This window comes from Variovorax sp. DAIF25 (genome assembly GCF_050711835.1).
Taxonomy (GTDB): Bacteria; Pseudomonadota; Gammaproteobacteria; order Burkholderiales; family Burkholderiaceae_C; genus Variovorax.
In genome coordinates, this window is record NZ_CP136636.1 from 1,406,210 (window position 1) to 1,461,833 (window position 55,624).

A 55,624-nucleotide genomic window follows, 5' to 3' on the forward strand; every position below is an offset into this window, starting at 1 on the left:
CGTCGGGCATCACGCTGCCCAGCGGGTTCTGCAGGTGCGGCACCACGGCCACGGCCTTCACGTTGTCGTAGGCCTGCAGCGCGAGCTCGAGCGCCTCGATCGAGATGCCGGTCTGCGGGCTGGTCGGGATCTCGAGCGCGCGCAGGCCCAGGCTCTCGAGCACCTGCAGCAGGCCGTAGAAGGTGGGCGACTCCACGGCCACCGTGTCGCCGGGCTGCGTGACCGCGCGCAGCGCGAGGTTCAGCGCCTCGATGCAGCCGTTGGTGACCAGCACCTCGTCGGGTGGGATCGTCATGCCGATGCGCAGGCTGCGCTGGGCCAGCACCGCGCGGAACTGCGCATTGCCCTTCTGCGGCGTGGCCGAGGTCAGCAGCTCGGGCTTGTGGCGCAGCGCGCGCGTCATCGCATTGCGCAGCGCCTCGGCCGGATAGAGCTGCGGCGCGCCGCGCGCGATCGCGAAGTTCAGCGTGTCGCCGGCCGTGCGGCCGCGCACCACGAAGTCGGACACGCGCGCATGGATGCCCACGTACTGCGCCGGATCGGGCGGCAGCACGGTCAGCGGCTCCTCCATCGGCGCGATCGCGAGCCGGCGCGGCCGGCGCACGAAGTAGCCCGAGCGGTCGCGCGCCTCGACCCAGCCGTCGCTCTCCATGGCGCGACACAGTTGCAGTGCGGTCGACAGGCTGATGGCATGCAGCCGCATCAGGCTGCGCAGGGAGGGCAGGCGGTCGCCCTGCTTGAGCGAGCCGGTGTGGATCGCGTCCACGTAGCGCGCCGCCAGTTGCCGATAGAGCGGTAGCGAGTCCATGGCGTCGATGCTCGCGCGATCGTTCATTGGAAAACAGATGCAGTTGCGAGGGAAAACGACCATAACAGATGGCCGTCGGCCCTGGCTGTTCCGGTGCGAATCGCGCCGGCGTGTGCCTGTTTTCCGGGCGGGGGAATTTCTACGATCGAAGCGCGCCCAGCCCTTCCTTCACCGACTTCCGAACCCGAGGTACCGCCATGATCACCACCCTCTCGCAAGCCCCCGATGCCGTCTTCCTCGAAGCCGGCGATTCCTTCCGCACGGCGGTGGACGCCGGCACCTGGCTGCAGGTGGCCGAGGGCCGCGTGCGGGTGTCGGCGCCGCCGCGCTGGATCGGCGAGGCCGTGTGGACCGCGCACACGGTGCTCGGCGAGGGCGAGACGCATGGCGTGGAGCATGGCGGCTGGATCGAGCTGACGGCGCTGTCGCCGGTGCAGTTGCGCATCCATGCGCCGATCGCCTTCGCGCGGCGGCTGCCCGCGCGGGCCGAGCCGCCGGCCGAGCCGGTGTCGGCCGCCTGGGCCGTGCCGCGGCGGCCGGTGATGCGGCTGATGCAGCTGCTCACCGGCTGGTGAGCGGCCGCGTCAGCGCACGCTGGCCGCCTCGCGCAGCGTCTCGAGGAAGCTGCGCCGCCACCAGTGGATGTCCTGCTCGCGGATGCGCGAGAGCAGCGCCTGGTGCCGCTCGCGCCGCTCTTCCAGCGGCATCTGCAGCGCCTGCTGCACCGTCTCGGCGGTGCCGTGGGTGTCGTAGGGATTGACCAGCAGCGCTTCCTTCATCTGCTCGGCCGCGCCCGCGAAGCGCGACAGCACCAGCACGCCGGGGTCGGCCGGGTCCTGCGCCGCCACGTACTCCTTGGCGACCAGGTTCATGCCGTCGCGCAGCGGCGTCACCAGCCCCACGGCCGCGGCGCGGCACAGGCCCGGCACGCGCTTGCGCGCGACCATGCGGTGGATGTAGCGCACCGGCATCCAGTCGAGCTCGCCGTAGTCGCCGTTGATGGCGCCGCACAGCGACTCGAGCTCGCGCCGGATGTCGGCATAGGCATCGACCGTCTCGCGCGTGGGCGAGGCGATCTGGATCAAGGTGGCGCTGCGCCGGTTCTCGGGGTAGTGGGCCAGCAGCTCGCGGAAGGCGCGCACCCGGTTCGGGATGCCCTTGGAGTAGTCGAGCCGGTCGATGCCCAGCAGCAGCCGGCGCTGCGAGTACTCGCGCTTCATGGTCTCGTACATGTCGCGCGCTTCCTTGGCATGGGTGAGCGCCGCGAACTCGTCGACGTCGATGCCGATCGGAAAAGCCGCCGCGCGCACCGTGTTGCCGTAGGCGCGGTACATCTCGCCGCCCAGGCTCTCGCCCTTGGCCTCGTTGTGCACGTAGTGCTCGAAGTGCTGCACGTCCTGCTGGGCCTGGAAGCCGATCAGGTCGTAGGCGAACAGCGAGCGCATCAACCATTCGTGCTGCGGGATCGCCGCCATGATGATCTGCGGCGGCAGCGGGATGTGCAGGAAGAAGCCGATGCGCTGCTTGCAGCCCATGGCGCGCAACTCGGCGGCCAGCGGGATCAGGTGGTAGTCGTGGACCCAGATGACGTCGTCGTCCTTCAGCAGCGGCATCAGCTTGCGCGCGAACAGCTGGTTCACGCGCCGGTAGCCGCCGATGAAGTTGGCGTCGAAATGGGCCAGGTCGAGCCGGTCGTGGAACACCGGCCACAGCACGTCGTTGCTGTAGCCGAGGTAGTAGCTGTCGTGGTCCTCGCGGCTCAGGTCGATGGTGGCCAGCGTGACCTTGCCGGCCTGCTGGCGCCGCAGCTCGCCCTCGCCGGTCGGGCCGCCCTCGACGATCTGGCCGCTCCAGCCGAACCACATGCCGCCCGATTGCTGCAGGCTCTCGCCGAGCGCGACGGCCAGGCCGCCGGCGGCGGGCTTGCGCGGGTCGGCCACGCGGTTGGAGATGACGACGAGGCGGCTCATATCGCTGAATCCCAAGGAGCGGAGAGGCGCATCGCCGCGTTGATGATCCCGACCATGGAATAGGTCTGCGGGAAGTTGCCCCACATCTCGCCAGTGACCGGGTGCGTGTCCTCGGACAGCAGCCCGAGCGGATTGCGCGCGGCCAGCATGGTCTCGAAGATCTGGCGCGCCTCGGCCTTGCGGCCGATCTTCGCGAGCGCGTCGATGCGCCAGAAGGTGCAGATGTTGAACGCGGTCTCGGGCTTGCCGAAGTCGTCGGCCGCCTCGTAGCGGCGCATGTAGGGGCCGTCGCACAGCGACTTCTCCATCGCGTCGACGGTCGAGACGAAGCGCGGATCGCGCGCGTCGATCAGGCCCACCTCGGCCATCAGCAGGATGCTGGCGTCGAGCTCGCGGCCGCCGAAGCTCTCGGCGAAGGCCTGGCGCTCCTCGCTCCACGACTTGGCGAGGATCTCCTCGCGCATGCGCGAGGCATGGCCGTGCCAGTAGGCGGCGCGCTCGGCGAAGTTGATGCGGTTCTCCGCGGGCTTGCCCGAGGAGGCGGCCTCGGCGCGCGCGGTCTTGTCGAGCGCGCGCGCGATCTTCGCGAGCCGGTCGCAGGCGGCCCAGCTCATGAGCGCCGAGCTGGTGTGCACGCGCGCGCGGGTGCGCAGCTCCCACATGCCGGCGTCGGGCGTGCCGTAGACCGCGATCGCGCGCTCGCCCACGGCCTCGAGGTGCGGAAACTCCGCCTCGCCCGCGCGCTGCAGCAGCCGGTGGTCATGGAAGGCCTGCGCGGCCCCCAGCACGATGTTGCCGTAGACGTCGTGCTGGAAATGCTCCTGCGCCTGGTTGCCCACGCGCACCGGGCCCATGCCGCGGTAGCCGGGCAGGGTCTCGACGAAGGACTCGGGCAGCTCGCGTTCGAGCCCGATGCCGTACAGCGGCTGGATGTGCTCGCCGTGCGAGCCGATCACCACGTTGCCGAGCCAGCGCAGGTAGTCCTCCATGGTGCCGACCTCGCTCAGCGAGTTGAGCGCGCGCACCACGAAGAAGGCATCGCGCAGCCAGCAGTAGCGGTAGTCCCAGTTGCGCTGGCTGTCGGGCGCCTCGGGGATGCTGGTTGTCATCGCGGCCACGATGGCGCCGGTGTCCTCGTACAGCGACATCTTCAGCGTGATGGCCGCGCGGATCACCGCGTCCTGGTACTCGAAGGGGATCGCGAGCCGCTTCGACCACACGCGCCAGTAGGCGATGGTCTCCTGCTCGAAGCGGCGCGCGGTGTCGGCGATGCCGTCGAGCAGGGTTTCGTCGACGCCGAACATGAAGTTGTATTCGCGCGAGACCACGAAGGGCTGGCGCGCGAGGATGTGCGAGATCGAGGCGTCGGTGTTCAGCCTGAGCGTGACGTCGGGGCCGACGTAGCGGATGTGGTTGCTGCCGCGCGTGACCTCCACCGGCTCGGTCGCGCCCCACTGGAAGCGCGGGTCGAGCGCCACGCGCATGCGCGGCGCGCCGGCGATCGGGCGCACGCGGCGCACCAGCATCAGCGGGCGGAAGTAGCGCGCGCGGCTGTAGAAGCGCGGCGCGAAGTCGGTGATCTCGATGCCCTGGCCCGCGCTGTCGAACAGCTGGGTGCGCAGCACGGCGGTGTTCGGCTCGTACCACTGCCTGGCTTCGGCGAAGTCCTCGATCTCGAAGCCCCAGGCCGCGCCGCCTTCGCCCGGATGCAGCAGGGCGTTGAACACCGGGTCGCCGTCGAAGCGCGGCAGGCAGCACCAGACCACGCGTGCGCGCGCATCGACCAGCGCGCTGAAGGCGCAGTTGCCGATCACGCCGAGGTTGAGCGAGCAGTCGGCCGGGCGCGGAAATTCGCGCGGCTTGGGCGCGGCGGCCGTGCGTTCGTCGACCGGCGCATCGTCGTCGGGGCCGGCCGCGCCGGCCACCGCTTCGCCGCCGCGGTCCTCGGGGGCCTTGGGCAGTTGCCGCGCCTGCGGGTCCTCGTGCCGGCCGGCGGGTGCCGCGTCGGCGGCCGTCGATGGTCGTTGTTCTTCCTGCTGGGTGTCGCTCATCCGGGATTCCTTGGCGAAGCTTCTTCGGGTGCGGGTCGCGGTGCGTTCGCGAGCTGGTCGCGCGCCTGCACCAGCCATTCGTAGACGGCGCGCGGCGACTCGAGCCGGTGCTGCGCGAGGCTCGGACCCGAGCCGACCTTGATGCCGACGCCGCCGCGCGGCTGCACCACGGCGAAGCCGCTCTCGTCGGTGGTGTCGTCGCCCGCGAACACCGGCACGCGGCCCGCGAACGGCGGCTCGTGCATGAAGGCGTCGATGGCGATGCCCTTGTTGACGCCGGCGGGCTTGACCTCGAACACGAACTTGCCGTGCAGCAGCTCGAGCTGCGGCCGATCGGCGATGGCGCGCGACATGGCGTCGCCGCACACGGCCTCGAGCTGCGGTGCGAGCCGGTAGTGCAGCGCGATCGCCGCGTGCTTGCGCTCGACCAGCAGGCCTTCGTGCACGCGCGCGAGCTCGTTGGCGATCTCGAGCACGGGCACCAGGTCGGGCGGATGCTGCTCCTGCATCGCGCCCTTGGCATCGCGGCGCTGCACGCCGTGCTCGCCGGCGGCCGGCAGGCGCAGCGGCGCAAGGAAGCGGTCGAGCACGTCGATCTGGCGGCCCGACACCACGGCGAGGGCGCCGCCGAGCAGGTCCTTGAGGTCGCCGAGCAGCGCGACCAGGGCAGGGGGGACTTCGATCGCCTCGGGCGTGGCCGCGAGGCCCACCAGGGTGCCGTCGAAATCGAGGAAGAGGGCCGCGTCCCGGCCCAGGGGAGGAGGCAGCGGATCGTTGCTGCGGATGGGATTGGACATCGTGAAAGACCTTAGCACGGCCCCCGCGCGCGCCGTGTCGGCCAAAACCGGACGTGCCCCGGGGCCGGGGCCGCGACCTGCGCGCAGGCTCAGGGCGCGGCGCCGGGCGCGAGATCGGCCAGCGCGCGCAGCAGCGCCGTGGCCTCCACCGGCTTGAACAGCACCGGCACGCCCGAGGCGCGCACGCGCTGCAGCCGCTCGGGCGCGGTCTCGCCGGTCACCAGCATCAGCGGCGCGGCGAGGTCGAAGCGCGCGCGCAGGCGCTGGCCGACGTCGAGGCCGTTGTCGCCGTTGGCGAGCCGGTAGTCGCACAGCAGCGCACGGAAGGGCGCCGGGCCCGATGCCAGCAGCGCGGCCGCTTCCGCCTCGCCGGCCACGGCCTCCAGGTCGATGCCGTGGGCCTGCAGCAGCTCGGTCATCGCCGCGCGGATCTCGGCGTCGTCGTCGATCAGCAGGATGCGGCCCGGCACCGGGGCCGCCGGGGCGGGTACGGTTTCGGCGCGGACGGCCCAGGGCCCGGCGGCGGCCTGCGCGTCGCAGCGCGGCAGCACGAGCCGAAAGCGCGTGCCGCGTCCCACGCGCGAGCGCAGCTGCACCGGATGGCCGAGCAGCCGCGAGAGGCGGCGCACGATGGCCAGGCCGATGCCCAGCCCGTGCGAGCGCTCGCGCCCGGGGTTGTCGACCTGGTAGAACTCCTCGAACACGCGGTCGAGCTGGCCCGGCGCGATGCCGATGCCCGAATCGACCACCTCGATCCACACCGAATCGCCGAGCCCGTTGCCGTTGCGCCGCACGCGCGCGCGCACCGACACGCCGCCGCGGGCCGTGTACTTGAGCGCGTTGTCGAGCAGGTTCGACAGCATGCGGTGCAGCAGCCGCGGATCGCTGCGCACCCACAGGCCACTCGCACGCAGCCGCAGCTGCAATTGGCGCTGCTCGGCCTGCGCCGCGAACATGGGATTGAGCGCGCGGAACAGCACGTCGAGCGAGACCGGCTCGAGCGCCGGCTCGACCACGCCGGCATCGAGGCGCGAGACGTCGAGCATGGTGTCGAGCGAACTGCCGAGCGCGTTCACCGCGCGCATCAGGCGCTGCGCGTTGCGGCTTTGGGGATGCTCGTTCTCGAGCGCGGCGCCGAACAGCGCAATGGCATGCAGCGGCTGGCGCAGGTCGTGGCTGGCGGTGGCCAGGAAGCGGGTCTTCTCGATGCTCGCGCGCTCGGCCGCGGCGATCTGCTCGCCCAGGCGCTCGGCCAGCGCCTCGTTCTCGAAGCGCAGCACCAGCGAGTCGGTGAGCAGCCGGTGCTGCTGCTGGCCCACGCGCAGCGTGAACAGCAGGTAGGCCAGGCTGAACATCGACAGGAACAGGTGCATGCCGTCGCCCTGCCAGGCCAGCGCGGTGATCAGGCTCAGCATCATCGGCAGCGTGTAGCCGTAGAGCGCGGGCTTGAGCGGCCACAGCAGCTGCATGGCGCGCGCGCAGCTGCCGATGACGACCACCGTGAGCACCGAGGTCGCGGACAGGTCGTCGCGCGAGATGAACAGCCAGGGCGCGGTGGCGGTCGCCAGGCTCACCAGCGTGACGGTGCGCGCATGGCGGCGCGCCCACAGCGGGGTCTGGTCCAGCGGCAGGTCGGCATGCCAGCGCGGCATCAGGTACAGCGCCAGGCCGAGCAGCAGGTGGGCCGCCATCCAGGCCAGGATCCAGGCGCGCGGCGCGGCGATGTACATCGCGGCCCCGAGCGCGACGCCGAGGCCGAAGTGCACCACGATCGAGGCGTCGTAGGCGCCGTAGACCGAAGCCAGGTGCTCGCGCAGCACGCGCAGCGCCAGGTCCTGCGGCACCGCGGCCGCGACCGCCGGCGCGGCGTGCGCCGGGGCCGGGGCCGGGGGCGGGGCCGGGTCGGACGAGGGGCTGGGTGGCGTGGGCGGGGTGGCGATCACCCGGTCCATGCTAGCCGTGGCGTCCGGCCCGGGAAGTGCCCTAAGTCATGCAACCTCCGCCATAGGCGTGAAGACATGCCGCGACGGGCGTGGTATTGCGCGCCGGGGCGGTCGGCCGTTCAGCCGGCCGCGGCCTTCACGGCGTCGATGCGCGCGCGGTGGATCGCCTCGCCGATCTTCGGGCCGGTGGCGCCGGCCTGCTGCGCCTGGCGCGCGACCGCGTCGGTGGCCACGGCCGCGGCCACGGCCAGCACCGCGAGCAGGCGCTCGCGCTGCGGATAGTCGCGCTGCTCGAAGCCGAGCCGGCCGCGCGCATCGCATTCGCAGGCCAGCAGCGCCTCGGCGAAGCGCGCGGGCTTGCGGAAGGCATCGCAGCGCTCGAGCAGCCGTACCAGCGCGGCGGCGTCGAGCTCGCCGCTGCGGTGGATGTTGCCGTGCTCGCGCGCCACCACCTCGGCCAGCTCGCGGAGGTCGACCGGCACGCGCCAGCGATCGCACACCGCCTGCAGCAGCTCGGCGCTGCGCTTCTCGTGGCCGATGTGGCGCGGCAGGATTTCCGGATCGGTGGTGCCCTTGCCGAGGTCGTGCATCAGGCAGGCGAAGCGCACGCCCAGCGAAGCCGACAGGCGCGCGCTGGTGTCGAGCACCATCATCAAATGCACGCCGGTGTCGATCTCGGGATGGTGCTGCGCGGGCTGCGGCACGCCCCAGAGCCGGTCGACCTCGGGCAGCAGCACCGCGAGCGCGCCGCAGGCGCGCAGCACCTCGAACATGCGCGAGGGCCGCGTCTCCATCAGCCCGCGCGAGAGCTCCTGCCACACGCGCTCGGGCACCAGCGCATCGACCTCGCCGGCCGCGACCATCTCGCGCATCAGTGCCAGCGTGTCGGGCGCGACCTCGAAGTCGTCGAAGCGCGCGGCGAAGCGCGCCACGCGCAGGATGCGCACCGGGTCCTCGCGGAAGGCGTCGGTGACATGGCGCAGCCGCTTCTCGCGCAGGTCGCGCTGGCCGTCGAAGGGATCGGCCAGGTCGGCGGGGGCGGGGTCGAAGCTGCCGTCGGCGGCCACGCGCTCGGCCGGCAGCGCGATCGCGTTGATGGTCAGGTCGCGCCGCGCGAGGTCCTGCTCGAGGCTCACGTCGGGCGCGGCGTGGATCACGAAGCCGCGGTAGCCGGGCGCGCTCTTGCGCTCGGTGCGCGCGAGCGCGTACTCCTCGCGCGTCGATGGATGCAGGAATACCGGGAAGTCGCGCCCCACGGGCAGGAAGCCCCGTGCCACCATGTCCTCGGGCGTGGCGCCGACCACGAGCCAGTCGTGGTCCGACACCGGGCGTCCGAGCAGGCGGTCGCGCACCGCGCCGCCGACGAGATAGGTTTTCATGCGCGCAGTGTAGGGATACCCCGCAGGGCTTAAAAAGAACGGTCGTTCGATAATCTCCGAGGCAAATCGAACGATCGTTCGCTCGTTCGATGCGCTCGAACGCCTCACCGGCGGCAGACCGGCACCGCGTTTGGAGGGGGAATTTCAACCAAAGGAGTATTCACATCATGAAAAAAACCATGTTGGCGTTGGCAGCCCTCGGGGCACTGACGTCCGGCAGCGCCTTTGCACAGAAGGCCGGCGACTGGGTCGTCGGCGCGGGCTGGTTCCATCTCTCGCCACAGGACAAGAGCAAGCCGCTGATGCTGACCTCGCCGGTGCAGAGCGTGCTCGCCGGTTCGGGCGCCAGCGTCAGCGATTCCGACACGCTCGGTCTCAACGCGGCCTATTTCCTCGACGACCACTGGGCCGTGGAAGGCGTGCTGGGCATCCCGCCGAAGTTCAAGCTCGAAGGCACCGGCACGCTGGCGCGCGTGGGCGAACTGGGCAAGGCACGCCAGTGGAGCCCGACCATCCTCGGCAAGTACTACTTCAACGACGGCAATGCCGCCTTCCGGCCCTTCGTGGGCCTGGGCGCCACCTACGTCTGGTACAGCGGCGTGCAGATCACCAGCAACCTGCAGGAAGCGCTCGGCAGCCAGCTGCGCCAGCGGCCGCTGTCGACCGTGACCACCGCCAAGCTCGACAGCTCGTTCGCGCCCGTGCTCAACGCCGGCCTGGCCTACCAGTTCGACAAGCACTGGGGCATTTCCTTCTCGGTCTCCTACATCCCGCTGAAGACCAAGGCCAAGCTCACGACGACCTCGATCACGGGCCTGCCGATCGCGACCAGCGAAGCGCGCCTGAAGCTCAATCCGATCGTGACCTACGTGGCGGCCACCTACCGCTTCTGACCGGACACGACGCGGCCTGGCCGGCTCGCGCCGATCGACGACAGCGAACGACGATCAGCGCGAGGTCCGGTAGGGCTCGTCGAAGGCCACGAAATCCTGCTCCGCGAGCGCCTGCTCGATCCACGCGGCGACGCCCGGCAGGGCCGCCACGCGCTCGATGTAGGCCTGCGCCGCGGGCGGCACCGGCAGCCCATAGCTGCGGATGCGCATGCACACCGGCGCGTAGAAGGCATCGGCGATGCCGAACTCGCCGAACAGCATCGGGCCGCCATGGGTGTCGAGCAGTTCGCTCCACATGGCCGCGATGCGCTCCAGGTCCTCGACCACGCCGGGCTGTTCCTTCAGCACGCGCGCGCCGACCTCGGCCAGCGAGGCCTCGATGTTCATCGGGAAGTGGTTGCGCAGGTTGCCGAAGCCCGAGTGCATCTCGGCGCTGACGCTGCGCGCGCGGGCCCGCGCGGCCTTGTCGCGCGGCCACAGCGCCTTGTCGGGGAACTGCTCGGCCAGGTACTCGGCGATGGCGAGCGAATCCCAGACCGTGATGTCGCCGTCGATCAGCACCGGCACGCGCGCCGTGGGGTTGACCGCGCCGACCACGGCCTTGAAGTTGGAGCCGGCCTCGAAGGCGTCGAAGCGCACCATCACTTCCTCGAAGGGAATGCCGGCCTGCTTGAGCAGCACCCAGGGACGCATGGACCATGACGAGTAGTTCTTGTTGCCGATGTAGAGCTTGAGCATGGGATTCCTCCGGTTGGTTTCGTGGCAAAGCCTTCGATGCTAGGGCGCGGGCGCCGCGCGATTGATACCGTTTGCGGCGCGCATTGATGACGGGCGCGGCCCGCACGCCGGCGGCTATCGCCGGTCGCTGTCGTCGGTGCGCAGCGGGGGCTCGCTGCTCGAGGCGATGACGCGCGGCGCGGCGCGGCCGGCTGCCTCCTCGCCCTTGGGTGGCCCGATCACGCGCTCGATCAGGCTCACGAGCCGCGGCACGAACTGCAGTACCACCAGCGCCAGCAGCGCGCTGATGACCGCCGTGGCCTCGCGGCCCAGGCCGCAGGCCATGCCGATCGCGGCCGTCATCCACAGCCCCGCGGCGGTGGTGAGGCCCTGCACGTGGTGCTCGTCCTTGCCCTGCTTGAGGATGGTGCCCGCGCAGAGGAAGCCGACGCCGGCCACCAGGCCCTGGATCACGCGGCTCATGTCGGCTGGCACGATGCCGGTCTGCTGCGGCACCAGCACGAACATGGCCGAGCCGATGGCCACCAGCATGTGGGTGCGCACGCCGGCCGCCTTGCCCTGCTGCTCGCGCTCGAAGCCGAGCACGAAGCCCAGCAGCGATGCGAGCAGCAGCCGCACCAGGATGCGCGTGAGCTGGGCGAGGTCGCCCACGTCCGAGAACTCGGCGGCGATGGTGTCGAGGACCTCGTCGCGCCAGCTCATCTCAGGGCAGGTCCTTGTTGGGCTCGGGCATCGCGGCGTCGCGCGGGCCGACCCGGCCCAGGCGTTCCTTCAGCGACTGCGGCCGGCCGGTGATGATCGCGGCGTAGTTGGTGGTGTTGGCCAGCACCTTCTTCACGTAGTCGCGGGTCTCGTTGAACGGCACGTTCTCGGCCCAGATCGCGGCATCGAGCACCGGGCCGTTGCGCCAGCTGCGCGGGCGGCCCGGGCCGGCGTTGTAGGCCGCGGCGGCCAGCGCCATCGAGTCGTCGAAGTCGTCGAGCGCGAGCTTCAGGTAGTTGGTGCCGATGGTGATGTTGGTCTCGCGGTCGTTGATCTGGCCCGGCGTGAAGTCGGTCATGCCGATCTTGCGCGCGGTCCAGCGCGCGGTGGCGGGCATCACCTGCATCAGGCCCGAGGCGCCGACGCCCGAGCGCGCGTCCATGATGAAGCGGCTCTCCTGGCGGATCAGGCCGTAGACGTAGGCCGGGTCGAGGCCGATGTCCTGGCTCTTGCGCAGCACGGTGTCGTGGAAGGGCATCGGGAAGCGCTGCTCGACGTCGATCACGCCCTTGGTGCGCTCGCTGGTGTTGATGCAGCGGTCCCAGACCTCGCGCTGGCAGGCGAAGTCGGCCGCGGCCAGCAGCGCGCGGTCGTCCATGCCGCCCCGGTCGTGCAGGTTGGTGGCGTAGTTCCATTCGCGCGTGCCCTCGGGGCGCAGGCCGATCGCGATCGCATAGAGGCCGCGGTTGAGCGAGGGGTTCAGGCGCGCGGCGTTGCGTTCCTCGGGCGTGAGCGGCGCGGGCCGGGTGGCGGCCATCACGCGCTGGCCCAGCTCCTCGAGCGCCAGCATCTCGTAGAAGCCGCGCGTACCCGCGATGCCCTGGTAGAGCTCGCGCGCCTGGGCGCGGCGCTCGTCGCCGCCGGCATTGACCAGCGCGCGCGCCTTCCAGTAGGTCCAGGTCGGGTCCTGCTGGCTGGCCTCGCTCATGGCGTTGATGGCGGGCGCCACGTCCTTCCACTGGCCGGCGCGCAGCGCGGCGCGCACGCGCCAGCCGAGCATGTCGTCCGACAGGTCGGCGTTCTTCGTGACGTTGCCGAAGTAGCTCACGGCCTGCGGCCAGAGCTTGATCGCCGACTGGCGGCCGATGGTGCCCCAGATCCAGTTGCGCTCCTCGGCCGAGAGCATCGCGCTCCACTTGGCGTCGAGCTGCGAGGCGGCCTGCTCGGGGTCGGCCATCGCGATCTTGATCAGCGCCAGCGTGACCAGCTCGCGGCGCGACTTGGCGGCCACGGGCCCGCGCGTGACGAGGAACTTGGCCGCGCTCGCGTTGACCTCCTCGAACAGCGGCAGCGCATCGGGCGAGGCCAGCGTGACGGCGCCGCGCGCGGCCTGCGGCCGGTTGGCCTCGATGGCCAGGCGCGCCTTCTTCCAGGCGTCGTTGGGCGTGAGCAGGCGCGCGGCGATCATGCGGTCGGCGGCCGTGAGGCAGCCGTCGTCGCTGTCGCGCTGGGCGAACCAGTTGCGCCGGATCTCGTCGGCCTGGGCCTGGGTGGCGCTGCCGCTGCGCAGCGCGTCGACCAGGATCGCGTAGCAGCGCACCTGGGCGTCGTCGCCCATGCGGAAGCCCGCGATGGCGGCCGAGAAGTTGTCCCAGTCGCGGCGCTGGCCCGTGAGCAGCAGCCAGTCGTTGCGCAGCCGGTCTTCCTGGTAGGTGCCGGGGTAGCGCGCGAAGAAGTCCTGCACCTCGTTCGCGCCGGCTTCCTGCAGCCGCGCCTTGAGTTCCCAGTAGGCGGCCCAGGGTTCGAGCACGTGGCCGCGGGCCTGAGGCAGCAGCGCCGCCAGCCGGGCCTTGTCGCCGCGCTGGAAGGCCTGCTTCATCTGCAGCAGCACCTCGTCGTTGGTGTTGCCTTGGGCCGATGCGGACGCGGGCGCCAGGAGGGTCAGCGCGCAGGCCGCCAGGGCCGAAAGAACCAGTGCCGGCGCGACACTGCGCGGGCGGCGGCACATGGATGCCAAAATGCTTGGAAACTGCATCGGGAGATTATGGACAAGTCAAAGGATGCCGCCACGTCGGCGACGGCGAGTTTTCTCAAGGATCAGCTGCGCAAGGCATTGATCGAACAACGTCTGGGCATGCCCGACCGGCTGACACGCGCGGACCTGCTGCAGCGCGTGATGCGCATCTGGCTGGTCGGCCGGCCCGACACCGTGATCGGCGCCTACTGGCCGATCAAGGGCGAGTTCGATCCGCTGCCCGCGCTGCATCGGTGGAAGGAGGACGGTGAACTGATCGACGAGCCGCAGCGCCGCCGCATCGGCCTGCCCGTGATCGACAAGGTCCACAAGACCCTGACCTTCCACGCCTGGTACCCGGGCTGCCAGATGGAAGAGGACGCCTACGGCATCCCCAAGCCCAAGGACACCGAGCTGATCGTGCCGACCCTGCTGTTCGTGCCCTGCGTGGGCTACAGCGCGGGCGGCTACCGGCTCGGCTACGGCGGCGGCTTCTACGACCGCACGCTGGCCGCCCTCGAGCCGCGGCCCTTCACGGTCGGCCTGGGCTTCGCGAACGGCTTCCTCGAGGACTTCGAGCCCGAGGCGCACGACCTGCCGCTCGACGCGATCCTCAACGACAACGGGGTGGTCTGGCCGATCGGCTGAGCGGCTGCTTCCTGCGCATACGGGCGCCCGGCTTCGAGCCGCGGCGCCCTTTTTCTCGTCAGTCCAGGTCGTCGACGGTGTCCGGATCGGGCACCTCGCCGATGGTCTCGCGCGTGGTGCCGGCCTGCGCCAGCAGCCAGTCCCAGAAGGCCTTGATCTCGGGCCGCAGCGCGCTGCGCGGGCCGGCGATCAGCCAGTAGGACATCGGCGAATCCATGCGGTGCTGCGGCAGCACCTCGATCAGGTCGCCGTTGGCCAGGCTCTCGGCGATCAACGAACTGCGTGCCAGCACCACGCCCTGGCCGGTGAGCGCGGCCTGCACCATCTGGTAGGCGTAGTTGAAATAGAGCCAGCGCTTGGGCTGGGCGCGTTCCAGGCCGTGCAGCTCGAACCAGCGCCGCCAGGTCAGCCATTCGAGGTGGGTGCGGTGGGCGTCGCCGGCCTCGATCAGCGTGAAGCGCGCGATGTCCTCGGGTTTCTTGATCGGCGGGCTGCTCTTGATGAGCCAGGGGCTCGCCACCGGCGTGAGGTTTTCGCCGAACAACCGCACGGCCTGCGGGGGCATGGCCTCGCGCGGGCCGTAGCGCAGCGCGATGTCGACGTCGGCCACCTCGAGGTCGACCGCGAGGTCGCTGGCGTCGATCCGGATGTCGATCTCGGGGTTGTCGCGCTGGAAGGCCTCGAGCCGCGGGATCAGCCACATCGAGGCGAACGAGGCGAAGGTGGTCAGCGAGACGCTCTTGCGCCCGGCGCTCTGGCGGATCTGCCGCACCGCGGTGTCGACGCGCGGCAGCGCCTGCTGCACCGCCAAAAGCAGCTGGGCGCCCGCGCTGGTCAGCTCGACCGCGCGCGTGTGGCGCAGGAACAGCGGCACGCCCACTTCCTCCTCGAGCGACTGGATCTGGCGGCTCACGGCCGACTGGGTCAGGGCCATTTCCTCGGCCGCGGCGCGGAAGTTCAGGTGCCGCGCGACCGCCTCGAAGGCGCGCAGGTGGCCGGCGGAGATCGGGCGGGAGCGCAGGTGGGTTTGCGAATGCTGCATGGATCGGGGGCCGGCGCCTGCTTCGGGATTGATGCGAAACCGGAATCAGTAGGCTACCTCCTTTTCATTGGACTGCCAACGGCCGGGAAACGATCATTCATTCCCGAACCGCGCCATTGCTGCCTCCTTTTCCAAGCACCCATTGATTCGCGATTCGGCAAACACCTAGGAGCCCATCATGTCCACTGCCGTCTGCACCACCTCTACGCTGTCCACCCTGTCGCTGCCCAACCGCAACACCGCCGCCGCGATTCCGCCGGCCGTGCGCCGCGGTGCCTGGCAAATCGCGCCCGGCGAGGCGATGAGCCTGAAGGCGCGCGGCGACAGCGTGCTGCGCGTGCGCCAGGGCCGGGTCTGGATCACGCCCGATGCCACGCTCGAGAACCCGAGCGAGGACCTGGTGCTCGCCCCCGGTGAGTCGCTCACCGTGGCGGCCGGCCAGCGCATCGTGATGGAGGCCTGGGACGGCTACGGCGCCACGTACACGTGGGACGCCGCTTGATCCCGCGGGTTTCCTGATCGATCCTGGGCCATCGGGCGGCGGCGCGAGCCGCGCCCGTCATACCAAGGGGCCGGACGGCGCTTCGCGCATCGTCCGGCCCTTTTCCTTTGGCGCGGCCGTCTTCAGCCGTTGATGTCGAAACTGCGGCGCAGCGCCAGGAAATGCTTGAGCGCGACCTCGCCGTCGAGCGCATGCACGCCGGCCATCAGGTCGGGCCCCTCGCTCTCGGCCAGCCCGAGCCGGAAGCCGCTGTAGCGGCGCGCGGCCAGTTCGCCCTGCCAGGCCACGCGCACGTCGACATGGCGCGGGTCGCGCGCGATGCGGTCCATCAGCGAGCGCAGGGCGTCGGGCGGTCCCTCGATGTGCTGGCAGAAGCGCTGGCCGTCGAAGACCAGCAGCCCGGTGATGCCGAGTTCGCCGTTGCGCGCGCGGGCGCGCGCGACGATGTTGGCCACCGTGTCGGGCGGCAGGTCGGGCGCAAGCTCGCTGCAGTAGAGGATCTCGGAGAGCGCCGGGGCGGGCGCGGGAGCTTGCGTCTGTTCGTCGGGAATCATGGGCCGGGATGGGAAAAGCGAGCGCAGTGTAGGCAGCCGTCCGACATCACGAAATGTAAAAAGACATACCGGTCCCACCCCCCTCGATGCCTATAGTCGGTGGTGCCCGACCAGTACCCCACACCCGCCGCCCCGGAGAACGGGCCCCACCCCTGCAGCCGTTGCGCGCTGCGTCAGCTGCCGGCCTTCCTGCCGGTGTCCGCCGACCAGTTGCGCACCATCGAATCGTTCCGCATCGGCGCGCGCCGCGTCGAGGCCGGCGGCTCGATCATCGAGGAACACCGGCGCAGCCCGCAGCTGTTCACGCTCTATTCGGGCTGGGCCTTCCGCTACAAGACCCTGAGCGACGGCCGGCGGCAGATCCTCAACGTGCTGCTGCCCGGCGACTTCGTCGGGCTGCAGGACGAGTTCGCCGACGGCCAGACCCACGGCGTCGAGGCCCTGACCGAGGTCTCGCTGTGCGTGTTCGCGCGCGACCGGCTGTGGGAGCTGTTCCATGCCGAGCCCAAGCTCGGCTACGACATCACCTGGCTGGCCGCGCGCGAGGAAAAGATGATCGACGACAACCTCGTCACCACCGGCCGGCGCAGCGCCGTCGAGCGCGTGGCGATGCTGCTGATGCACCTGTACCGCCGCGCCGAGCGCGTGGGCATGGTGCGCGACGGCTGGGTCGAGTTCCCGCTCAACCAGCAGCACATCGCCGATGCGCTCGGGCTGTCGCTGGTCCACACCAACAAGACCTTGCGGCGGCTGTCGCAGCTCGGGCTCTACAAGCTCGACGACCGCTGGCTGCGCATCCTCGAGCCGCGCGCGCTCGAGGCGCTGGGCGACTATTTCGAGCGCCCGCTGCGGCCCACGCCGCTGATTTGACCCGGGGGGGGCGCCGGCTCAGCCGCCGGCCACCAGCTGCCGCAGGTCGTTCTGGTAGGCCTGCAGCCGCTTGACCGCCTGCGCGCGCTGCGCCGCGCTGGTGCCGTTGTGCAGCGCGGCCAGGTTGCGGCAACCTTCCTGCAGCAGCGCCTGCTGCTGCTCGCGCCAGGGGCCCGGCGGCGGATCGGCGATGCGCTGCAGGTAGGCATGCAGCGCGGCGCGCGCCTCGGTGGGCGGCGTGCGGTTCGCGACGAAGCCGCGCAGCAGCACCAGCGCCTCCTGCTGGCGCTTGCGACGCTCCACGTCCTGCAGCTTCGGGTCGAACACCGACTGCGCCACCTGCTGGCGCAGCAGCTCGCGCTGCTCGGGCGAAAGCCGGCCGTAGAAGTCCTCGAAGCGGTCGAGGAACTGGTCGTAGCGCTTCTCCTGCACCCGGGCCGGCGAGCGGTCGAGCCAGTCCTTGCGGTAGTCGGCGTTGTTCTTCGCGTACTTGCGCTCGAGCTGCTGCAGCTGGGCCTCGCTGAGGCTCAGCAACAGCTCGGTGCCCGCGGGCTCGGCGCGCTCGCTGACCGCCAGCAGCCGGTCGCGGATGCGGTCGGTCATGGCGCAGGCCTGGGCCGGCGTGACCTCGCCGGGCGCCAGCGTCTCGGCCTCCTGCAGCAGCGCCGCGATCTTCGGCAGCTCGTTGCGCCGGTGCCAGTCGAGCAGCTGCGCGAGCTCGTCGCGCACCTTGGGCGTCTGCGAACCGTCGAAATCGAGGTAGCCGTCGAGCCACCAGTAGCTGAGCTCGGGCAGGTTGTTGTAGGCCAGCTTGATGGCGCTGCAAGCCCCCAGGACGGCCACCAGCGCCATCACGCCGATAATCCGCGCCAGCTTGAAACAACGCATCCGGGTAGAAAAAGGCATGAATCAGATTCCGAAGCAGGGCAACCAGGGACCGGTCGACGTCGTGATCATGGCGGCCGGCAAGGGCACGCGCATGAAGAGCAGGCTTCCCAAAGTGTTGCATCGTTTGGCCGGCCGCGCACTGTTGTCGCACGTGACCGGCACCGCCGCGCGCATCGGCGCCCGGCACGTGGTGATCGTCACCGGCCACGGCGCCGAACAGGTCGAGGCCGCCATGGCCGCCTCGCCCGAGGCCGCCTCGCTGCGCTTCGCGCGCCAGGAGCCGCAGCTGGGCACCGGCCACGCGGTGCAGCAGGCCACGCCGCTCCTGCCCGACGACGGCACGGTGGTGATCCTCTCGGGCGACGTGCCGCTGATCGCCGAGGACACCTTGCGCACCCTGATCGCCGCCAGCGGCGGCGAGCGGCTGGCGCTGCTGACCATCGAGCTGGACGACCCCACCGGCTACGGCCGCATCATCCGCAACGCCGCGGGCGGCGAGGTGACCGCCATCGTCGAGCACAAGGACGCCAGCGAGGCGCAGCGCGCGGTGCGCGAGATCAACAGCGGCGTGATGGCCGCGCCCGCGAAGCTGCTCAAGGGCTGGCTCGAGCGGCTGGACAACCGCAACGCCCAGGCCGAGTACTACCTGACCGACATCGTCAAGCACGCCGCGGCCGACGGCGTGCCGGTGGTGGCCCACATCACGACCGACGGCCTGCAGGTGGCCGGCATCAACAGCCCGGTGCAGCTGGCCGAGCTCGAGCGCGCCTTCCAGCGCCGCCAGGCCGAGGCCCTGATGACCCAGGGCGTGCGGCTGGCCGACCCGGCGCGCTTCGACCTGCGCGGCACGCTCGAATGCGGCGGCGACGTCGAGATCGACGTCAACTGCCTGTTCGAGGGCCAGGTCTCGCTCGGCGAGGGCGTGCGCATCGGCGCCAACTGCGTGATCGCCAATGCCCGCATCGAGGCCGGCGCCGTGATCCATCCCTTCACCCACATCGATGGCGAGAAGGCCGGCGTGACGGTCGGCGAGCGCGCGCTGATCGGCCCCTTCGCGCGGCTGCGCCCCGGCGCCCAGCTCGGCACCGAGGTGCACATCGGCAACTTCGTCGAGGTCAAGAACTCCACCCTGGCCGCCGGCGCCAAGGCCAACCACCTGGCCTACCTGGGCGACGCCACCGTGGGCGCGCGCGTCAACTACGGCGCGGGCAGCATCACGGCCAACTACGACGGCGCCAACAAGCACCGCACCGTGCTCGAGGACGACGTGCACATCGGCAGCAACTGCGTGCTGGTGGCGCCGGTCACCATCGGCGCGGGCGGCACCATCGGCGGCGGCTCCACCATCAGCAAGACCACGCCGCCGGGCGCGCTCATCGTCGCGCGCGGCAAGCAGGTCACGATCCCGAACTGGCAGCGGCCGCAGAAGAAGCCGAAGGCCTGACGCGCCTCAGCCCGCGGGCGCCAGCGACGTCAGCGGCACCCGCGGCTCGAACTTCGCGCGCTTGAGGCTGAAGAAGGCCTTGACGTTGCGCACGTTGGCGTCGGCGGTGAACAGCCGCTGCACCAGCGCCCCGTAGCCGGGCATGTCGCGCGCGGCCACCACCAACACGAAATCCGGTCCCGGCGACACGCGCCAGCACTGCTGCACCGCGTCGTCCGCGATCACGCGCGCCTCGAAGGCCTCGAGAGACTCGGCGTCCTGCCGGTCGAGCGAGATCTCCACCACCGCCTGCAGCCCGTGGCCCAGCACGGCGGCCAGCCGGTCGGGCGACAGCAGCGCCACCTGCCGCTCGATCAATCCCTCCTGCCACAGCCGCTGGACCCGCCGCAGGCAGGTCGGCGGCGAGATGCCCACGGCGGCCGCCAGCTTCTGGTTGGTGGCCGAAGCGTCGCGCTGCAGGGCGTCGAGCAGCTTCAGGTCGATGGCGTCTAGTGCAATGGATTCCATGATTCGTGAAATTATGGAATAAAAATTCATCGACCTGATGTGATGAAAGAAAAGTCCAAATTCATGGAAATTTAGACGGCAAATTTCTTTTCACCCTCCCTACCATTCGCAGCAATTCTTTTCGTTCTCCCTCATTCCTTTCCAAAGGCAAGACAACCATGTGCGGCATCGTCGGCGCGGCTTCCCATCGAAACATCGTCCCGGTCCTGGTCCAAGGCCTGCAGCGGCTCGAGTACCGCGGCTATGACTCCTGCGGCGTGGCCGTGCATGCGGGCGGCCTGACGCGCGCGCGCACCACCTCGCGCGTGGCCGACCTCCAGACCCAGGTGGCCGAGGACAAGCTCGAGGGCCTGACCGGCATCGCCCACACCCGCTGGGCCACGCACGGCGCGCCCGCGGTGCACAACGCGCACCCGCACTTCAGCCACGGCCCGGGCGCCGGCGCGCAGGAAGCGCGGCCCGGCCGCATCGCGCTGGTGCACAACGGCATCATCGAGAACCACGAGGCGCTGCGTGCCAGCCTCGAAGCCAAGGGCTACGTGTTCGAGAGCCAGACCGACACCGAGGTCATCGCCCACCTGGTCGACAGCCTCTACGACGGCGACCTGTTCGAGGCCGTGAAGGGCGCCGTGCGCCAGCTCACGGGCGCCTACGCCATCGCCGTGATCAGCCGCGACGAGCCGCAGCGCGTGGTCGGCGCGCGCGCCGGTTCGCCGCTGATCCTGGGCGCCGGCAAGGACGGTGCCGAGAACTTCCTGGCCAGCGACGCGATGGCGCTGGCCGGCGTCACCGACCAGATCGTGTACCTCGAGGAGGGCGACGTGGTCGACCTGCAGCCCGGCAAGTACTGGATCGTCGACCGCGCCCACAAGCCGGTGCAGCGCCCGGTGCGCACCGTGCAGGCCCACAGCGGCGCGGCCGAGCTCGGCCCCTACCGCCACTACATGCAGAAGGAGATCTTCGAGCAGCCGCGCGCCATCGGCGACACGCTCGAGGGCGTGGAAGGCATCGTGCCCGAGCTGTTCGACGGCATCGGCCAGGACGGCAAGCAGAGCGGCGCCAGCGCGCACCGCGTGTTCAAGGACATCGACCGCATCCTGATCCTGGCATGCGGCACCAGCTACTACAGCGGCTGCACCGCCAAGTACTGGCTCGAGGGCATCGCGAAGATCTCGACCCAGGTCGAGATCGCGAGCGAGTACCGCTACCGCGACTCGGTGCCCGATCCGCGCACCCTGGTCGTCACCATCAGCCAGTCGGGCGAGACCGCCGACACCCTGGCCGCGCTCAAGCATGCGCGCTCGCTCGGCATGGAGCAGACCCTGACCATCTGCAACGTCGCCACCAGCGCCATGGTGCGCGAGTGCAAGCTGGCCTACATCACGCGCGCCGGCGTCGAGATCGGCGTGGCCTCGACCAAGGCCTTCACCACCCAGCTCGCGGGCCTGTTCCTGCTCACGCTGGCGATCGCGCAGTCGAAGGGCCTGCTGAGCGCGGAAGACGAGGCGCGCTACCTCAAGGAGATGCGCCACCTGCCGGTCGCGCTGCAGTCGGTGCTCGCGCTCGAGCCGCAGATCATCAACTGGGCCGAGGACTTCGCGCGCAAGGACAACGCGCTGTTCCTGGGCCGCGGCCTGCACTACCCGATCGCGCTCGAGGGCGCGCTCAAGCTCAAGGAGATCACCTACATCCACGCCGAGGCCTATGCCGCCGGCGAGCTCAAGCACGGCCCGCTCGCGCTGGTGACCAGCGAGATGCCGGTGGTCGCCGTGGCGCCCAACGACGCCCTGCTCGAGAAGCTCAAGAGCAACCTGCAGGAAGTGCGCGCGCGCGGCGGCGTGCTCTACGTGCTGGCCGACGGCGACTCGAAGATCAAGAGCAGCGAAGGCCTGCACGTGATCCACATGCCCGAGCACTACGGCGCGCTGTCGCCGCTGCTGCACGTGGTGCCGCTGCAGCTGCTGGCCTATCACACGGCCTGCGCGCGCGGCACGGACGTGGACAAGCCGCGCAACCTGGCGAAGAGCGTGACGGTGGAGTGATCAAGGGGAGGGCGAGCCTCGGCTCGCCCTTCGATCGCGTCGCGCCTCGTCAGTGAGGGCCATGCTCTGCGAGCGTGGCCTGCACATGGTCGACGAAGGCGCGCGCCTTCGCGCCGGCCCGCCGCCCCGACGGATACATCGCCCACAGGTCCACGGGCGGCAGCTCCCATCCGGGGAGCACTTCCACGACCCGGCCATCCCCCAGTTCCGGCGCGAACATCCACGCGGAGGCGATGGCCAGCCCCATGTCGGCGAGCACCACCGCGCGCACGCCTTCGGCCGCCGTCACGCGCAGCCGCCCGGAGAGCACCACGGAGGCCTCGCTTCCTTCGCGCCTGAATTGCCAGGCGCTGCCGCCACCGCCGCGGTCGTAGACGACGGCCTGGTGTCCCGCCAGGTCGGCGGGCGATCGCGGCGTGCCGGCGAGCGCCAGGTAGGCGGGCGTCGCCACGACCAGGCGCCGGGACTGCGCGATCCGGCGCGCCGTCATCGCCGAGTCGGGCAATTCGCCCATGCGCAAGGCCACGTCGATGCCCGCCTCGAGCAGGTCCACGTTCCGGTCATCGAGCATGACGTCGATCGACAGGCCGGGATGGGCCGCGAGGAAGGTCTTCAGCTGCGGAACCACGTGCAGGCGGGCGAAGGTGACGGCCGCGCAGACCCGCAGGCTGCCGGTCAGCGCGACGGCGCTGCCCCGGGCCGCCTGCTCGGCCTCCTCGGCTTCGTCGAGCGCGCGACGCGCGTAGGCGTAGTAGGCGCGCCCGGTCTCGGTGGGCGTCAGTTGCCGGCTGCCGCGCAGCAGCAGGCGCGCGCCGAGCCGGTCCTCGAGGTTCGCCACCGACTTGGAGACCGCCGGTTGCCCGACCTCGAGCCGGCGCGCCGCCGCGGAGAACGAGCCCGTTTCCACGACGGCCACGAAGGTTTCGATTGCAGCGAATCTGTCCACGGGCGGCCTTCTTCCTTGACGCGCCCGATCATAGGGGCGCGGTGTGCATGCGGTCCGAGACGGCTCGCCCATGGGGTATGCGCAGCGGGAATGGCCGGTATGCCCGCCACCTGTCTGGTGCGGATGCGGCGCCGTCCCGATCATTCGATCCAGGTCGTTGCAAGCGGTCCCCGCGTCTCCGGGCGCATGGGGCGATGCAACACCCGCCTGAATCCACCCACCCTCATCGGAGTACATCTTGAACAATCTCAAAGGCAAAGTCGCCATCGTCACCGGCGGCTCCAAGGGCATCGGCGCCGGCATCGCACGCGCGCTGGCCGCGTCGGGCGCCGCCGTCGCGGTCAACTACGCCACCGACAAGGCCGGGGCGGACGGCGTCGTGGACGCGATCCGTGTCGCCGGCGGCCGGGCGATCGCCGTGCAGGGCGACGTCGCCAGGGCCCCGGACGTCCAGCGGCTGTTCGCCGAGACCGTGAAGGCGCTGGGAACGCCGAGCGTGCTGGTCAACAACGCGGGCGTGTTCCAGTTCGAGCCGATCGATGCCGTCACCGAGGAGGTCTTCCACTGGCAGTTCAACACCAACGTCCTCGGTCCGGTGCTGCTGACGCAGGAGGCCCTGAAGGCATTTCCGGCCAGCGGGGGCAGCATCGTCAACATCGGCACGGTGATCAGCGACAACCCGTTCCCGAACGCATCGATCTACGCGGCGACGAAGGCCGCCATGGATGCGATCTCGGTCGCGCTGTCGAAGGAACTGGGCGCGCGCAACATCCGCGTCAACACGGTGGCGCCGGGCCACACCGAGACCGAGGGCACGCGCCGCATCGGCTTCGTCGAGAGCGACATGGGAAAGCAGATGGTGTCGCAGACCCCGCTGGGCAACCGTTTCGGGCGCCCGGAAGACATCGCCCCGGTGGTCGTGTTCCTCGCGTCCGACGATTCGGCCTGGCTGACCGGCGAGCGCATCTGCGCCTCGGGCGGCTGGCGCTGAGGCCCGCGGGGCGACAATTCCACGCAAGGAACCGCCCCGAATGACCGCGCAGGCTCTGCCCGACCTCCTCGCCCCCGGCCTCGCCATCGTCTTCTGCGGCATCAACCCGGGCCAGCGCGCGGCCGCCTCGGGCCTTCACTTCGAAGGCCGGGGCAACCGCTTCTGGCGCGTGCTGCACCTGGCCGGCTTCACGCCGGTGCTGATGCAGCCCGCCCAGGCGCCGCAGCTGCTGCAACGCGGCTACGGCCTGACCACGGCCGTCGGCCGGCCGACGGCGCGCGCGAGCCAATTGGCCGCGCATGAATTCGCGGCCGCCACCGAGGCCTTCACCCGCAAGATCGCCGCCTGCGGCCCGCGCCGCCTCGCGTTCCTCGGCAAGGCCGCCTATGCGGGCATGACGGGGCGCCCGCAGATCGAATGGGGCCGCCAGCCCGAACCCTTCGCCGGCATCGAGACCTGGGTCCTGCCCAATCCCAGCGGACTCAATCGCGCGTTCTCGCTCGATGAGCTCGTGGCCGCCTACAAGGCACTGCGCGAGGCGGCATCGCCGGCTTGACCGTCATTCCATCATGTTGGAGAATAAATCCAGCATGAAAGAAGAAGCTCCCGTCCCCCTCAACGACCGCATCGCCCGCCGCGTGCGCGAACTGCGCGCCGCGCGTGGCCTCTCGCTCGAGGCGCTGGCCGCGCAGAGCGGGGTCAGCCGCTCGATGATCTCGCTGATCGAGCGCGGCGAGAGCAGCCCCACGGCGGTGGTGCTCGAGAAGCTCGCGACCGGCCTCGGCACCATGCTGGCCGCGCTGTTCGACGAGCCGCGCCCGCGCGCCGATCCGGTGGCGCGCCGCGCCGACCAGCCGCAATGGCGCGATCCCTCGTCGGGCTACCTGCGGCGCAACGTGTCGCCCGGCGGTATCGCCTCGCCGCTGCAGATCGTCGAGGTGCTGTTCCCGCCCAAGGCGCGCGTGGCCTACGAATCGGGCGCGCGCGAGTCGCAGGTGCACCAGCAGGTCTGGATGCTCGAGGGAACGATCGAGATCACGGTGGGCGAGGAGCGCCACCGGCTCGATGCGGGCGACTGCCTCGCGATGGTGCTCGACCGGCCCGTCGCCTACTTCAATCCCACGCGCGAGACCGCCCGCTATGCGGTCGCGATCGTGAGCCCCCATCCCGATGTCTGGAAGTGAGAACGAACGCCATGAACCCCACGAGCCCCACCAGCCTCCACCGGGTGCGCCGCCTGCGGGCGGTGGACGCGGCGCAATTGCAATCGCTGGCCGAGCTGCTGATCGACTGCGTCGACGGCGATGCCTCGGTGAGCTTCATGCATCCGCTGTCGCTCGAGCAGGCGCTGGCCTTCTGGCGCAAGGTGGCCGACGGCGTGGCGCGCGGGGAGCGCGCGCTGATGGTGGTGGAGGATGCGCAGGGCATCGTCGGCACGGTGCAGCTCGTGCTCGACCAGCCCGACAACCAGCCGCACCGCGCCGACCTCGCGAAGATGCTGGTGCACCGGCGCGCTCGGCGCCAGGGGCTCGGCGCGCTGCTGATGCAGGCGGCCGAGCAGGCCGCGCGCGACAGCGGCAAGACGCTGCTGGTGCTCGACACCTCGAGCCCCGAGGCCGAGCGGCTCTACGAACGCTCGGGCTGGCAGCGCAGCGGCACCATCCCCGGCTATGCGCTGCTGCCGCGCGGCGGCTTCTGCGACACCACCTACTTCTATCGCACGCTCGCGCCCTGAGGCCGCCGTGCGGCAGACTGGCGCGATGACCGAATTCGATCGACTGCTGGCCGAGGCTGCGCGCAAGCCGCTGGTCGGCTGGGACCTGTCCTGCGATGGCCGCATCGCGACCACCGCCGTGCCCTGGGATTTCGAACAGGCGGTGGTCCACCGCGCGCGCCAGTCGCCCGACCTGCTCGACATGGGCACGGGTGGCGGCGAGTGGCTCAGCCGGCTGCCGCTGCGTCCCGCGCGCACCGTCGCCACCGAGGGCTGGGCGCCCAACGTCGCGGTGGCGCGCGAGCGGCTCGCGCCGCTGTGCATCGAGGTGGTGGCGGTGGAGGGCGCGCTCGACAACGGCGCGCAGGACGATGGCGATGCGCACGACGACGCGCCGCTGCCCTTCGCCGACGGCGAGTTCCACCTGGTGGTCAACCGCCACGAGTCCTTCGTGCCGGCCGAGGTGGCGCGCGTGCTCGCGCGCGGCGGCCACTTCCTCACGCAGCAGGTGGCCTCGGACTTCAATGCCGACCACTACCGGCTCGCGGGCCTGGCACCGGCCGAGCCACCGCCCGAGTGGCGGCTCGATATCGCGCGGCGCCAGCTCGAGCGCGCGGGCTTCGAGATCCTGCGCGCCGAGGCGGGCGCCGAGCTGCTGCGCTTCGCCGACGTGGGCGCCTTCGCCTGGTACCTGAAGAACGTGCCCTATGTCTGCCCCGACTTCACGATCGAGGGCACGCGCGATGCGCTCGCGCAATTGCATCGCCGGCAGCAGGCGGGCGAGGCGATCGAGGTGCGGCAGACCTTGTTCTGGCTCGAGGCGCTGCGCTGAAGGCGTTCAGCGCGCCCCGAACTTCGCGTTCTCGAACAGGTCCTTGAACTCGCGCGGCTGCGAGCGCCAGTACTGCACGGGCGCCTTCACCTGCGCACCGAGTTCGGCGGCCGCGTGCCAGGGCCAGCGCGGGTCGTAGAGGATCGCGCGCGCCAGCGAGATGGCATCGGCCTTGCCCTCGGCGAGGATGGCCTCGGCTTGCCGCGCCTCGGTGATCAGGCCGACCGCGATCACCGGGATGCCGACCTCGGCCTTCACGCGTTCGGCGAACGGCACCTGGTAGCCCGCGCCCAGCGCGATCGCCTGCTTCGGCGACACGCCGCCGCTCGAGACATGGATGGCCGCGCAGCCGCGCGCCTCGAGTGCCTTGGCGAAGGCCACGGTGCCCTCGAGGTCCCAGCCGCCTTCCACCCAGTCGACCGCCGACACGCGCACCCACACGGGCCGATCGGCCGGGAAGACGGCGCGCACCGCGTCGAACACCTCGAGCGGAAAGCGCAGCCGGTTCTCGAGGCTGCCGCCGTAGGCGTCGTCGCGGTGGTTGGCCAGCGGCGACAGGAACTGGTGCAGCAGGTAGCCATGCGCGGCATGGATCTCGATGCCCTCGATGCCGAGCCGCGCGGCACGGCGGGCGGCGGCCACGAAGGCCTCGCGCACGCGCGCCAGGCCCTCGGCGTCGAGCGCGAGCGGCACGTCCTCGCCGGGTGCGTGCGGCACTGCCGAGGGCGCGAAGGCCTTCCAGCCGCCGGGCTCGCCGGGCCGGATCTGCGCGCCGCCTTCCCAGGGCGCGCGGCTCGAGGCCTTGCGCCCGGCGTGGCCGAGCTGCATCGCGATGGGCATCGACGAATGGGCGCGCACGGCGGCGAGCACGCGCGCCAGGCCCGCCTCGTTGGCGTCCGAATAGAGTCCGAGGTCGCCCGGCGTGATGCGGCCCTCGGCCTCGACCGCGGTGGCCTCGAGGATCAGCAGCCCCGCGCCCGACAGCGCGAGATGGCCGAGATGGATCAGGTGCCAGTCGCCCGGCGTGCCCTCGCTCGCCGAGTACTGGCACATCGGCGCGATCAGGATGCGGTTGTCGAGCGAAAGCGGGCCGAGCCGCATCGGCTCGAAGAGGCGGGGGGTGTCGCTGCTCACGGTGTCGTGGCTCCAGGGGTGCGGTAGGTGCAGGGATTCTGCGGGGGCGGCGCGATCCTTGCCGCGGGCAGGGCGTTGGCCTTGCGGTTCAGGGCGGTATGGATCAGGAGCGCCGCCACCACCATCGCCATGCCCAGCAACTCGTTCGCCGTGGGCAGGGTGCCGAGCGCCGCGCTCATCAGCAGCGCCGACACCGGCACGAAGTTGAGGAAGGCGGTGCCGGTGACGGCGCCGAGCGTGCGCACGCCATGGTTGAAGGCCAGCACCGAGGCGGCCGAGGGCACCACGCCGACGAACAGCAGCGCCTGCCACGACAGCCGCAGCCCTTCGAGGCTCGGCGCCGCCGACCAGCCGAGCAGCGCGGCACCGACCGCGGCGGCCAGCAGCACCGGCCACGCGGCCAGCACCGTGAGCGCGCTGTACTCGACCGCGTCGAGCTCGGGAAAGCGCGCCGCGCCGCGCGTGTACCAGACCCAGCCCAAGGTGCCGACGAAGGCGATGGCGTCGCCGAACAGCGTGGCGTTGCCCGCGCCGCCGTGGCCGCCATGACCGCCGATGAGACCCGAGACGATCGCCACGCCCGCGAGCGCCAGCGCGGTGGCGAGCAGCGCGGCGCGCGAGGGGCGCACGCCGTCGAGCAGCCAGCGCACGAGCTGCGTGGTCATCGGCGTGGTGGCGATGATCACCGCGCCGTGCGAGGGCACCGAGTGCGCGAGGCCGATCAGCAGCAGCACGCTGAACACCCCGAAGCCGGCCGCGCCGCGCAGCGCCAGCGCTCCCGCATGGCGGCGCAGCCTGCGCCAGGGCGCGGCGCCGCGCGGCAGCACCAGCAGCGCGAACAGCAGCGCCGACAGGCTGTAGCGGATCAGCGTGAACCACACGGGTTCGACGTGGTGGAGCACGCCCTTGCTGACGAGGAACAGGGAGCCCCAGCCGGAGGTGGCGAAGAGCAAGGCGGCGATGCCGTACAGGCGTTGGGATCGGGACATGGAGGGCTTTCGGACGATGAAGGAGTCGATGTCCGAGGATCGGGGCGGGGCCGCGCGAATGCCATTCGCTTCTTTGGAGCGGGCCCTCCGAAAAAACGAAGGGACCGCGCGCCGCCGCGCGCTCACAATCGGCCGCCATGGAGCTCTACCAGCTGAAGACCTTCGTCGCCATCGCCCGCGAGGGCAGCCTCACGCGCGCCGCCGAGCGCGTGTTCACCAGCGCGCCCGCCGTGAGCGCGCAGCTCAAGGCGCTCGAGGACGAGCTCGGCGTGCGCCTGTTCGAGCGCACGCCGCGCGGCATGACGCCCACGCCCGCGGGCCAGAGCCTGCTCGAGGAGGCCGAGCGCACGCTGGCCTCGGCACTGCGCATGCGCTCGGCCGCCGAGCAGCTGCGCGGCGCCGCGCAGGGGGTGGTGCGCTTCGGCACCGTGGTCGACCCGGTCTCGCTGCGGCTCGGCGGCGTGCTCGTGAAGCTGGCCGAACGCCATCCGCAGGTCACGCTGCAACTGCGCCAGGGGCTGTCGTACGAGACCGCCTCGGCGGTCGAGCGCGGCGAGCTCGACTGTGCCTACACGCTGAGCGACGTGGCTTCGCGCGAAGGCCTGGCGCTGCACCGGCTGGCGCCGGTCGACCTGGTGGTCGTGCTGCCGCTGCCGATGGCCGACGCCCATCCGGGCCTGTCGCTCGAGGCGCTCACCGAGCAGCCCTGGGTCGGCACGCCGCCCACCTGCGTGCTGCGAGCGCACCTCGACCGCCTGTTCGCCGGTGCCGGCCGCGAGTACCGCCAGGGCCGCACCGCCGACAGCGAGAGCGCGGTGCGCAGCATGGTCGCGAGCGGCATGGGCGCGGGGCTGATGCGGCTCGACCAGGCCGAGCAGGGCGAGCGCCACGGCGAGCTCGCGATCTGGCCTGGCTGGCGCGCCCACACCTGGCTGTGCTGGATCGAACCGGCCGCGGGTGCGCGGGCGCCGGCGGTCGAGGTGGTGCGGCAGGCGGTGTTCGAGGCCTGGGGCGTCTGAGGCCATCCGCCCCTGTGGCAAGGCGGCCCCTGTCAGCCTCCGGTCAGCGCGAAACGCCGGCACGCGGGTACGATGCGCGCGGCCTGCCGCTGGCGGGGTCTTCCTCCTTTCTCGCATGCCCGAATCGACCCTTTCTCTCGCCGAACTCCTGAACCGCGCCAGGCAGGCACTGGCGGGTCCCGAGGGCGTGCTGCCCGCGCTGCCGCCGGCCACGCCGGTCACCGGCAGCGTGGTGTTTCTCGCGATCGGCGAGGGCGGCAGCCGCGCGCGCGTGGTCTCGGGCCGCGGCGCCGATGCCGCGCAGGCCTGGGAGGAAGCGGCCGAGGCGCTGGCCGATGCCGCGCAGCGCGGCGAGCGGCCGCCGCAGCGGCTGCGCGCGGAACTGGTCGAGCACGTGCTGCCGATGAACTGGGGCGAGTTCAAGGAACTGCTCGCGAAGACGCGGCGCAACTACTTCCAGCAGGGCGTGTCCTTCGACAGCCGCTTCGAGTTCGCGCTGCTCGCGCCCGAGGCCAACGGCAGCGCGGTCTTCTACGACGGCAGCGTGGACCACTGCCAGCCCAACCCCGGCAACCTGCGGCTGCACACCCGGCGCCGCTTCGGCAAGGAGCTCGACTTTCCCGACGACGACGCCGTGCCTGTGTGGTGCTTCACCACGCGCGCCGTCTACGTCGATGCCGAGGGCGCCTGGCCGATCGTCCCCGAGGGACAGGAGGCCCACCTGCGTCGCCTCGACGACTGGAGCGCCGCGCCGGTGCGCCGCATGGTCGAGGACGCCAGCCGCTACCTCGCGGCGCAGGTCAAGCCCACGGGCGAGTTCCACTACGGCTGGTTCCCCTGCTTCGACCGCGCCATCCCGACCTACAACACGCTGCGGCATGCGAGCTCGACCTATGCGCTGCTCGAGGCCTGGGAGCTCACGCGCGACGCGGCGCAGAAGGAGGCCATCGACCGCTCGCTGGCCTTTCTCGCGGGCTCGCTGATCCGGCCCGCGGTGCTGCCCGACGGCAGCCGCGCGGCCTTCCTGGTCGACGTGGCGCACGAGGTCAAGCTCGGCGGCAACGCGGTCTGCCTGCTGGCCTTCGTCAAGTACACCGAACTGACCGGCGACCGCCGCTTCCTGCCGCTGCTCGAGTTGCTCGCGCTCGGCATCCGCCACATGCAGGACCCCGAGACCGGCCGCTTCGTGCACGTGCTGCACCGGCCCAGCCTCGCGGTGAAGGAGGCCTTCCGCGTCATCTACTACGACGGCGAGGCCGCGTTCGGCCTGATGCGGCTGTATGGGCTCACGCGCGATCCGCGCTGGCTCGCGATGGTCGAGAAGGCCTTCGACCACTTCATCGCCGCCGAGCACTGGCGCGCGCACGACCACTGGCTCAGTTACTGCGTCAACGAGCTCACGCGCCACCGGCCCGCGCTGCGCTACTACCAGTTCGGGCTGCGCAACGTGGCCGACTACCTCGACTTCGTGCGCGAGCGCATCACCACCTTCCCGACCCTGCTCGAACTGATGATGGCCGCGCGCGAGATGGTGCTGCGCATCGAGGCCGATCCCGCGCTGCGCCACCTGCTCGAGGGCCTGGACCGCGACAAGTTCGAGCGCGCGCTCGAGCACCGCGCGCGCTACCTCGCGAACGGCCACTTCTGGCCCGAGCTCGCGATGTTCTTCCGCCATCCCGACCGCATCGCGGGCTCGTTCTTCATCAAGCACCACAGCTTCCGCGTGCGCATCGACGACGTGGAGCACTACCTGTCGGGCTATGTCGCCTACCACCGGCTGCTGAAGGCGCGCGAGGGCGGCGAGCTGCCCGCGCCGTCGTTCGCGCCGCAGGCCGCCGCCGTGCCGGTGCCGGCCGACACGCCCGCGGCGCGCACCGGCACCGTCGCCTTCGGCGGCGACGTGAACCTCGGCCGCCGCCTGCACTACCGGCGCCTCGAGCTCGGCGGCGCGCGCCGCATGCTCAGCGGCATCCCCGCGCTGCGCGAGGCCGACCTGCGCATCGTCAACCTCGAATGCGTGGTCGCCACCACCGGCGAGCAGGGCGTGGAGAAGGGCGAGGCCGGTTCCTACTACTTCCGCGCGCGGCCCGAGATGCTCGACGTGCTGACCACCGCGCGCATCGGCATCGTCGCCACCGCCAACAACCACAGCGGCGACTACGGCCCGGGCGCGCTGATGGAGCAGCAGTGGCACCTGCAGGCCGCGGGCATCGCCTGGGCCGGCACCGGCCGCGACCTCGAGGCCGCGCTGCGCCCGGCCTTCGCGATGGCCGGCGGCGTGCGCGTCGCGCTGTTCTCGCTCGACGCCACCCAGCCCCAGTTCGCGGCCGGCCCCGACCGGCCCGGCGCCGCCTACCTGCCGCTCGACGAGCCCGCGGCCTGGACCGCGCTGCTCGCGCCGCGCATCGAGAAGGCGCGCGAGTCGGCCGACGTGGTGCTGGTGGCGGTGCACTGGGGCGACAACCTCGAGACCGAGCCCTCCGAGGCCGAGATCGCGGCCGGCCATGCGATCGTCGATGCCGGCGCCGATGCGGTGCTCGGCACCTCGGCGCACGTGCTGCAGGGCATCGAGGTCTACCGCGGCCGGCCGATCGTGCACGACGCGGGCGATCTGCTGTTCGAGGCGGTGCGCGACGACTTCGTCGACGCGGGCGTGTTCACGCTCGCGCTGAGCCCGCGCGGTGTCGAGCAGTTGAGCTTCACGCCGATCGGCGTGGGCTTCGGCCGCTCGCGCCAGTACGCGAACGAGCGTGCGCGCGGCGCGGCCACGCGTTTCGCGCGCCAGTGCGAGGCGCTCGGCACCCGCATGACGGTGCTGCCCGAGGGCCGCTGCACCCTGGCGCTGGCACCGCCCGAGCGCGCCTCGCGGCTCGCCGCCGACGTGCCCGCGCTGCCCGAGCCGGCGTTCGCGCGCGTCGCGCCGCTGCTCGCGCCGCGGCCCGAATGGCTGGTCGACGTGCTGCCGCCCGATTCGCGCCACATCGCGCCGATCCGCTTCGGCCCGCTCGAGCTGCTCGGCATCCGCTGCGCGCCGACGCAGATCTCGGGCCGCCGCATGCTGTGGGTCGAGTCGTTCTGGCGCGCGGTCGAACCGGTGGCCGACGACCTGCGCGTGCAGTTCCGCGCCATGCCGATGCGCAGCACCCACATGCCGCCCTGGGGCGAGAGCATGGACCACGACCCCTGCGACTGGATGTGGCCCACCAGCCGCTGGCAGCCGGGGCGCATCCACCGCGACCGCTACGGACTGCGGCCGCCCGCGAGCAGCCTGCTGCGCAGCGACGTGCTGCAGATCGAGGTGCGGGTGGTCGGCAGTGCCCGCCCCGCGCGCCTGGGCGAGGAAACCGAGGAGACCGTGCCCGCGCCCGAATGGCCGGCGCAGCGCCTGCCCGTGTGGTGCGGGCTGCGCGCCTCGCAGGTGGCGCTGCCGCTGCCCGAGCGACCCGCGCCCGTGCTGTTCGCGCTGCGCCCCGGCGCCTCGGCCACGCCCGAGCCGGTGTGGACCGCCGAGGCGCTGCAGCGCATCACGCGCGGCCAGTGGCTGGTCGAGCCGCCGCCCGATTGGCTCGCGCGCTCGGTGGTGCGCGGCCCGAAGCACATGGAGCTGCTGCCGGCGCCCGCGCTGTTCGTCGCCTCCGACTACCAGACCCTGGCCGCGCACGAGCGCTACAGCCGGCCGCGCAGCACGGTCAACTGGGACCGCCACCTGTTGCTGCCCGGCCTGCAGGACCAGCTCGCGGGCGCGATCGTGCAGCACCCGGTCGAGGGCCTGGCTCCGGACTTCCCGCTGCTGCAGGTCGAGGACCCGATCCGCGCCATGCTGCGGCTGGGTGCCGCCGCGCGCGAGCGCTACCGCGGCCTCCTGGTCGGCGTGACCGGCACCGTGGGCAAGTCCTCCACCATCGCGATCCTGCGCGACCTGCTGCCCGCGCAGGCGCGCGTGCACACCACCATCGACAACTACAACTCGCGCGTCGGCGTGCCGGCGATGCTGGCCAGCCTCGGGCCCGACGTCGACGTCTGCATCCTCGAGATGGCGCAGAGCTCGCTGTGGATGGACCGCGGCCCGATCTCGCTGATGGCGCGCCCGCACGTGGCGATCGTCACCGAGATCGGCCTGTCGCAGACCCGGCAGGCCGTGAGCGTGGAGCAGACGGCCGAGTACAAGTCGCGCATCTTCCTCGGCCTGGAGCCCGGCGGCGTGGCGATCGTGCCCGACCACATCCCCTGCCTGCTGCAGATGGTGCAGGCCGCCGCGCGCACCGCGGGCGCGGTCTGGGTGGTGGGGCGCGGGCCGCAGGCCGACGTGCGCGTGCTCGGCACCGAGCCCGAGGGCCATGGCTGCCGCGTGCACATCGCGCTGCGCGGTCGCACCCATTCCTACCTGTTCCCGGTCGCGAGCGAGGGGCTGGTGCGCAACTCCACGCTCTCGTTCGCGGCGCTGGTCGCGATGGGCTTCGACCCCGAGGCCGCCTGCGCGCGCATGCCCGGCGTGCGGCTGCCGGCCTCGGTGATGCACGTGCAGGCGCTGCGCACCGAAAGCGGCGTGCAGGCCACGCTGATCGACGACAGCTGGAACGCCGAGGTGATGTCGATGCGCAATGCGATGGCCTTCGTGCGCGACTACGGCCGCGCGGGCGGTGGCGGGAGTGGCGCCGCGCCGGTCGCGCGCCGCATCGCGATGCTGGGCCGCATCGTCAACCTCGACCATGCGGCCGAGGCCATGCACCGCAGCCTCGCGGCGCCGCTGCTGGACTCGGGCATCGAGCACGTGGTGACGCACGGCCAGGAGATGCGCTGGCTGCGCGAGGAGATGCCGGCCTCGATGCTGGGCCCGCACTTCGAGAGCGCGGCCGAGGCCGCCGGCTACCTGGGCGCCTTCCTGCGCGACGGCGACCTGCTGCTGGTGAAGGGCGACCGCGACCGCTCCGACTTCGGCGACATCCCCGAGCTGCTGCAGAAGTTATGAACCTGCGCTCGACCTCCGTGCTGCTGTGCGCGCTCGCCGTGGCGCTGGTGCAGGCGGCCTGCGCGCAGCGCGCCGAGATCCGCCCGCCCGCGATCCGCGCCATCGGCGACGAGGTGCTGCACTGGAACCAGCCCGCGGTGCGCGAGAACTGCCCCGAGGGCCGCTTCGGCTTCCTCTGGGTGCAGCCGGTCGAGGGGCCGGCCTGCATCCGCTATTTCGCGAGCAGCGACATCGAGGGCGCGCGCGTCGCCATCGTGCAGTTCTCGGGCGACCGCGACGCCGTGATGGACCAGCCGCCCGCGCGCATCTCGGGCAACACCGAGGCGCTGCGCACCACCGACGCGCAGAGGAACCGCGACCGCGCCGGCGTGCCCTGGATCTTCGTCGCGCGGCCCGGCACCTACGGTTCCTCGGGCAACCACCGGCAGCGCCGCCAGCCGGTGGAGTTCCATGCGCTCGATGCCGCGCTCGACGCGCTGATGCAGCGCCACCGGATCCAGCGCCTGGTCATCCTCGGCCACAGCGGCGGCGCCACCGCGGGTGCCGCGCTGCTCACGCTGGGCCGCACGCGCGTGGCCTGCGCGGTGCTGACCTCGGGCGCCTACGGCCTGCTCGAGCGCGCGCGCCTGCTCGGGCGTTCGCGCGACGGCCGCACCGACACCACCGGCAGCACGCGCTTCTACGACCCGCTCGACCATGTCGACGGCGTGGTGCCCGATCCGGCGCGCCGCATCGTGCTGATCGGCAACCGCGAGGACGAGAACACGCCCTTCGCGCTGCAGGAGCGTTTCGCCGAGGCACTGCAGCGCGCCGGCCATCGCGTGGAGATCCGCACCGCGGCCGCGGAGCCGCCCGACTTCCACGACCTCAAGGACCGCGCGGGGCCGAACGCCGCCGCGGCCTGCGCGCGCGAAGCCATGTACCCGGAGCCGCGCGGCACCGAGCGCTGAAGGGCGGCCGGGGCTGCCGGCCCGCGTACATTGACGCCCATCGAACGCAAGGCGAAGGCATGTCCATGAGCGAACCGAGGATCTCCCAGCGCAGCTACGGCCGCATGCCCGACGGCCGGCCCGTCATCGAGTACACGCTCGACAACGGCCTCGGCCTGCGGCTGCAGGCGATCAACCTCGGCGGCATCGTCACCGCGCTGCTGGTGCCCGACCGCCAGGGCCGCGCCGCCAACGTGGTGCTGGGCCTGCCCGACCTCGCGGCCTACCTCGGGCCGCATCCGCACTTCGGCACCATCGTCGGGCGCTTCGCCAACCGCATCGCCGCCGGGCGCTTCGAGCTCGACGGCCAGGCGCACCAGCTCGCGCTCAACGACGGGCCGAACTCGCTGCACGGCGGAACGCAGGGCTTCGGGAAGCGCTTCTGGAGCATCTACGCGCTGCCGGGCGAGCCCGGGCGCATCGGCATCGAGCTGCGCCATGTCAGCGCGCATGGCGACGAGGGCTATCCGGGCGAGCTGCGGCTCGCGGTGCGCTACGAACTGAGCACCACGGCCAACACCTGGCGCATCGGCTACCGCGCCGAGACCGACCGGCCGACCGTGCTGAACCTGAGCCACCACGACTACTTCAACCTCGCGGGCCAGGGCAGCGTGATGGCGCACCGGCTCACGCTGCCGGCCAGCCGCTACTGCCCGGTCGATGCCACGCTGATCCCCACCGGGCTGGCCGAGGTGGAGGGCACGCCCTTCGATTTCCGGCAGCCGCTGGCCATCGGCGATCGCATCCGCGACGGCCATGCGCAGATGCTGATCGCGCGCGGCTACGACCACAACTGGGTGCTCGACCGCGCGCAGGAACGCGACGGCCTCGCGCTGGCCGCGCGGCTGGCGCACGAGGCCTCGGGCCGCACGATGGAGGTGCACACCACCGAGCCCGGCGTGCAGTTCTATTCGGGCAACTTCCTCGACGGCAGCCTGCTGGGCAGCGGCGGCGCGGCGATCCGCCAGGGCGACGGCCTGTGCCTGGAGACGCAGCACTTCCCCGATTCGCCGAACCGGCCGGAATTTCCCTCCACGGTGCTGCGGCCCGGCGAGGTGTTCCGCAGCGTCACCGAGCACCGCTTCGGCATCGCCTGAAGCCCGGCGCCGGGCTCAGGCCGCCGACAGCCGGTCGTCGGGCACCGTGCCGAAATCCGTCAGCGCGAAATCCTCGGGCACGTGCACGGCCTGCGCGTCGCGCCGCAGCAGGCCGCGCTGCTCCATGGCGCGCATGGTCTTGTTGACCACCTCGCGCGACAGCCCCGAGTACGAGGCGATCATCGACTGCGAGATGCGCTTGTCGAAGCCGCCCGCGTGCACCGGCGCCAGCTGCGTGAGCTGGTGCAGCACGTGGCCCACCAGCGCGCCCGAGGACAGCGTGGAGACGCGCCGCAGCCGTCCGCGCAGCAGGGCCAGCCGCTTCGCCACCAGGCCCAGCAGGCGCAGCGCGATCTCGGGCCGGCGCGCGCACAGCTCGCGCAGCGCGGCCACCGACACCAGGTGCACCGACGAGGGCAGCGCCGCGACCAGCGCCTGCGTCGAGCGGTAGCGGTCCTCCGGCAGCCCGAGGTCGAGGAAGAAGTCGTCGGCGCGGATGAACTCGCTCGTGAAGTCGGCGCCCGGCGTGCGGCCGCGCGCCACCACGCGCAGCAGCCCGCTCGCCACGCAGTAGACGCGGTCGGTCTCTTCGCCGGCCTCGAGCACGGTCTCGTTGCGCCGGAAGTAGCGCAGCTCGCTGTGGCGGGTCAGCCATTCCCGTTCCGCCATCGGAAGGCCGGCCGTGAGGGGATGCAGGTACATGGCCGCGATGATTGGCGCGCGCGGCCGCCGCGTCTTCTCATTGCGCGCAGGCGCCCCGCGGCGAAACGATCAGGGGCCGTCGGCCAGCGCCCGCGCGTCGCGCGGCGTCATGGCATAGGCGGCGCGGAAGGCGCGGTAGAAGGTCGCGAGGCTGTCGAAGCCGCAGAGGTAGGCGATGTCGGTGATCGAGCGGCCCGGCGCCGCGCCCAGCAGCCGCGAGGCATCGGCGAGCCGCAGCGCCGTGAGCGTGCGCGCGAACGAACGGCCGGTGGGCTCGAACAGCACGTGCACCTGGCGCAGCGAGATGCCCAGCTCGCGCGCGACGCTCGAGGGCGAGAGCTCGGGCAGCCGCAGGTCGCGCTGCAGGATCTCGCGCGCTGCGTGCAGCAGGCCCGAGCGTAGCGCGGCGCGGCTCTCGGGCAGGCCCGGCGCGAGGCGGCCGCGCGCCAGCAGCGTCAGCCGCACGGCATGCACCACCTCGGCCCCGGCGTTCGCGAGTTCGCCCGGCCGCGTCGTCAGCGCGCGGAACAGCGCCATCAGTGGCCGCGCGAAGGCGGCCGTGCGCGTGAGCGGCGCCGCGAACAGGTCGTCGGCGCGCGCGCCCAGCAGCATGCCGGGCGCGAGCGGTATGCGCAGCGAGCGGAAATCGAAGCCGTCGCCGCGCATCGGCGTGGCCTCGAACGGCAGGTCGGCATGGTGGACCACGAGGTCGCCCTCGCGCACCAGCCGGCCTTCGTCGCGGCCGCTGCTGACCCAGCCCGGGCCGCGCACCTGCAGGCCGATGCACAGGCTCTGGCCCGCGACGCGCGCGATGTCGGCGCGCGTGCGGCTCACGCGGTAGGAGGAGGCGCGCAGCTCGGAGACGCTGGCGCAGGCGTTCGCGTCGCCGACCGGCGTGGAGAGGAAGTGCCCTTCGAAGGTCGTGCGCCGCTCGCGCGGCAGCTCGATCGTGACGCCGAACAGGTGCCGGCCGCGCACCTCGCACCAGTGGTCGAAGCGGTCCTGCGGGCGGAGGTCGTCGGTCGTGAAGTGCAGCATGGCCGTCGGAGCGAAGCGGGGGATTGTCCGGCGTCTCGGCGGCGCCGGCATTGCAATCCCCCGTGCCCGTGGGGCCAGCAGGGTCGGGTCAGCCTGCGAACAGGCTCGCCGGTACACCCGGGCCGTCGATGCGCACCGCGAACAGGCCGCCGGCCAGCGGTTCCGACGCGAGCTGCGCTTCGGTGCGGCCGTTGCGCGCGGTCGAGATGTAGAGCGTGCGCAGGTCGGGCCCGCCGAAGGCGCAGTCGGTGACGTTGCCCGCGGGCAGCGCGATGCGCGCGAGTTCCCGCGCGCTCACCGGGTCGTGGCAGCTCACGCAGGCGCCGTCCCAGTGCGCGATCCACAGCCGGCCGGCCGCGTCGGTGGTCATGCCGTCGGGCAGGCCGTCGGTGGCGGGGAAGCGGTGCCAGAGGCGGCGGTTCGCCACCGTGCCGGCCTCCATGTCGAAGTCGTAGGCGTAGAGGTGGTTGAGCACCGTGTTGTTGAAGTACAGGGTGCGACCGTCGGCCGACCAGGTCGGGCCGTTCGTGACTTCGAAGCCGTCGTCGTGCCGGCTGCAGCGGCCGTCGCCGTCGTAGCGGTAGAGCGCGCCGGTGGGTGCCTTGCAGTCGAAGTCCATGCTGCCGCCCCAGAAGCGGCCGCGCGCATCGCACTTGCCGTCGTTGAAGCGGTTGCCCGCGCGCTCGGGCTCGGGCTGGTGCAGGTAGGCAGGCGCGGCGGTCTCGCTCTCGGGCGCCGTCGCGGGATCGAAGAAGGCGAAGCCGCGGCGCAGCGTGATCACCAGGCCCGGGGCGGCGGCGCGCTCGGCGATGGCCGTGATCTCCTCGGCGAAGTGCCAGGTCCGGCGCTCGCCGCTCGCGGGATGGAAGCGGAACAGCCGTGGCGTGAGGATGTCGATCCAGTAGAGCGCCTGCTCGCGCGGCGACCACAGCGTGCCTTCGCCGAGGTTGGCGCCGGCATCCCAGATGCATTCGGGCGTGCCGAGGATCGTCGGCGCGGGGAGGGGGCTTGTCTCTGCGGCGGTCATGGCGCGTGCCTTCTTTCTTGTGTGCCGGATGGCGGGGTCTTCTTGACGCCGCGGATCGTATCAAGGCATATTGATAACGGAAATCAAAAATAACTGTATGCATTGATATGCAATTTGCAATGCATCAAGACCACCCCGTCCGGAGACCTCCTTGACCGCTTCCTCCTCCCTCGCCATCCACCCCAGTCTCTCGGGCCGCACCGTGTTCGTCACGGGCGGCGGCAGCGGCATCGGCGCGGCCATCGTGTCGGCCTTCGCCGCGCAGGGCGCCAGGGTGGCCTTCGTCGACATCGCCGAAGCCGCCAGCGCCGAGCTCGCGCAGCGCATCGCGCAGGCCGGCCACGCGGCGCCCTGGTGGCGCGCCTGCGACGTGCGCGACATCGGCGCGCTGCAGGCCGCCATCGCCGATGCGGCGGCCGAACTCGGCGACTTCGCCGTGCTGGTCAACAACGTCGCGAGCGACGACCGCCATACGCTCGAGTCGGTCACGCCCGACTACTACGACAACCGCATGGCGATCAACGAGCGCCCCGCGCTGTTCGCGATCCAGTCGGTGGTGCCGGGCATGAAGCGCCTGGGCGCGGGCTCGATCGTCAACCTCGGCTCCACCGGCTGGCAGACCAAGGGCTCGGGCTACCCCTGCTATGCGATCGCCAAGTCCTCGGTCAACGGCCTCACGCGCGGGCTCGCGGTGGAGCTGGGCCGCGACCGCATCCGCATCAACACCGTCTCGCCCGGCTGGGTGATGACCGAGCGCCAGGTCGCGCTGTGGCTCGACGCCGAGGGCGAGCAGGCCCTGAAGCGCAACCAGTGCCTGCCCGACAAGCTCATGCCCGAGGACATCGCGCGCATGGTGCTGTTCCTGGCCTCGGACGATGCGCGGATGTGCACGGCGCAGGAGTTCACCGTCGACGCCGGCTGGACCTGAAGCCCGGCCGGCGGCCCCTCAGTCGATCTCGAGCTTGCGTCCGTAGACGCTCAGGCTCGCCGTCTTCAGCGCCTTCATCATCACCTTGGCCGCCGGCGACAGCAGCCGGTCGGTGCGCGTGATGATGCCGAAGGCGTCCATGTGGCAGGGCATGTCCAGCGGCAGCAGCGACACGATGCCGTGCGCGGCGTAGTAGCGCGCCACGTCGGTCGCCAGCACCGCCACCATGTCGCTCTGCTGCAGCATGCGCGTGATGAACAGCAGCGCCGAGCTCTCGATGGTGTTGATCGGCGGCTGCAGCCCCTCCTCCTGGAACATCAGCTCGAAGCGGTGCCGCAGCACGCTGCCGGCCGGCGGCACGATCCAGCCCTCGCCGACCACGTCGCGCAGCGTGAGGCCGCTCACGCCCAGCAGCGGATGGCCGGGGCGCACCAGCGCGCACACCGGCTCCTCGGTCAGCGCCTCGTAGCGCAGCTGCGACTTGTCGTGCTCGGCGAACAGCCGCGCCACCAGGATGTCGAGCTTGCCCTGCTCGAGCCGCTCGATCAGCACCGGGCTGGTCTCGATCTCGAGCGAGATCCGCAGGTGGGGCTGCTCGCGCTTGACCATCGCCACCGCGGGCGGCAGCAGCGTGAGGCCCGGCGCGGTGATCGCGCCCACGCTCACCTGGCCGAAGCGGCCGGCCTTGAGCGCGGTGAGCTCGTCGTGCGCCTGGTTCAGGCTCGCGAGCGCCACCCGCGCGTGGCGGATCATGGTCTCGCCGTACCAGGTCGGCCGCATGCCGCGCGGCAGCCGTTCGAACAGCGGCACCTCGAGCACGTCCTCCAGGTCCTTGAGCAGCTTGGAGGCGGCCGGCTGCGTCATGTTGAGCACCTGCGCGGCGCGGTGGATGTTGCCTTCCTCGGCCAGCGCCACCAGCAGCAGCAGCTGGCGCGTCTTGAGCCGCGCGCGGATAAACCAATGGGTGTAGTTCGTCATGAAGGTTGAGAACCTCGGTTCGCCCGGGTTTTCCAGAATGTCTCGATCGATATTCATTTTGTCGAAAAAATGATTGGATCGATATCCGTTTCATTCCTAGACTGCCGCCCACCCCCTACAACAACAGAGACAAGGTCGGCGCCACGGTGTTCCACGGCGAGATCCATCAGAACGTGCGGCAGTACATCAACGGCCGCTGGGAAACCAGCGCGACCACCGGTGTGAGCACCAATCCCTCGGACACCAGCGAAGTGGTGGCCGAGTACGCACGGGCCGACCGCCGCCAGACCGACGCGGCGATCCGCGCCGCCTCCGACGCCTTCCCCCACTGGAGCCACAGCACGCCGCAGCGCCGCGCCGACGTGCTCGACCGCATCGGCGCCGAGCTGCTGGCGCGCAAGGACGAGCTGGGCCTGCTGCTGGCGCGCGAGGAGGGCAAGGTGCTGCCCGAGGCCGTGGCCGAGGTGGCGCGCGCGGGGCAGGTGTTCAAGTTCTTCGCGGGCGAGGCCTTCCGTGGCGGCGCGGGCGCCGGCGGCGGCGAGAGCCTCGCCTCGGCGCGCGCGGGCGTGCAGGTCGACGTCACGCGCGAGCCGCTCGGCGTGGTCGGCCTGATCGCGCCCTGGAACGCGCCCTTCGCGGTGCCGGCCTGGAAGATCGCGCCCGCGCTCGCGCACGGCAACAGCGTGGTGTTCAAGCCGGCCGAGCGGGTGCCGGCCTGCGGCTGGGCGCTGGCCGAGATCATCAGCCGCGCCGCGCTGCCCGCGGGCGTGTTCAACCTCGTGATGGGCAGCGGCCGCGAGGTCGGCCAGGCGCTGGTCGACAGCCCGCACGTCGACGCGCTGAGCTTCACCGGCTCGGCCGCCGTCGGCGAGCGCGTGCTGCGCGGCGCCACCGCGCGCCGGGCCCGGGTGCAGCTCGAGATGGGCGGCAAGAACGCGCTGGTGGTGCTGGCCGATGCCGACCTCGAGCGCGCGGTCGACTGCGCGGTGCAGGGTGCCTACTTCTCGGCCGGCCAGCGCTGCACGGCCTCGAGCCGGCTGATCGTCGAGGCCGCGGTGCACGACGCCTTCGTGGCGCGGCTGCGCGAGCGGCTCAAGGCGCTGCGCGTGGGCCATGCGCTCGAGCGCGGCGTGGAGATCGGCCCGGTGGCCGACGCCGAGCGGCTCGCGGGCCACCTCGCCTGGGTCGACATCGCGCGCACCGAGGGGGCCGAGCATGTCTGGGGCGGCGAAGCGCTGGAGCGCGCCACCGCCGGCCACTACATGAGCCCGGCGCTGTTCCTGGCCGAGCCCGGCCACCGCATCGCGCGCGAGGAGATCTTCGGCCCGCTGGCCTGCGTGCTGCGCGCCACCGACTACGAGCATGCGCTCGCGCTATGCAACGACACGCCGTTCGGCCTGTGCGCCGGCATCTGCACCAACTCGCTGAAGCACGCGATGCATTTCAGGCGCCATGCCGAGGTCGGCATGACCATGGTCAACCTGCCGACCGCGGGCGTGGACTTCCACGTGCCCTTCGGCGGCCGCAAGGGCTCGGGCTACGGCCCGCGCGAGCAGGGACGCCATGCCGCCGAGTTCTACACGCAGGTCAAGACCGGCTACATGCTGGCCTGACCCGCACCCAGGTCCCCCTAAGGTTTCCGACCAGCAGCCCCCATCCACAACAGGAGACGACCCATGACCATGAACCGCCGCACCCTCAACGCCGCGCTCGCCGCCGCCGCCCTCGGCGGTCTGCTGCCGGCTTCCGTCCTCGCGCAGAAGAAGCTCGTGCTGGGCTTCGCGCAGGTCGGCGCCGAGAGCGAATGGCGCACCGCCAACACCGAGTCGATCAAGGCTTCGGCCAAGGAGGCCGGCATCGAGCTCAAGTTCTCCGACGCGCAGCAGAAGCAGGAGAACCAGATCAAGGCGATCCGCTCGTACATCGCGCAGAAGGTCGACGTGATCGCCTTCTCGCCCGTGGTCGAGTCGGGCTGGGACACGGTGCTGCGCGAGGCCAAGGCCGCCAAGATCCCGGTGGTGCTGACCGACCGCTCCGTCAACAGCAAGGACGACACGCTCTACGTGACCTTCATGGGCTCGGACTTCGTCGAGGAGGGCCGCAAGGCCGGCCGCTGGCTGGTCGAGAAGATGAAGGACCAGAAGGGCGAGGTCAACATCGTCGAGCTGCAGGGCACGGTGGGCTCGGCGCCCGCCATCGACCGCAAGAAGGGCTTCGAGGAAATCATCAAGGCCGACCCGAAGTTCAAGATCGTGCGCTCGCAGACCGGCGACTTCACGCGCGCCAAGGGCAAGGAGGTGATGGAAGCCTTCCTCAAGGCCGAGGGCAAGAAGATCAGCGTGCTCTACGCGCACAACGACGACATGGCGATCGGCGCCATCCAGGCCATCGAGGAAGCCGGCCTCAAGCCCGCGAAGGACATCGTGATCATCTCCATCGACGGCGTGAAGGGCGCCTTCGAGGCCATGATCGCCGGCAAGCTCAACGTCTCGGTCGAGTGCAGCCCGCTGCTGGGCCCGCAGCTGATGCAGGCGGTGAAGGACATCAAGGCCGGCAAGACGCTGCCCAAGCGCATCGTGACCGAGGAGGGCATCTTCCCGATGGAAGTGGCCGCCAAGGAATTCCCGAACCGCAAGTACTGAGGACCACCATGAAGCGCAACCTCCTCAAGGCCGCCGTGGCGGGCCTCGCGCTCGCCGCCGCCGGCATCGCGCCGCTGGCCCGGGCGCAGGACAAGGGCCTGATCGCGATCTCGATGCCCACCAAGTCCTCGGCGCGCTGGATCGCCGATGGCGCCAACATGGTCAAGTACTTCAAGGAGAAGGGCTACAAGACCGACCTGCAGTACGCCGACGACGACATCCCGAACCAGCTCGCGCAGGTCGAGAACATGGTGACCAAGGGCTCGAAGGTGCTGGTGATCGCGGCCATCGACGGCACCACGCTGTCCGACGTGCTGCAGAAGGCTGCCGACAAGGGCGTGAAGGTGATCGCCTACGACCGGCTCATCAAGGGCTCGAAGAACGTCGACTACTACGCCACCTTCGACAACTTCCAGGTCGGCGTGCTGCAGGCGCAGTCGATCGAGAAGGCGCTCGACCTCAAGGCCGGCAAGGGGCCTTTCAACATCGAGCTGTTCGGCGGCTCGCCCGACGACAACAACGCCTTCTTCTTCTACAACGGCGCGATGTCGGTGCTCGACCCCTACATCAAGAGCGGCAAGCTGGTGGTGCGCAGCAAGCAGATGGGCATGGACAAGGTCGGCACCCTGCGCTGGGACGGCGCGGTGGCGCAGGCGCGCATGGACAACCTGCTGTCGGCCTTCTACACCAAGGAGCGCGTCGACGCGGTGCTCTCGCCCTACGACGGGCTGTCGATCGGCATCCTGTCCTCGCTCAAGGGCGTGGGCTACGGCTCGGGCTCGCAGGCCATGCCGGTGGTGTCGGGCCAGGACGCCGAGATTCCCTCGGTGAAATCGATCCTGCGCAAGGAGCAGAGCTCGACCGTGTTCAAGGACACGCGCGAGCTCGCCAAGGTCACGGTGGCGATGGTCGACGCCATGCTCTCGGGCAAGACGCCCGAGGTCAACGACACCAAGACCTACAACAACGGCGTCAAGGTCGTGCCCTCGTACCTGCTCAAGCCGGTCAGCGTCGACGGCAGCAACTGGAAGCAGGTGCTGGTCGACAGCGGCTACTACAAGGAAAGCCAGGTCAAGTGAACGAGCGCGACGCGCACGGCGGCGGCACGATCCTCGAGATGCGCGGGATCACCAAGACCTTCCCGGGCGTGAAGGCGCTGAGCAACGTCAACCTCGCGGTGCGCGCGGGCGAGATCCATGCGGTGGTGGGCGAGAACGGCGCCGGCAAGTCCACGCTGATGAAGGTGCTCAGCGGCGTCTACCCCTGCGACTCGTACGACGGAGAGATCCTGTTCGAGGGCGAGCCGCGCCGCTTCCGGGGCATCGCCGACAGCGAGAAGCTCGGCATCATCATCATCCACCAGGAGCTCGCGCTGGTGCCGCTGCTGTCGATCGCCGAGAACATCTTCCTCGGCAACGAGATCGCGCGTGGCGGCGTGATCGACTGGTTCGCGGCCTATGCGAGGACGCGCGAGCTGCTCGCCAAGGTCGGCCTGAAGGAAGCGCCGACCACGCTGGTGACCGACCTCGGCGTGGGCAAGCAGCAGCTGGTGGAGATCGCCAAGGCGCTCGCGAAGGAGGTGCGCCTGCTGATCCTCGACGAGCCCACCGCGAGCCTCAACGAGACCGACAGCGACGCGCTGCTGCGCCTGCTGCTCGAACTCAAGCGCCAGGGCATCGCCTCGATCCTGATCTCGCACAAGCTCAACGAGATCGCCAAGGTGGCCGATGCGATCACCGTGCTGCGCGACGGCGCCACGGTCGAGACCATGGACTGCCGCGCCCAGCCGATCAGCGAGGACCGCATCGTGCGCGGCATGGTGGGGCGCGACATGGCGCACCGCTATCCGCCGCGCGAGCCGAAGATCGGCGAGACGGTGTTCGAGCTGCGCGACTGGCGCGTGCACCATGCGCAGCATGCCGACCGCGAGCAGATCCACGGCGTGAGCCTGCGCGTGCGCCAGGGCGAGATCGTCGGCATCGCGGGCCTGATGGGCGCGGGCCGCACCGAGCTCGCGATGAGCGTGTTCGGCCGCTCCTACGGTCAGCGCATCAGCGGCGAGGTGCTGATGCACGGCAAGACGGTGGACGTGAGCACGGTGCGCAAGGCGATCGACCACGGCATCGCCTACGTGACCGAGGACCGCAAGGGCCTGGGCCTGGTGCTCGAGGAGGAGATCCGCAAGAACGTGAGCCTCGCGAACCTCGACGCGGTGGCCGACGGCCTGGTGATCGACCCGGGCCGCGAGTTCCAGGTGGCGAACGAGTACCGCAAGGCGCTCAACATCCGCTGCGCGGGCATCGAGCAGCCCGTGGTCAATCTCTCGGGCGGCAACCAGCAGAAGGTGGTGCTGAGCAAGTGGCTGTTCACGAAGCCCGAGCTGCTGATCCTCGACGAGCCCACGCGCGGCATCGACGTGGGCGCCAAGTACGAGATCTACACCATCATCGACCGGCTCGCGCGCGAGGGCAAAGGCATTCTCATGATCTCTTCCGAACTGCCGGAGCTGCTCGGCATGTGCGACCGCATCCACGTGATGAACGAGGGGCGCTTCGTCGCCGAATTGACGGCCGCCGAGGCCACGCAGGAACGCATCATGCACGCCATCGTGCGCGCGGGGAGCACGGTCCATGTCGCAGCCTGAAGCGCAGGCGGTGACCGCCGCCGTGGCCGCCGAGCCCAGGGGCCTGCACGCGGGCTTCCTCAAGAACAACCTGCGCGAATACGGCATGCTGATCTCGCTGGTCGCGATCATGGTGCTGTTCCAGGTGCTGACCGACGGCACCCTGCTGCGGCCGCTGAACCTCACGAACCTGCTGCTGCAGAACAGCTACGTGGTGATCATGGCGCTGGGCATGCTGCTGGTGATCGTGGCCGGCCACATCGACCTGTCGGTGGGCTCGGTCTGCGGCTTCATCGGCGCGCTGGCGGCGGTGCTGATGGTGGAGTACGAATGGCATTTCGTGCCGACCGCGATCGTGAGCATCCTCGCGGGCGCGCTCATCGGCGCGGCGCAGGGCTGGTTCGTGGCCTTCCGCAAGATTCCCTCGTTCATCGTCACGCTCGCGGGCATGCTGGTGTTCAAGGGGCTCACGCTGGCGCTGCTCGCGGGCCAGTCGGTGGGGCCGTTTCCCGAGGCCTTCCAGCGCCTGAGCTCGGGCTTCATTCCCGACCCGCTCGGCGGCGCGGCGCTGCGCACCACCTCGCTGGTCGTGGGCGCGCTGGCCGCGGTGGCGCTGGTCTTCTTCAAGCTGCGCGGCCGCGCGAAGCTCGCGGCGCACGGCATGGCGCAGGAGCCCTATGCCTTCTTCCTCGTGAAGAACCTGTTCTTCGCGGCCATCATCCTGTTCTTCAGCTACCTGCTGGCCACCTACAAGGGCCTGCCCAACGTGCTGATCGTGATGGCGGTGCTGATCGTGGCCTACGACTTCGTCACCAACCGCACCACCATCGGCCGGCGCATCTATGCGCTGGGCGGCAACGAGAAGGCGGCGCGGCTGTCGGGCGTGAAGACGCAGCGCCTGGCCTTCCTCACCTTCGTGAACATGGGCGCGCTGGCGGCGCTCGCGGGCCTGGTGTTCGCGGCCCGGCTCAACACCGCCACGCCCAAGGCCGGCCTGGGCTTCGAGCTCGACGTGATCGCGGCCTGCTTCATCGGCGGTGCCTCGGCCTCGGGCGGCGTGGGCAAGGTGATGGGTGCGGTGATCGGCGCCTTCATCATGGGCGTGATGAACAACGGCATGTCGATCCTCGGCATCGGCATCGACTACCAGCAGGTGATCAAGGGGCTGGTGCTGCTGGCGGCGGTGTTCATCGACGTCTACAACAAGAACAAATAGCCCATGACCGAATCAGCGATCTCCGCGCCCCTGCCCGTGCTCGCGCTGCGCGGCATCCGCAAGCAGTTCGGCGGCATCGCCGTGCTCGACGACGTGCAGCTCAAGCTGTACCCGGGCGAGGTGCATGCGCTGATGGGGCAGAACGGCGCGGGCAAGTCGACCCTGATCAAGGTGCTGACGGGCGTGCTGCCCTCGAGCGGCGGCGAGATGTTCCTCGACGGGCAGGCGATCCATCCGGCCTCGCCGCTCGATGCGCAGAAGCTCGGGATCAGCACGGTCTACCAGGAAGTGAACCTGTGCCCGAACCTGTCGGTGGCCGAGAACGTGTTCGCGGGCCGCTATCCGCGCCGCGGCGCGCTGCAGGGCTTTCGCATCGACTGGCGCGCGGTGAACCGCCGCGCGGAGGAACTGCTCGCGCGCATCGGGCTCGAGATCGACGTGACGCGCTTGCTGTCGAGCTATTCGGTGGCGGTGCAGCAGATGGTGGCGATCGCGCGCGCGCTCGGGGTGTCGTCGAAGGTGCTGATCCTCGACGAGCCGACCTCGAGCCTGGACGACGACGAGGTCGAGAAGCTGTTCGAGGTGCTGCGGCGGCTGCGCGCGGAGGGCATGGCGATCGTCTTCGTGACGCACTTCCTCAACCAGATGTACGCGGTGTCCGATCGCATCACGGTGCTGCGCAACGGCCACTGGGTGGGCGAATGGAGGGCGGCGGACCTGGGACCGCAGGCGCTGATCGCGGCGATGCTCGGGCGCGAGCTGGCGGCGCAGTCGGCGCGGCCCGCGGCGTTGCCGGCCTTCGACGAGACGGCCCCCGCGCTGCTGCAGATCGAGGGGCTGGCACAGGCCGGCCAGCTGCAACCGACCGACCTGCGCGTGCGCGCCGGCGAGGTGGTCGGCATCGCGGGCCTGCTGGGCGCGGGCCGCACGGAACTGGCGCGGCTGTTGTTCGGGCTCGAGACGCCCGACCGCGGGGTGTTGAAGATCGAGGGCCGCACGCTGAGCTTCTCGAACCCGGCCGATGCGATCCGCGAGGGCTTGGCGCTGTGTCCCGAGGAGCGCAAGACCGACGGCATCGTGGCCGAACTGTCGGTGCGCGAGAACATCGCGCTCGCGTTGCAGGCACGGCTGGGCACGCGCAAGTTCCTCTCGCATGCCGAGCAGACGGCGATGGCCGAGCGCTTCGTGGCCTCGCTGGGCATCAAGACGGCGAGTGTCGAAACCCCCATCGGCCTGCTCTCGGGCGGCAATCAGCAGAAGGCCATGATCGCGCGCTGGCTCGCGACCGAGCCGCGCATCCTGATCCTCGACGAGCCCACGCGCGGCATCGACGTGGCGGCCAAGCAGGAAATCATGGAAGAGATCCTGCGGCTCGCGCGAGCGGGGATGGCGGTGATCTTCATTTCTTCCGAGATGAGCGAGGTGGTGCGGGTCGCGCATCGCATCGTGGTGCTGCGTGACCGGAAGAAGGTGGGAGAGTTGCCGGGTGGGGCCACCGAGGACGAGGTGTACGACATGATTGCTGCGGCATGAAAGCTCGTTCGATGTCTTGTTCGGGGCGGGCACGCGCCGATGGGGTACTCCCCTCCGCGAATGTCCCCCGGCCTTCGGCCTCCTCCTTGATTTCGCTGCGGGGAGTACCCCATCGACGCGCGCCTGGACACGGCCGTGGAACCGGCCGCACCGCCGCTGCGCTCCTCGTGCACAGGGCAGTGGGTGCTTCCCGCAGCGAAATAAAGGAGGAGCCGAAGGCGGGGGACATTCGCGGAGGGAAGTACCCGCTGTCCTGTGCACGCGCCCCAGCCCTCCAGCAGAGAACCCCCCAATGACAACGACAAAAAGCCGAGTGCACAAAGCCATGCACCACCGCCTCACCTGGCCCCTGGTGACCCTGTTCCTCCTGCTGGCCATCAACACAGCCTTCAACCCCAGCTTCCTCCATCTGGAATGGAGAGAAGGCCACCTCTACGGCAGCCTCATCGACATCCTCAACCGCGCCGCCCCCCTGGTGCTGGTGTCGCTGGGCATGACCCTGGTCATCGCCACCCGCGGCATCGACATCTCGGTCGGCGCCGTCGTGGCCATCGCGGCGGCGCTCGCGGCCTGGATGATCGGCGGCTCGGTGGCCAGCGACGTGAGCCGCTTTCCCATGAGCCTGGCCATCGTGGCGGCCATCGGCATCGCGCTGCTGTGCGGCCTGTGGAACGGCCTGCTGGTCGCCAAGGTCGGCATGCAGCCGATCATCGCCACGCTGATCCTCATGGTGGCCGGTCGCGGCATCGCGCAGCTCATCGCCGACGGCCAGATCATCACCATCTACTACAAGCCCTTCTTCTTCCTTGGCAGCGGCTACCTGCTGGGCCTGCCGTTCTCGCTGTTCATCGTGGCCACCGTGTTCGTGCTGCTGTATCTCGCCATCACGCGCACCGCGCTGGGCCTGTTCATCCAGGCCGTGGGCATCAACCCGACGGCCGCGCGCGTGGCGGGCGTGCAGGCGCGGCGGCTGATCGTCGGGGCCTATGCCTTCTGCGGTGCCTGCGCGGGCGTGGCGGGCCTGCTGATCAGCTCCAACGTCAAGAGCGCGGACGGCAACAACGCCGGCCAGTTGATCGAGCTCGACGCGATCCTCGCCGTGACCCTCGGCGGCACCGCGCTGACCGGCGGGCGCTTCAGCCTCGTGGGCAGCGTGATCGGCGCGCTGATCATCCAGACCTTGACCTATGCGATCTACTCGCTCGGCGTGCCGCCCGAGATCAACCTCGTGGTGAAGGCCGGCGTGGTGTTCGCGGTGATGCTGCTGCAGTCGCCCGAGTTCAGGGCCGAGATACGGGCGCTGGTGCAGCGGCCGGCGCATGACGGAGCCAAGGCATGAGCGCCGTGATCGAGGCGGCACCGCAGTCCTCCGCCGTGCGCACAGGGGGGAAGGAGCGCAGCAGGCTCAATCCCAAGTACCTGCCGCTGGCCGCGACCATCTCGCTGTTCGTGCTCGTCGCCACGCTGGGCTCGGTGTTCTACGACGGCTTCTTCTCGGCTCAGGTCTTCCTCAACCTGCTGATCGACAACGCCTTCCTGATCGTCGTCGCCGTCGGCATGACCTTCGTGATCCTCTCGGGCGGCATCGATCTTTCGGTGGGCTCGGTGATCGCGCTCACCACCATGGTGTCGGCCGCGCTGGTGGAGAAGCACGGCTGGAGCCCGGCGGTCGTGATCCCGCTCGTGCTCGCCATGGGCACCGCCTTCGGCGCCTTCATGGGCCTCCTGATCGAACGCTACCGGCTGCAGCCCTTCATCGTCACGCTGGCCGGGATGTTCCTCGCGCGCGGCCTGTGCTACCTGATCAGCATCGACTCGATCAGCATCACCAACGAGTTCTACACCGAGGTCTCGCAGATCCGCATTCCGATCTGGGGCGAGGCCTCGATCTCGCTGAGCGCGGCGATCGCCGTCGGCGTGCTGCTGGCCGCGGTCTTCGTCGCCCACTGCACGCCCTTCGGCCGCGCCGTCTATGCCATCGGCGGCAGCGAGCATTCGGCCATGCTGATGGGCCTGCCGGTGCGCCGCACCCTGATCGGCGTCTACACCCTTTCGGGCTTCTGCTCGGCGCTGGCCGGCGTCATCTTCACCTTCTACATGCTTTCGGGCTACGGCCTGCATGCCGTGGGCCTCGAGCTCGACGCCATCGCGGCGGTGGTCATCGGCGGCACCCTGCTCACCGGCGGCGTGGGCTATGTCGCCGGCACGCTGTTCGGCGTGCTGATGCTCGGGATCATCCAGACCCTGATCTCCTTCGACGGCACGCTGAGCTCGTGGTGGACGCGCATCGTCGTCGGCGCGCTGCTGTTCGTGTTCTGCCTGCTGCAACGCTTCTTCACCTCGCGCGCCCCGCGCCGCTGATCGACCTCCCCATGACCCAGAAGAAATTGCGCTCCGCCGAATGGTTCGGCTCGGCCGACAAGAACGGCTTCATGTACCGCAGCTGGATGAAGAACCAGGGCATCCCCGACCACGAGTTCGACGGCCGGCCGATCGTCGGCATCTGCAACACCTGGTCGGAACTCACGCCCTGCAACGCCCACTTCCGCAAGATCGCCGAGCACGTCAAGCGCGGCATCTCGGAGGCCGGCGGCTTCCCGGTCGAGTTCCCGGTGTTCTCCAACGGCGAATCGAACCTGCGGCCCACCGCCATGCTCACGCGCAACCTCGCGAGCATGGACGTCGAGGAAGCCATCCGCGGCAACCCGGTCGATGCCGTGGTGCTGCTGACCGGCTGCGACAAGACCACGCCCGCGCTGCTGATGGGCGCCGCGAGCTGCGACATCCCGGCCATCGTGGTCACGGGCGGGCCGATGCTCAACGGCAAGCTCGACGGCCGCAACATCGGCTCGGGCACGGCCGTGTGGCAGCTGCACGAGTCGCTCAAGGCCGGCGAGATCGACCTGCACCAGTTCCTCTCGGCCGAAGGCGGCATGTCGCGCTCGGCCGGCACCTGCAACACCATGGGCACGGCCTCCACCATGGCCTGCATGGCCGAGGCGCTGGGCACCTCGCTGCCGCACAACGCGGCCATTCCCGCGGTCGACGCGCGGCGCTACGTGCTGGCGCAGATGTCGGGCATGCGCGCGGTCGAGATGGCGAAGGAGGGCCTGACGCTCTCGAAGGTGCTCACGCGCGAGGCCTTCGAGAACGCCATCCGCGTCAATGCCGCCATCGGCGGCTCGACCAATGCCGTGATCCACCTGAAGGCGATCGCGGGGCGCATCGGCGTCGAACTCGAGCTCGAGGACTGGACCCGCATCGGCAGCCACACGCCGACCATCGTCGACCTGATGCCCTCGGGCCGCTTCCTGATGGAGGAGTTCTACTACGCGGGCGGCCTGCCCGCGGTGCTGCGCCGCCTCGGCGAGAACGGCCTGCTGCCGCACCCGGGCGCGCTCACCGTCAACGGCCGCTCGCTGTGGGACAACGTGCGCGACGCGCCCAGCCTCGACGACGAAGTGATCCGCCCGCTCGACAAGCCCCTGATCGCCGACGGCGGCATCCGCATCCTGCGCGGCAACCTCTCGCCGCGCGGCGCCGTGCTCAAGCCCTCGGCGGCCACGCCCGAGCTGCTCAAGCACCGCGGCCGCGCGGTGGTGTTCGAGAACCTCGAGCACTACAAGGAGCGCATCGTCGACGAGTCGCTCGAGGTCGACGCCAGCTCCGTCCTCGTGCTGAAGAACTGCGGCCCCAAGGGCTACCCCGGCATGGCCGAGGTCGGCAACATGGGCCTGCCGCCCAAGCTGCTGCGCCAGGGCATCAAGGACATGGTGCGCATCTCCGACGCACGCATGAGCGGCACCGCCTACGGCACCGTGGTGCTGCACGTCGCACCCGAGGCGGCCGACGGCGGGCCGCTGGCGGCGGTTCGCGACGGCGACTGGATCGAGCTCGACTGCGATGCCGGCCGGCTGCAGCTGGACATCGGCGACGAGGAACTGGCCGCCCGGCTGGCCGCGCTCGGGCCCTCCGACGCGCAGCCCATGAGCACGCGCGGCGGCGGCTACCAGAAGCTCTACGTGAACCACGTGCTGCAGGCCGACGAGGGCTGCGACTTCGATTTCCTGGTCGGCTGCCGCGGCGCCGCTGTGCCGCGCCATTCACACTGATGAATTCGGGAGCGGACAGCCGAACGCAGAAGGAAGACAAAAACTACGCAGAGGTCGCAGAAGGGAGAAGAAAAATTTTGGAGTTCCTTCTGCGACTTCTGCGCAACCTTCGCGACTTCTGCGTTCGGCTGCCCGATCCCGTTCCGATGACCCACAACCGCCTCACACCATGACCCCCCGATACCGCGGCATCTTCCCGGTGGTGCCCACCACCTTCGACGAACAGGGCGCGCTCGACCTCGAGAGCCAGAAGCGCTGCGTCGACTTCATGATCGACGCCGGCTCCGACGGCCTGTGCATCCTGGCCAACTTCTCCGAGCAGTTCGTGCTGTCGGACGAGGAGCGCGAGGTGCTCACGCGCACCGTGCTCGAGCACGTGAAGGGCCGCGTGCCGGTGATCGTGACCACCACCCACTACAGCACCCGGGTGTGCGCCGAGCGCAGCCGCCGCGCGCAGGACATGGGCGCCGCGATGCTGATGGTGATGCCGCCGTATCACGGCGCCACCTTCCGCGTCCCCGAGGAGCAGATCTTCGCGTTCTATGCGCGGCTGTCGGACGCCGTGGGCATTCCGATCATGGTGCAGGACGCGCCGGCCAGCGGCACCGTGCTGTCGGCACCGTTCCTCGCGCGCATGGCGCGCGAGATCGAGCATCTGGCCTATTTCAAGATCGAGACCGCGGGCGCGGCCGCCAAGCTGCGCGAGCTGATCCGTCTGGGCGGCGACGCGGTCGAGGGCCCGTGGGACGGCGAGGAGGCGATCACGCTGATGCCCGACCTCGACGCCGGCGCCACCGGCTCGATGACCGGCGGCGGCTATCCCGACGGCCTGCGCCCGATCCTGGTGGCGCACCGCGAGGGCCGGCGCGAGGAGGCCTTCGCGCGCTACCAGCAGTGGCTGCCGCTGATCAACTACGAGAACCGCCAGGCCGGCCTGCTGGCCTGCAAGGCGCTGATGAAGGAGGGCGGCGTCATCGCCTGCGAGGCGCCGCGGCATCCGCTGCCGGCGCTGCATCCCGAGACGCGCGCGGGACTGATCGAGACCGCGCGGCGGCTCGATCCGCTGGTGCTGCGCTGGGGGCGCTGAAGAACTACTGCCGCGCTCAGCGGTAGTAGACCTCGACCGTGCCCTTGAGCTTGAGCAGCAGCGGATGGCCCTTGCGGTCCACCGTCTTGCCGGCCGGCACCTTGATCCAGCCTTCGCTGATGCAGTACTCCTCGACGTCGAGGCGTTCCTTGCCGTTGAAGCGGATGCCGATCTCGTGCTCGAAGGCCGTGGGCAGGTGGAAGGGGCTGCGCGCGTCGGTCGAGAGGCGGTCGGGCAGGGGCGGGCGTTCGGTGGCGTCGGTCATGGCAAGGATTGTCGGTCGAAGGGGCCGGCCGCGGCAGTGGGCGCGCGGCGGCGTGCAATGATAGTGGCCGACCGACCCCCGCCCCCATGAGACCCGACCTGGATTCCCTTGCGCTGTTCCTGCGCGCCGTCGAATGCGGCAGCCTCTCGAAGGCCGCCGCCGAGAGCCACATGGTGCTGTCGGCCGCAAGCCGGCGCATCGCGATGCAGGGGGGGGATGTTTACTCTGATCCAGAAGAAAAAGGCCGAGAAAACAGAAAAAACGGCCTGAAATCAAGGGCTTACGGCGAATCGAGCAAATCGACGCCGAACGTTTAGTTTGATCCAGTAGCTGACCAAAGCGCGGCGCGTTTTGCCCGAAAAATGCCCGCCAACTGCCCGAACTCTCGCGACTCCTGCACCAGAAACCGCCCGATCGGGGCGACTCAATCAGCCGCTGAGATCGCTTTCGGCAGCGAGCCGACCAGCAGATCGTAGGCAGCGGCATCGCCAAGAGCGGATGCGGTGGCCTTCCCCAGCTCAACAACCTGCGCGGCTTGCCCGAACTTCGTTTGCTGGTTGAGGCGAATGGTAGCCACGGGCAGATCGCCGTCAATCAGTCCCTGCGACACCAACAGCAGCGAACCCGAGGCCTTCTCACGCAGCACCGCTCGGTAGTTGCGCAGATTCGAGGGCAGATCATCCACCCAGGACGCCGGCCAGGGCGCAGCAGCTCCCAGAGCACGAGGATTCGCCACGGTCACGGCCGTGGACGACAGCGCGAGGTCCGGCACGGCCTGGGCGAGACCGTTGAGGGTCGAGCTGTCGAGGTAGCCGGCGATCGCGGGCTCGGGAGCGGCCTTCACAGCATTTTCCAAGGGCTTGCGAAGCGCCTTGAAATTGGCATTCATCACCTCTTCAAAGGCTGGCGTGATCGTCTTGTCCGTGACGATGCCCTGCAGCTCGCGCGGCAGACGGGCCAGCTTCTGGCCAAGGGCGACTTCGGGAGCTAGCCACGCCTGC

General features: G+C 70.6%; 49 protein-coding genes and 1 pseudogene (2 of these 50 cut by a window edge). 28 read left to right on the forward strand and 22 right to left on the reverse strand.

Annotated elements, in window-relative coordinates; all coding sequences use genetic code 11:
• Positions 1-808: the 5' portion of a PLP-dependent aminotransferase family protein gene (locus tag R0232_RS06415; protein ID WP_093353708.1), read on the reverse strand. 650 nt of this gene lie to the left of the window's left edge; 808 of the gene's 1,458 nt are visible here — the first part of the coding sequence; the start codon lies at positions 806-808; its stop codon lies off the left edge, out of view.
• Between the two features lie 197 nt (positions 809-1,005).
• Here R0232_RS06415 and R0232_RS06420 point away from each other — a divergent pair, with 197 nt between their 5' ends.
• Entirely contained in the window at positions 1,006-1,383 is a 378-nt protein-coding gene (locus R0232_RS06420; RefSeq protein WP_431511592.1) for a hypothetical protein, read from the forward strand.
• A 9-nt stretch (positions 1,384-1,392) separates the two neighbouring features.
• Here R0232_RS06420 and otsA read toward each other — a convergent pair whose 3' ends face one another.
• The 5 genes from otsA to R0232_RS06445 form a co-directional block, all read right to left on the reverse strand.
• Entirely contained in the window at positions 1,393-2,778 is a 1,386-nt protein-coding gene (gene otsA, locus R0232_RS06425; protein ID WP_208507779.1) for an alpha,alpha-trehalose-phosphate synthase (UDP-forming), read from the reverse strand.
• Positions 2,775-4,829 (reverse strand): glycoside hydrolase family 15 protein, encoded by a 2,055-nt coding sequence (locus R0232_RS06430; RefSeq protein ID WP_431511593.1) that lies wholly within the window; start codon positions 4,827-4,829, stop codon positions 2,775-2,777. Before R0232_RS06430 ends, otsA begins: the two co-directional genes overlap by 4 nt.
• Positions 4,826-5,626 carry a trehalose-phosphatase gene (gene otsB, locus R0232_RS06435; protein WP_431511594.1) on the reverse strand — a complete coding sequence of 267 codons (801 nt, stop codon included), beginning with the start codon at positions 5,624-5,626 and terminating at the stop codon, positions 4,826-4,828. Before otsB ends, R0232_RS06430 begins: the two co-directional genes overlap by 4 nt.
• A gap of 89 nt (positions 5,627-5,715) precedes the next feature.
• Positions 5,716-7,578, reverse strand: a complete 1,863-nt coding sequence (locus tag R0232_RS06440; protein WP_431511595.1) for an ATP-binding protein — start codon at positions 7,576-7,578, stop codon at positions 5,716-5,718.
• A 110-nt stretch (positions 7,579-7,688) separates the two neighbouring features.
• Positions 7,689-8,948 (reverse strand): multifunctional CCA addition/repair protein, encoded by a 1,260-nt coding sequence (locus R0232_RS06445; protein WP_431511596.1) that lies wholly within the window; start codon positions 8,946-8,948, stop codon positions 7,689-7,691.
• 167 nt (positions 8,949-9,115) lie between these two features.
• Here R0232_RS06445 and R0232_RS06450 point away from each other — a divergent pair, with 167 nt between their 5' ends.
• Entirely contained in the window at positions 9,116-9,841 is a 726-nt protein-coding gene (locus R0232_RS06450; RefSeq protein ID WP_093353568.1) for an OmpW/AlkL family protein, read from the forward strand.
• Positions 9,842-9,895: 54 nt separating this feature from the next.
• On the opposite strand, the gene R0232_RS06455 is transcribed toward R0232_RS06450, so the two are convergent.
• The 3 genes from R0232_RS06455 to R0232_RS06465 all read right to left on the reverse strand — a co-directional run bounded on the left by R0232_RS06455 (position 9,896) and on the right by R0232_RS06465 (position 13,289).
• Positions 9,896-10,579, reverse strand: coding sequence for a glutathione S-transferase family protein (locus tag R0232_RS06455; protein ID WP_208507777.1), 684 nt, complete (start codon positions 10,577-10,579; stop codon positions 9,896-9,898).
• A gap of 114 nt (positions 10,580-10,693) precedes the next feature.
• The gene (locus R0232_RS06460; RefSeq protein WP_431511597.1) at positions 10,694-11,281 is read right to left on the reverse strand and encodes an MgtC/SapB family protein; all 588 of its coding nucleotides are present in this window, start codon (positions 11,279-11,281) and stop codon (positions 10,694-10,696) included.
• A 1-nt stretch (position 11,282) separates the two neighbouring features.
• Positions 11,283-13,289 carry a transglycosylase SLT domain-containing protein gene (locus R0232_RS06465; protein WP_431511598.1) on the reverse strand — a complete coding sequence of 669 codons (2,007 nt, stop codon included), beginning with the start codon at positions 13,287-13,289 and terminating at the stop codon, positions 11,283-11,285.
• Between the two features lie 36 nt (positions 13,290-13,325).
• On the opposite strand from R0232_RS06465, the gene R0232_RS06470 reads away from it, so the two are divergent.
• Positions 13,326-13,943 (forward strand): 5-formyltetrahydrofolate cyclo-ligase, encoded by a 618-nt coding sequence (locus R0232_RS06470; protein WP_057596551.1) that lies wholly within the window; start codon positions 13,326-13,328, stop codon positions 13,941-13,943.
• 58 nt (positions 13,944-14,001) lie between these two features.
• Here the strand turns inward: R0232_RS06470 and R0232_RS06475 are convergent, their stop codons facing one another.
• Complete coding sequence (locus R0232_RS06475; RefSeq protein ID WP_208507774.1) at positions 14,002-14,985, reverse strand: LysR substrate-binding domain-containing protein; 984 nt, start codon at positions 14,983-14,985, stop codon at positions 14,002-14,004.
• Positions 14,986-15,163: 178 nt separating this feature from the next.
• On the opposite strand from R0232_RS06475, the gene R0232_RS06480 reads away from it, so the two are divergent.
• Positions 15,164-15,487 (forward strand): DUF2917 domain-containing protein, encoded by a 324-nt coding sequence (locus R0232_RS06480; RefSeq protein ID WP_093353579.1) that lies wholly within the window; start codon positions 15,164-15,166, stop codon positions 15,485-15,487.
• A gap of 122 nt (positions 15,488-15,609) precedes the next feature.
• On the opposite strand, the gene R0232_RS06485 is transcribed toward R0232_RS06480, so the two are convergent.
• Positions 15,610-16,041, reverse strand: coding sequence for a BLUF domain-containing protein (locus tag R0232_RS06485; RefSeq protein ID WP_208507773.1), 432 nt, complete (start codon positions 16,039-16,041; stop codon positions 15,610-15,612).
• 168 nt (positions 16,042-16,209) lie between these two features.
• On the opposite strand from R0232_RS06485, the gene R0232_RS06490 reads away from it, so the two are divergent.
• On the forward strand, positions 16,210-16,911 hold the full coding sequence (locus R0232_RS06490) for a Crp/Fnr family transcriptional regulator (RefSeq protein WP_057596567.1): 702 nt from the start codon (positions 16,210-16,212) through the stop codon (positions 16,909-16,911).
• A gap of 18 nt (positions 16,912-16,929) precedes the next feature.
• Here R0232_RS06490 and R0232_RS06495 read toward each other — a convergent pair whose 3' ends face one another.
• Positions 16,930-17,817 (reverse strand): DUF6279 family lipoprotein, encoded by an 888-nt coding sequence (locus R0232_RS06495; RefSeq protein ID WP_281077050.1) that lies wholly within the window; start codon positions 17,815-17,817, stop codon positions 16,930-16,932.
• Here R0232_RS06495 and glmU point away from each other — a divergent pair.
• The gene (gene glmU / locus R0232_RS06500; protein ID WP_431511599.1) at positions 17,816-19,243 is read left to right on the forward strand and encodes a bifunctional UDP-N-acetylglucosamine diphosphorylase/glucosamine-1-phosphate N-acetyltransferase GlmU; all 1,428 of its coding nucleotides are present in this window, start codon (positions 17,816-17,818) and stop codon (positions 19,241-19,243) included. The genes R0232_RS06495 and glmU overlap by 2 nt on opposite strands.
• 6 nt (positions 19,244-19,249) lie before the next feature.
• Here glmU and R0232_RS06505 read toward each other — a convergent pair whose 3' ends face one another.
• Positions 19,250-19,750 carry an Lrp/AsnC family transcriptional regulator gene (locus R0232_RS06505; RefSeq protein ID WP_431511600.1) on the reverse strand — a complete coding sequence of 167 codons (501 nt, stop codon included), beginning with the start codon at positions 19,748-19,750 and terminating at the stop codon, positions 19,250-19,252.
• Between the two features lie 158 nt (positions 19,751-19,908).
• Between R0232_RS06505 and glmS the strand changes: the two genes are divergently transcribed.
• The gene (glmS, locus tag R0232_RS06510; RefSeq protein ID WP_093353592.1) at positions 19,909-21,792 is read left to right on the forward strand and encodes a glutamine--fructose-6-phosphate transaminase (isomerizing); all 1,884 of its coding nucleotides are present in this window, start codon (positions 19,909-19,911) and stop codon (positions 21,790-21,792) included.
• 49 nt (positions 21,793-21,841) lie between these two features.
• On the opposite strand, the gene R0232_RS06515 is transcribed toward glmS, so the two are convergent.
• On the reverse strand, positions 21,842-22,738 hold the full coding sequence (locus tag R0232_RS06515) for a LysR family transcriptional regulator (RefSeq protein WP_431511601.1): 897 nt from the start codon (positions 22,736-22,738) through the stop codon (positions 21,842-21,844).
• Between the two features lie 238 nt (positions 22,739-22,976).
• On the opposite strand from R0232_RS06515, the gene R0232_RS06520 reads away from it, so the two are divergent.
• From R0232_RS06520 to R0232_RS06540, 5 genes are read left to right on the forward strand one after another with little or no spacing between them, the layout of a single operon-like run.
• Positions 22,977-23,729 carry an SDR family NAD(P)-dependent oxidoreductase gene (locus R0232_RS06520; RefSeq protein ID WP_431511602.1) on the forward strand — a complete coding sequence of 251 codons (753 nt, stop codon included), beginning with the start codon at positions 22,977-22,979 and terminating at the stop codon, positions 23,727-23,729.
• 40 nt (positions 23,730-23,769) lie between these two features.
• Positions 23,770-24,285: a G/U mismatch-specific DNA glycosylase gene (gene mug / locus R0232_RS06525; RefSeq protein WP_431511603.1), complete on the forward strand. Its 516-nt coding sequence runs from the start codon at positions 23,770-23,772 to the stop codon at positions 24,283-24,285.
• Between the two features lie 34 nt (positions 24,286-24,319).
• A complete protein-coding gene (locus R0232_RS06530; RefSeq protein ID WP_431511604.1) occupies positions 24,320-24,913 on the forward strand; it encodes a helix-turn-helix domain-containing protein in 594 nt (197 codons plus the stop codon).
• Positions 24,914-24,924: 11 nt separating this feature from the next.
• A complete protein-coding gene (locus R0232_RS06535) occupies positions 24,925-25,464 on the forward strand; it encodes an N-acetyltransferase family protein (RefSeq protein ID WP_431511605.1) in 540 nt (179 codons plus the stop codon).
• A 25-nt stretch (positions 25,465-25,489) separates the two neighbouring features.
• A complete protein-coding gene (locus tag R0232_RS06540) occupies positions 25,490-26,275 on the forward strand; it encodes a class I SAM-dependent methyltransferase (protein ID WP_431511606.1) in 786 nt (261 codons plus the stop codon).
• A gap of 6 nt (positions 26,276-26,281) precedes the next feature.
• On the opposite strand, the gene R0232_RS06545 is transcribed toward R0232_RS06540, so the two are convergent.
• On the reverse strand, positions 26,282-27,376 hold the full coding sequence (locus R0232_RS06545; RefSeq protein ID WP_431512868.1) for an NADH:flavin oxidoreductase/NADH oxidase: 1,095 nt from the start codon (positions 27,374-27,376) through the stop codon (positions 26,282-26,284).
• 29 nt (positions 27,377-27,405) lie between these two features.
• Positions 27,406-28,398 (reverse strand): DMT family transporter, encoded by a 993-nt coding sequence (locus R0232_RS06550; protein ID WP_431511607.1) that lies wholly within the window; start codon positions 28,396-28,398, stop codon positions 27,406-27,408.
• Positions 28,399-28,535: 137 nt separating this feature from the next.
• On the opposite strand from R0232_RS06550, the gene R0232_RS06555 reads away from it, so the two are divergent.
• From R0232_RS06555 to R0232_RS06570, 4 genes are all read left to right on the forward strand, one after another.
• Positions 28,536-29,417: a LysR family transcriptional regulator gene (locus R0232_RS06555; RefSeq protein WP_431511608.1), complete on the forward strand. Its 882-nt coding sequence runs from the start codon at positions 28,536-28,538 to the stop codon at positions 29,415-29,417.
• Positions 29,418-29,532: 115 nt separating this feature from the next.
• Positions 29,533-34,386: a CapA family protein gene (locus tag R0232_RS06560; protein WP_431511609.1), complete on the forward strand. Its 4,854-nt coding sequence runs from the start codon at positions 29,533-29,535 to the stop codon at positions 34,384-34,386.
• Complete coding sequence (locus R0232_RS06565; protein ID WP_093353614.1) at positions 34,383-35,336, forward strand: alpha/beta hydrolase family protein; 954 nt, start codon at positions 34,383-34,385, stop codon at positions 35,334-35,336. The genes R0232_RS06560 and R0232_RS06565 overlap by 4 nt, the downstream gene beginning before the upstream one ends.
• Positions 35,337-35,401: 65 nt before the next feature.
• Positions 35,402-36,472 carry an aldose epimerase family protein gene (locus tag R0232_RS06570; protein ID WP_431511610.1) on the forward strand — a complete coding sequence of 357 codons (1,071 nt, stop codon included), beginning with the start codon at positions 35,402-35,404 and terminating at the stop codon, positions 36,470-36,472.
• A 15-nt stretch (positions 36,473-36,487) separates the two neighbouring features.
• Here the strand turns inward: R0232_RS06570 and R0232_RS06575 are convergent, their stop codons facing one another.
• From R0232_RS06575 to R0232_RS06585, 3 genes are all read right to left on the reverse strand, one after another.
• On the reverse strand, positions 36,488-37,174 hold the full coding sequence (locus R0232_RS06575) for a Crp/Fnr family transcriptional regulator (protein WP_431511611.1): 687 nt from the start codon (positions 37,172-37,174) through the stop codon (positions 36,488-36,490).
• A 69-nt stretch (positions 37,175-37,243) separates the two neighbouring features.
• Positions 37,244-38,212 (reverse strand): helix-turn-helix transcriptional regulator, encoded by a 969-nt coding sequence (locus R0232_RS06580; RefSeq protein WP_431511612.1) that lies wholly within the window; start codon positions 38,210-38,212, stop codon positions 37,244-37,246.
• Between the two features lie 88 nt (positions 38,213-38,300).
• A complete protein-coding gene (locus R0232_RS06585) occupies positions 38,301-39,239 on the reverse strand; it encodes an SMP-30/gluconolactonase/LRE family protein (RefSeq protein ID WP_431511613.1) in 939 nt (312 codons plus the stop codon).
• A 151-nt stretch (positions 39,240-39,390) separates the two neighbouring features.
• On the opposite strand from R0232_RS06585, the gene R0232_RS06590 reads away from it, so the two are divergent.
• A complete protein-coding gene (locus R0232_RS06590; RefSeq protein WP_296781355.1) occupies positions 39,391-40,167 on the forward strand; it encodes an SDR family NAD(P)-dependent oxidoreductase in 777 nt (258 codons plus the stop codon).
• Positions 40,168-40,185: 18 nt separating this feature from the next.
• On the opposite strand, the gene R0232_RS06595 is transcribed toward R0232_RS06590, so the two are convergent.
• Positions 40,186-41,145 (reverse strand): LysR family transcriptional regulator, encoded by a 960-nt coding sequence (locus tag R0232_RS06595; protein ID WP_093353629.1) that lies wholly within the window; start codon positions 41,143-41,145, stop codon positions 40,186-40,188.
• 146 nt (positions 41,146-41,291) lie between these two features.
• Here R0232_RS06595 and R0232_RS06600 point away from each other — a divergent pair, with 146 nt between their 5' ends.
• From R0232_RS06600 to R0232_RS06645, 10 genes are all read left to right on the forward strand, one after another.
• Entirely contained in the window at positions 41,292-42,758 is a 1,467-nt protein-coding gene (locus R0232_RS06600) for an aldehyde dehydrogenase family protein (RefSeq protein WP_431511614.1), read from the forward strand.
• A gap of 63 nt (positions 42,759-42,821) precedes the next feature.
• The gene (locus R0232_RS06605) at positions 42,822-43,787 is read left to right on the forward strand and encodes an ABC transporter substrate-binding protein (RefSeq protein ID WP_208514068.1); all 966 of its coding nucleotides are present in this window, start codon (positions 42,822-42,824) and stop codon (positions 43,785-43,787) included.
• 8 nt (positions 43,788-43,795) lie between these two features.
• On the forward strand, positions 43,796-44,866 hold the full coding sequence (chvE, locus tag R0232_RS06610) for a multiple monosaccharide ABC transporter substrate-binding protein (protein WP_208514067.1): 1,071 nt from the start codon (positions 43,796-43,798) through the stop codon (positions 44,864-44,866).
• 38 nt (positions 44,867-44,904) lie between these two features.
• The gene (gene mmsA / locus R0232_RS06615) at positions 44,905-46,431 is read left to right on the forward strand and encodes a multiple monosaccharide ABC transporter ATP-binding protein (protein WP_431512869.1); all 1,527 of its coding nucleotides are present in this window, start codon (positions 44,905-44,907) and stop codon (positions 46,429-46,431) included.
• Positions 46,418-47,626, forward strand: coding sequence for a multiple monosaccharide ABC transporter permease (gene mmsB, locus R0232_RS06620; protein WP_431511615.1), 1,209 nt, complete (start codon positions 46,418-46,420; stop codon positions 47,624-47,626). The genes mmsA and mmsB overlap by 14 nt, the downstream gene beginning before the upstream one ends.
• 3 nt (positions 47,627-47,629) lie before the next feature.
• Complete coding sequence (locus R0232_RS06625; protein WP_431511616.1) at positions 47,630-49,159, forward strand: sugar ABC transporter ATP-binding protein; 1,530 nt, start codon at positions 47,630-47,632, stop codon at positions 49,157-49,159.
• A gap of 292 nt (positions 49,160-49,451) precedes the next feature.
• Positions 49,452-50,498 carry an ABC transporter permease gene (locus R0232_RS06630; protein WP_431511617.1) on the forward strand — a complete coding sequence of 349 codons (1,047 nt, stop codon included), beginning with the start codon at positions 49,452-49,454 and terminating at the stop codon, positions 50,496-50,498.
• The gene (gene yjfF, locus R0232_RS06635; RefSeq protein WP_057594598.1) at positions 50,495-51,520 is read left to right on the forward strand and encodes a galactofuranose ABC transporter, permease protein YjfF; all 1,026 of its coding nucleotides are present in this window, start codon (positions 50,495-50,497) and stop codon (positions 51,518-51,520) included. The genes R0232_RS06630 and yjfF overlap by 4 nt, the downstream gene beginning before the upstream one ends.
• Positions 51,521-51,531: 11 nt before the next feature.
• Positions 51,532-53,271 (forward strand): IlvD/Edd family dehydratase, encoded by a 1,740-nt coding sequence (locus tag R0232_RS06640; protein ID WP_431511618.1) that lies wholly within the window; start codon positions 51,532-51,534, stop codon positions 53,269-53,271.
• Positions 53,272-53,440: 169 nt separating this feature from the next.
• The gene (locus tag R0232_RS06645; protein ID WP_395348788.1) at positions 53,441-54,358 is read left to right on the forward strand and encodes a dihydrodipicolinate synthase family protein; all 918 of its coding nucleotides are present in this window, start codon (positions 53,441-53,443) and stop codon (positions 54,356-54,358) included.
• Between the two features lie 16 nt (positions 54,359-54,374).
• Here R0232_RS06645 and R0232_RS06650 read toward each other — a convergent pair whose 3' ends face one another.
• Positions 54,375-54,623: a DUF3297 family protein gene (locus tag R0232_RS06650; RefSeq protein ID WP_057594601.1), complete on the reverse strand. Its 249-nt coding sequence runs from the start codon at positions 54,621-54,623 to the stop codon at positions 54,375-54,377.
• Positions 54,624-54,709: 86 nt separating this feature from the next.
• Between R0232_RS06650 and R0232_RS06655 the strand changes: the two are divergent.
• Positions 54,710-54,829 (forward strand): annotated as a pseudogene (locus R0232_RS06655) (helix-turn-helix domain-containing protein); the annotation flags it as partial.
• A gap of 218 nt (positions 54,830-55,047) precedes the next feature.
• Here the strand turns inward: R0232_RS06655 and R0232_RS06660 are convergent.
• Positions 55,048-55,624, reverse strand: partial view of a phage minor head protein gene (locus tag R0232_RS06660; protein ID WP_431511619.1) — the 3' portion only. 665 nt of this gene lie beyond the right edge of the window; 577 of the gene's 1,242 nt are visible here — the last part of the coding sequence; the start codon falls outside the window, past its right edge; the stop codon is at positions 55,048-55,050.

Excerpts from the sequence above, each read along its gene's own strand:
- R0232_RS06535 (WP_431511605.1), top strand. The coding sequence starts at position 24,925 with ATGAACCCCACGAGCCCCACCAGCCTCCACCGGGTGCGCCGCCTGCGG.
- R0232_RS06550 (WP_431511607.1), bottom strand. The coding sequence starts at position 28,398 with ATGTCCCGATCCCAACGCCTGTACGGCATCGCCGCCTTGCTCTTCGCC.
- R0232_RS06495 (WP_281077050.1), bottom strand. The coding sequence starts at position 17,817 with ATGCCTTTTTCTACCCGGATGCGTTGTTTCAAGCTGGCGCGGATTATC.
- yjfF (WP_057594598.1), top strand. The coding sequence starts at position 50,495 with ATGAGCGCCGTGATCGAGGCGGCACCGCAGTCCTCCGCCGTGCGCACA.
- mmsB (WP_431511615.1), top strand. The coding sequence starts at position 46,418 with ATGTCGCAGCCTGAAGCGCAGGCGGTGACCGCCGCCGTGGCCGCCGAG.
- R0232_RS06530 (WP_431511604.1), top strand. The coding sequence starts at position 24,320 with ATGAAAGAAGAAGCTCCCGTCCCCCTCAACGACCGCATCGCCCGCCGC.
- R0232_RS06545 (WP_431512868.1), bottom strand. The coding sequence starts at position 27,376 with ATGCGGCTCGGCCCGCTTTCGCTCGACAACCGCATCCTGATCGCGCCG.
- R0232_RS06455 (WP_208507777.1), bottom strand. The coding sequence starts at position 10,579 with ATGCTCAAGCTCTACATCGGCAACAAGAACTACTCGTCATGGTCCATG.
- mmsA (WP_431512869.1), top strand. The coding sequence starts at position 44,905 with ATGCGCGGGATCACCAAGACCTTCCCGGGCGTGAAGGCGCTGAGCAAC.
- R0232_RS06575 (WP_431511611.1), bottom strand. The coding sequence starts at position 37,174 with ATGTACCTGCATCCCCTCACGGCCGGCCTTCCGATGGCGGAACGGGAA.
- R0232_RS06480 (WP_093353579.1), top strand. The coding sequence starts at position 15,164 with ATGTCCACTGCCGTCTGCACCACCTCTACGCTGTCCACCCTGTCGCTG.
- R0232_RS06445 (WP_431511596.1), bottom strand. The coding sequence starts at position 8,948 with ATGAAAACCTATCTCGTCGGCGGCGCGGTGCGCGACCGCCTGCTCGGA.
- otsB (WP_431511594.1), bottom strand. The coding sequence starts at position 5,626 with ATGTCCAATCCCATCCGCAGCAACGATCCGCTGCCTCCTCCCCTGGGC.
- glmS (WP_093353592.1), top strand. The coding sequence starts at position 19,909 with ATGTGCGGCATCGTCGGCGCGGCTTCCCATCGAAACATCGTCCCGGTC.
- mug (WP_431511603.1), top strand. The coding sequence starts at position 23,770 with ATGACCGCGCAGGCTCTGCCCGACCTCCTCGCCCCCGGCCTCGCCATC.
- R0232_RS06565 (WP_093353614.1), top strand. The coding sequence starts at position 34,383 with ATGAACCTGCGCTCGACCTCCGTGCTGCTGTGCGCGCTCGCCGTGGCG.
- R0232_RS06630 (WP_431511617.1), top strand. The coding sequence starts at position 49,452 with ATGACAACGACAAAAAGCCGAGTGCACAAAGCCATGCACCACCGCCTC.
- R0232_RS06450 (WP_093353568.1), top strand. The coding sequence starts at position 9,116 with ATGAAAAAAACCATGTTGGCGTTGGCAGCCCTCGGGGCACTGACGTCC.
- R0232_RS06585 (WP_431511613.1), bottom strand. The coding sequence starts at position 39,239 with ATGACCGCCGCAGAGACAAGCCCCCTCCCCGCGCCGACGATCCTCGGC.
- glmU (WP_431511599.1), top strand. The coding sequence starts at position 17,816 with ATGAATCAGATTCCGAAGCAGGGCAACCAGGGACCGGTCGACGTCGTG.
- R0232_RS06640 (WP_431511618.1), top strand. The coding sequence starts at position 51,532 with ATGACCCAGAAGAAATTGCGCTCCGCCGAATGGTTCGGCTCGGCCGAC.
- R0232_RS06505 (WP_431511600.1), bottom strand. The coding sequence starts at position 19,750 with ATGGAATCCATTGCACTAGACGCCATCGACCTGAAGCTGCTCGACGCC.
- R0232_RS06645 (WP_395348788.1), top strand. The coding sequence starts at position 53,441 with ATGACCCCCCGATACCGCGGCATCTTCCCGGTGGTGCCCACCACCTTC.
- otsA (WP_208507779.1), bottom strand. The coding sequence starts at position 2,778 with ATGAGCCGCCTCGTCGTCATCTCCAACCGCGTGGCCGACCCGCGCAAG.
- R0232_RS06625 (WP_431511616.1), top strand. The coding sequence starts at position 47,630 with ATGACCGAATCAGCGATCTCCGCGCCCCTGCCCGTGCTCGCGCTGCGC.
- R0232_RS06570 (WP_431511610.1), top strand. The coding sequence starts at position 35,402 with ATGAGCGAACCGAGGATCTCCCAGCGCAGCTACGGCCGCATGCCCGAC.
- R0232_RS06460 (WP_431511597.1), bottom strand. The coding sequence starts at position 11,281 with ATGAGCTGGCGCGACGAGGTCCTCGACACCATCGCCGCCGAGTTCTCG.
- R0232_RS06440 (WP_431511595.1), bottom strand. The coding sequence starts at position 7,578 with ATGGACCGGGTGATCGCCACCCCGCCCACGCCACCCAGCCCCTCGTCC.
- R0232_RS06605 (WP_208514068.1), top strand. The coding sequence starts at position 42,822 with ATGACCATGAACCGCCGCACCCTCAACGCCGCGCTCGCCGCCGCCGCC.
- chvE (WP_208514067.1), top strand. The coding sequence starts at position 43,796 with ATGAAGCGCAACCTCCTCAAGGCCGCCGTGGCGGGCCTCGCGCTCGCC.
- R0232_RS06470 (WP_057596551.1), top strand. The coding sequence starts at position 13,326 with ATGGACAAGTCAAAGGATGCCGCCACGTCGGCGACGGCGAGTTTTCTC.
- R0232_RS06430 (WP_431511593.1), bottom strand. The coding sequence starts at position 4,829 with ATGAGCGACACCCAGCAGGAAGAACAACGACCATCGACGGCCGCCGAC.
- R0232_RS06465 (WP_431511598.1), bottom strand. The coding sequence starts at position 13,289 with ATGTGCCGCCGCCCGCGCAGTGTCGCGCCGGCACTGGTTCTTTCGGCC.
- R0232_RS06475 (WP_208507774.1), bottom strand. The coding sequence starts at position 14,985 with ATGCAGCATTCGCAAACCCACCTGCGCTCCCGCCCGATCTCCGCCGGC.
- R0232_RS06595 (WP_093353629.1), bottom strand. The coding sequence starts at position 41,145 with ATGACGAACTACACCCATTGGTTTATCCGCGCGCGGCTCAAGACGCGC.
- R0232_RS06485 (WP_208507773.1), bottom strand. The coding sequence starts at position 16,041 with ATGATTCCCGACGAACAGACGCAAGCTCCCGCGCCCGCCCCGGCGCTC.
- R0232_RS06555 (WP_431511608.1), top strand. The coding sequence starts at position 28,536 with ATGGAGCTCTACCAGCTGAAGACCTTCGTCGCCATCGCCCGCGAGGGC.
- R0232_RS06420 (WP_431511592.1), top strand. The coding sequence starts at position 1,006 with ATGATCACCACCCTCTCGCAAGCCCCCGATGCCGTCTTCCTCGAAGCC.
- R0232_RS06580 (WP_431511612.1), bottom strand. The coding sequence starts at position 38,212 with ATGCTGCACTTCACGACCGACGACCTCCGCCCGCAGGACCGCTTCGAC.
- R0232_RS06540 (WP_431511606.1), top strand. The coding sequence starts at position 25,490 with ATGACCGAATTCGATCGACTGCTGGCCGAGGCTGCGCGCAAGCCGCTG.
- R0232_RS06650 (WP_057594601.1), bottom strand. The coding sequence starts at position 54,623 with ATGACCGACGCCACCGAACGCCCGCCCCTGCCCGACCGCCTCTCGACC.
- R0232_RS06560 (WP_431511609.1), top strand. The coding sequence starts at position 29,533 with ATGCCCGAATCGACCCTTTCTCTCGCCGAACTCCTGAACCGCGCCAGG.